Origin of the sequence: Nocardia sp. NPDC004168 (genome assembly GCF_040610355.1) — a bacterium.
In the GTDB taxonomy this organism is placed as follows: domain Bacteria; phylum Actinomycetota; class Actinomycetes; order Mycobacteriales; family Mycobacteriaceae; genus Nocardia; species Nocardia sichangensis.
The window spans coordinates 1-55,958 of sequence record NZ_JBEXME010000011.1 but is presented as its reverse complement, the minus strand read 5'-3'; the positions used below and the strand labels follow the sequence as shown (position 1 = coordinate 55,958).

General features: G+C 68.4%; 59 protein-coding genes, 3 pseudogenes and 1 riboswitch (1 of these 63 running past the window's edge). Of the genes and pseudogenes, 25 read left to right on the top strand and 37 right to left on the bottom strand.

Annotated features, from left to right (window positions below):
- The 4 genes in view from hsaC to ABZW96_RS20655 are tightly spaced (at most 47 nt apart) and all read left to right on the top strand, a layout consistent with a single transcriptional unit that may run on beyond the window.
- On the top strand, positions 1–728 hold the 3' portion of the coding sequence (hsaC, locus tag ABZW96_RS20670) for an iron-dependent extradiol dioxygenase HsaC (RefSeq protein ID WP_355076801.1). Its footprint begins 178 nt before the window's first position; 728 of the gene's 906 nt are visible here — the last part of the coding sequence; the start codon falls outside the window, past its left edge; its stop codon occupies positions 726–728.
- Between the two features lie 20 nt (positions 729–748).
- Entirely contained in the window at positions 749–1,321 is a 573-nt protein-coding gene (hsaB, locus tag ABZW96_RS20665) for a 3-hydroxy-9,10-secoandrosta-1,3,5(10)-triene-9,17-dione monooxygenase reductase subunit (protein WP_355076800.1), read from the top strand.
- A gap of 47 nt (positions 1,322–1,368) precedes the next feature.
- Positions 1,369–1,641, top strand: a complete 273-nt coding sequence (locus tag ABZW96_RS20660; RefSeq protein ID WP_245548807.1) for a DUF433 domain-containing protein — start codon at positions 1,369–1,371, stop codon at positions 1,639–1,641.
- Positions 1,638–2,015, top strand: a complete 378-nt coding sequence (locus ABZW96_RS20655) for a DUF5615 family PIN-like protein (RefSeq protein WP_355076798.1) — start codon at positions 1,638–1,640, stop codon at positions 2,013–2,015. The genes ABZW96_RS20660 and ABZW96_RS20655 overlap by 4 nt, the downstream gene beginning before the upstream one ends.
- A gap of 44 nt (positions 2,016–2,059) precedes the next feature.
- Here ABZW96_RS20655 and ABZW96_RS20650 read toward each other — a convergent pair whose 3' ends face one another.
- The 3 genes from ABZW96_RS20650 to ABZW96_RS20640 all read right to left on the bottom strand — a co-directional run bounded on the left by ABZW96_RS20650 (position 2,060) and on the right by ABZW96_RS20640 (position 4,683).
- The gene (locus tag ABZW96_RS20650) at positions 2,060–2,218 is read right to left on the bottom strand and encodes a type II toxin-antitoxin system VapB family antitoxin (RefSeq protein WP_355076796.1); all 159 of its coding nucleotides are present in this window, start codon (positions 2,216–2,218) and stop codon (positions 2,060–2,062) included.
- A gap of 68 nt (positions 2,219–2,286) precedes the next feature.
- On the bottom strand, positions 2,287–3,144 hold the full coding sequence (locus ABZW96_RS20645; protein ID WP_355076795.1) for a 3-hydroxyacyl-CoA dehydrogenase: 858 nt from the start codon (positions 3,142–3,144) through the stop codon (positions 2,287–2,289).
- Positions 3,145–3,201: 57 nt separating this feature from the next.
- The gene (locus ABZW96_RS20640; protein WP_355076793.1) at positions 3,202–4,683 is read right to left on the bottom strand and encodes an ATP-binding protein; all 1,482 of its coding nucleotides are present in this window, start codon (positions 4,681–4,683) and stop codon (positions 3,202–3,204) included.
- A 185-nt stretch (positions 4,684–4,868) separates the two neighbouring features.
- Here ABZW96_RS20640 and ABZW96_RS20635 point away from each other — a divergent pair, with 185 nt between their 5' ends.
- Both ABZW96_RS20635 and ABZW96_RS20630 read left to right on the top strand, forming a co-directional pair.
- On the top strand, positions 4,869–5,441 hold the full coding sequence (locus ABZW96_RS20635; protein WP_355076792.1) for a YdeI/OmpD-associated family protein: 573 nt from the start codon (positions 4,869–4,871) through the stop codon (positions 5,439–5,441).
- A gap of 89 nt (positions 5,442–5,530) precedes the next feature.
- Positions 5,531–6,382 carry an ATP-grasp domain-containing protein gene (locus tag ABZW96_RS20630; RefSeq protein WP_355076790.1) on the top strand — a complete coding sequence of 284 codons (852 nt, stop codon included), beginning with the start codon at positions 5,531–5,533 and terminating at the stop codon, positions 6,380–6,382.
- Positions 6,383–6,978: 596 nt separating this feature from the next.
- Here ABZW96_RS20630 and ABZW96_RS20625 read toward each other — a convergent pair.
- The 4 genes and pseudogenes from ABZW96_RS20625 to ABZW96_RS20610 form a co-directional block, all read right to left on the bottom strand.
- Positions 6,979–7,776, bottom strand: coding sequence for a hypothetical protein (locus ABZW96_RS20625; RefSeq protein WP_355076788.1), 798 nt, complete (start codon positions 7,774–7,776; stop codon positions 6,979–6,981).
- A gap of 14 nt (positions 7,777–7,790) precedes the next feature.
- Positions 7,791–8,102: a hypothetical protein gene (locus ABZW96_RS20620; protein WP_355076787.1), complete on the bottom strand. Its 312-nt coding sequence runs from the start codon at positions 8,100–8,102 to the stop codon at positions 7,791–7,793.
- A complete protein-coding gene (locus ABZW96_RS20615) occupies positions 8,102–8,821 on the bottom strand; it encodes a hypothetical protein (RefSeq protein ID WP_355076785.1) in 720 nt (239 codons plus the stop codon). Before ABZW96_RS20615 ends, ABZW96_RS20620 begins: the two co-directional genes overlap by 1 nt.
- 519 nt (positions 8,822–9,340) lie before the next feature.
- Positions 9,341–9,547: pseudogene (locus ABZW96_RS20610) on the bottom strand (4-hydroxy-2-oxovalerate aldolase); the annotation flags it as partial.
- A 182-nt stretch (positions 9,548–9,729) separates the two neighbouring features.
- Here ABZW96_RS20610 and ABZW96_RS20605 point away from each other — a divergent pair.
- Both ABZW96_RS20605 and ABZW96_RS20600 read left to right on the top strand, forming a co-directional pair.
- Positions 9,730–10,236, top strand: a complete 507-nt coding sequence (locus ABZW96_RS20605; RefSeq protein WP_355076783.1) for a hypothetical protein — start codon at positions 9,730–9,732, stop codon at positions 10,234–10,236.
- A gap of 22 nt (positions 10,237–10,258) precedes the next feature.
- A complete protein-coding gene (locus ABZW96_RS20600) occupies positions 10,259–10,666 on the top strand; it encodes a hypothetical protein (protein WP_355076782.1) in 408 nt (135 codons plus the stop codon).
- 102 nt (positions 10,667–10,768) lie between these two features.
- On the opposite strand, the gene dmpG is transcribed toward ABZW96_RS20600, so the two are convergent.
- The 4 genes from dmpG to ABZW96_RS20580 are packed head-to-tail and all read right to left on the bottom strand — an operon-like array spanning position 10,769 to position 15,150.
- Complete coding sequence (gene dmpG / locus ABZW96_RS20595) at positions 10,769–11,806, bottom strand: 4-hydroxy-2-oxovalerate aldolase (RefSeq protein WP_355076780.1); 1,038 nt, start codon at positions 11,804–11,806, stop codon at positions 10,769–10,771.
- 12 nt (positions 11,807–11,818) lie between these two features.
- The gene (locus ABZW96_RS20590; RefSeq protein ID WP_063022250.1) at positions 11,819–12,727 is read right to left on the bottom strand and encodes an acetaldehyde dehydrogenase (acetylating); all 909 of its coding nucleotides are present in this window, start codon (positions 12,725–12,727) and stop codon (positions 11,819–11,821) included.
- 10 nt (positions 12,728–12,737) lie between these two features.
- Positions 12,738–13,523 (bottom strand): 2-keto-4-pentenoate hydratase, encoded by a 786-nt coding sequence (locus ABZW96_RS20585; protein WP_355076778.1) that lies wholly within the window; start codon positions 13,521–13,523, stop codon positions 12,738–12,740.
- Between the two features lies 1 nt (position 13,524).
- Positions 13,525–15,150, bottom strand: a complete 1,626-nt coding sequence (locus tag ABZW96_RS20580; RefSeq protein ID WP_355076777.1) for an FAD-binding protein — start codon at positions 15,148–15,150, stop codon at positions 13,525–13,527.
- A gap of 105 nt (positions 15,151–15,255) precedes the next feature.
- Between ABZW96_RS20580 and kstD the strand changes: the two genes are divergently transcribed.
- On the top strand, positions 15,256–16,965 hold the full coding sequence (kstD, locus tag ABZW96_RS20575) for a 3-oxosteroid 1-dehydrogenase (protein WP_355076775.1): 1,710 nt from the start codon (positions 15,256–15,258) through the stop codon (positions 16,963–16,965).
- Positions 16,966–17,244: 279 nt separating this feature from the next.
- Positions 17,245–18,111 carry a MaoC/PaaZ C-terminal domain-containing protein gene (locus ABZW96_RS20570; RefSeq protein ID WP_355076774.1) on the top strand — a complete coding sequence of 289 codons (867 nt, stop codon included), beginning with the start codon at positions 17,245–17,247 and terminating at the stop codon, positions 18,109–18,111.
- A gap of 148 nt (positions 18,112–18,259) precedes the next feature.
- Here ABZW96_RS20570 and ABZW96_RS20565 read toward each other — a convergent pair whose 3' ends face one another.
- The 9 genes and pseudogenes from ABZW96_RS20565 to zapE all read right to left on the bottom strand — a co-directional run bounded on the left by ABZW96_RS20565 (position 18,260) and on the right by zapE (position 25,186).
- Positions 18,260–18,664, bottom strand: a complete 405-nt coding sequence (locus tag ABZW96_RS20565) for a hypothetical protein (protein ID WP_355076772.1) — start codon at positions 18,662–18,664, stop codon at positions 18,260–18,262.
- 78 nt (positions 18,665–18,742) lie between these two features.
- Positions 18,743–19,312 carry a CBS domain-containing protein gene (locus tag ABZW96_RS20560; RefSeq protein WP_355077046.1) on the bottom strand — a complete coding sequence of 190 codons (570 nt, stop codon included), beginning with the start codon at positions 19,310–19,312 and terminating at the stop codon, positions 18,743–18,745.
- Between the two features lie 122 nt (positions 19,313–19,434).
- Positions 19,435–19,830, bottom strand: a pseudogene (locus ABZW96_RS20555) (helix-turn-helix domain-containing protein); the annotation flags it as partial.
- A gap of 4 nt (positions 19,831–19,834) precedes the next feature.
- Positions 19,835–20,296 (bottom strand): hypothetical protein, encoded by a 462-nt coding sequence (locus tag ABZW96_RS20550; RefSeq protein ID WP_355076770.1) that lies wholly within the window; start codon positions 20,294–20,296, stop codon positions 19,835–19,837.
- The gene (locus ABZW96_RS20545) at positions 20,293–21,567 is read right to left on the bottom strand and encodes a DUF58 domain-containing protein (RefSeq protein WP_355076768.1); all 1,275 of its coding nucleotides are present in this window, start codon (positions 21,565–21,567) and stop codon (positions 20,293–20,295) included. Before ABZW96_RS20545 ends, ABZW96_RS20550 begins: the two co-directional genes overlap by 4 nt.
- A complete protein-coding gene (locus tag ABZW96_RS20540; RefSeq protein ID WP_355076766.1) occupies positions 21,564–22,526 on the bottom strand; it encodes a MoxR family ATPase in 963 nt (320 codons plus the stop codon). The genes ABZW96_RS20545 and ABZW96_RS20540 overlap by 4 nt, the downstream gene beginning before the upstream one ends.
- Positions 22,527–22,555: 29 nt before the next feature.
- Positions 22,556–23,044, bottom strand: coding sequence for a hypothetical protein (locus ABZW96_RS20535; RefSeq protein WP_355077044.1), 489 nt, complete (start codon positions 23,042–23,044; stop codon positions 22,556–22,558).
- Between the two features lie 34 nt (positions 23,045–23,078).
- A complete protein-coding gene (locus tag ABZW96_RS20530; protein WP_355076764.1) occupies positions 23,079–23,996 on the bottom strand; it encodes a DUF4129 domain-containing protein in 918 nt (305 codons plus the stop codon).
- Between the two features lie 179 nt (positions 23,997–24,175).
- On the bottom strand, positions 24,176–25,186 hold the full coding sequence (gene zapE / locus ABZW96_RS20525; RefSeq protein WP_355076763.1) for a cell division protein ZapE: 1,011 nt from the start codon (positions 25,184–25,186) through the stop codon (positions 24,176–24,178).
- A gap of 64 nt (positions 25,187–25,250) precedes the next feature.
- Between zapE and ABZW96_RS20520 the strand changes: the two genes are divergently transcribed.
- Positions 25,251–25,826 (top strand): TetR family transcriptional regulator, encoded by a 576-nt coding sequence (locus ABZW96_RS20520; protein ID WP_355076762.1) that lies wholly within the window; start codon positions 25,251–25,253, stop codon positions 25,824–25,826.
- Here the strand turns inward: ABZW96_RS20520 and ABZW96_RS20515 are convergent, their stop codons facing one another.
- The 7 genes from ABZW96_RS20515 to ABZW96_RS20485 form a co-directional block, all read right to left on the bottom strand.
- Positions 25,827–26,285, bottom strand: a complete 459-nt coding sequence (locus ABZW96_RS20515; protein ID WP_355076760.1) for an NUDIX domain-containing protein — start codon at positions 26,283–26,285, stop codon at positions 25,827–25,829.
- Positions 26,286–26,380: 95 nt separating this feature from the next.
- Positions 26,381–27,559 carry a lipid-transfer protein gene (locus tag ABZW96_RS20510; protein ID WP_355076758.1) on the bottom strand — a complete coding sequence of 393 codons (1,179 nt, stop codon included), beginning with the start codon at positions 27,557–27,559 and terminating at the stop codon, positions 26,381–26,383.
- On the bottom strand, positions 27,552–27,956 hold the full coding sequence (locus ABZW96_RS20505; protein ID WP_355076756.1) for a MaoC family dehydratase: 405 nt from the start codon (positions 27,954–27,956) through the stop codon (positions 27,552–27,554). The genes ABZW96_RS20510 and ABZW96_RS20505 overlap by 8 nt, the downstream gene beginning before the upstream one ends.
- Complete coding sequence (locus tag ABZW96_RS20500; protein WP_355076754.1) at positions 27,953–28,888, bottom strand: OB-fold domain-containing protein; 936 nt, start codon at positions 28,886–28,888, stop codon at positions 27,953–27,955. The genes ABZW96_RS20505 and ABZW96_RS20500 overlap by 4 nt, the downstream gene beginning before the upstream one ends.
- An 18-nt stretch (positions 28,889–28,906) precedes the next feature.
- Positions 28,907–30,067, bottom strand: a complete 1,161-nt coding sequence (locus tag ABZW96_RS20495) for an acyl-CoA dehydrogenase family protein (protein ID WP_355076753.1) — start codon at positions 30,065–30,067, stop codon at positions 28,907–28,909.
- Positions 30,052–31,116: an acyl-CoA dehydrogenase family protein gene (locus ABZW96_RS20490; RefSeq protein WP_355076751.1), complete on the bottom strand. Its 1,065-nt coding sequence runs from the start codon at positions 31,114–31,116 to the stop codon at positions 30,052–30,054. Before ABZW96_RS20490 ends, ABZW96_RS20495 begins: the two co-directional genes overlap by 16 nt.
- A 25-nt stretch (positions 31,117–31,141) precedes the next feature.
- Positions 31,142–33,295: an acyl-CoA dehydrogenase gene (locus tag ABZW96_RS20485; protein WP_355076749.1), complete on the bottom strand. Its 2,154-nt coding sequence runs from the start codon at positions 33,293–33,295 to the stop codon at positions 31,142–31,144.
- A gap of 139 nt (positions 33,296–33,434) precedes the next feature.
- Between ABZW96_RS20485 and kstR the strand changes: the two genes are divergently transcribed.
- The 7 genes and pseudogenes from kstR (at position 33,435) to ABZW96_RS20450 (ending at position 42,669) form a co-directional block, all read left to right on the top strand.
- Complete coding sequence (kstR, locus tag ABZW96_RS20480) at positions 33,435–34,085, top strand: cholesterol catabolism transcriptional regulator KstR (protein WP_039794748.1); 651 nt, start codon at positions 33,435–33,437, stop codon at positions 34,083–34,085.
- A gap of 256 nt (positions 34,086–34,341) precedes the next feature.
- Entirely contained in the window at positions 34,342–36,915 is a 2,574-nt protein-coding gene (gene otsB / locus ABZW96_RS20475) for a trehalose-phosphatase (RefSeq protein ID WP_355076747.1), read from the top strand.
- A gap of 157 nt (positions 36,916–37,072) precedes the next feature.
- Positions 37,073–37,954: a zinc ABC transporter substrate-binding protein gene (locus ABZW96_RS20470; RefSeq protein ID WP_355076745.1), complete on the top strand. Its 882-nt coding sequence runs from the start codon at positions 37,073–37,075 to the stop codon at positions 37,952–37,954.
- A 4-nt stretch (positions 37,955–37,958) separates the two neighbouring features.
- Positions 37,959–38,816: pseudogene (locus ABZW96_RS20465) on the top strand (ATP-binding cassette domain-containing protein); the annotation flags it as partial.
- 695 nt (positions 38,817–39,511) lie between these two features.
- A complete protein-coding gene (locus ABZW96_RS20460; RefSeq protein ID WP_355076743.1) occupies positions 39,512–40,381 on the top strand; it encodes a metal ABC transporter permease in 870 nt (289 codons plus the stop codon).
- A gap of 253 nt (positions 40,382–40,634) precedes the next feature.
- Complete coding sequence (locus ABZW96_RS20455) at positions 40,635–41,807, top strand: acyl-CoA dehydrogenase family protein (protein ID WP_355076741.1); 1,173 nt, start codon at positions 40,635–40,637, stop codon at positions 41,805–41,807.
- Between the two features lie 55 nt (positions 41,808–41,862).
- Positions 41,863–42,669, top strand: coding sequence for an enoyl-CoA hydratase-related protein (locus tag ABZW96_RS20450; protein ID WP_355076739.1), 807 nt, complete (start codon positions 41,863–41,865; stop codon positions 42,667–42,669).
- Positions 42,670–42,757: 88 nt separating this feature from the next.
- Here the strand turns inward: ABZW96_RS20450 and ABZW96_RS20445 are convergent, their stop codons facing one another.
- The 6 genes from ABZW96_RS20445 to carD form a co-directional block, all read right to left on the bottom strand.
- Positions 42,758–43,036 (bottom strand): DUF4190 domain-containing protein, encoded by a 279-nt coding sequence (locus ABZW96_RS20445; RefSeq protein ID WP_355076737.1) that lies wholly within the window; start codon positions 43,034–43,036, stop codon positions 42,758–42,760.
- 259 nt (positions 43,037–43,295) lie between these two features.
- Positions 43,296–44,273 carry a 23S rRNA (guanosine(2251)-2'-O)-methyltransferase RlmB gene (gene rlmB, locus ABZW96_RS20440; protein ID WP_355076736.1) on the bottom strand — a complete coding sequence of 326 codons (978 nt, stop codon included), beginning with the start codon at positions 44,271–44,273 and terminating at the stop codon, positions 43,296–43,298.
- Positions 44,273–45,679 carry a cysteine--tRNA ligase gene (gene cysS / locus ABZW96_RS20435; protein WP_355076734.1) on the bottom strand — a complete coding sequence of 469 codons (1,407 nt, stop codon included), beginning with the start codon at positions 45,677–45,679 and terminating at the stop codon, positions 44,273–44,275. Before cysS ends, rlmB begins: the two co-directional genes overlap by 1 nt.
- Before the next feature lie 64 nt (positions 45,680–45,743).
- The gene (gene ispF / locus ABZW96_RS20430; RefSeq protein WP_062968866.1) at positions 45,744–46,211 is read right to left on the bottom strand and encodes a 2-C-methyl-D-erythritol 2,4-cyclodiphosphate synthase; all 468 of its coding nucleotides are present in this window, start codon (positions 46,209–46,211) and stop codon (positions 45,744–45,746) included.
- A 2-nt stretch (positions 46,212–46,213) separates the two neighbouring features.
- Positions 46,214–46,939 carry a 2-C-methyl-D-erythritol 4-phosphate cytidylyltransferase gene (gene ispD, locus ABZW96_RS20425; protein ID WP_355076732.1) on the bottom strand — a complete coding sequence of 242 codons (726 nt, stop codon included), beginning with the start codon at positions 46,937–46,939 and terminating at the stop codon, positions 46,214–46,216.
- 2 nt (positions 46,940–46,941) lie between these two features.
- Positions 46,942–47,430, bottom strand: a complete 489-nt coding sequence (gene carD / locus ABZW96_RS20420; RefSeq protein ID WP_011206964.1) for an RNA polymerase-binding transcription factor CarD — start codon at positions 47,428–47,430, stop codon at positions 46,942–46,944.
- Between the two features lie 399 nt (positions 47,431–47,829).
- Here carD and ABZW96_RS20415 point away from each other — a divergent pair, with 399 nt between their 5' ends.
- Both ABZW96_RS20415 and radA read left to right on the top strand, forming a co-directional pair.
- On the top strand, positions 47,830–48,570 hold the full coding sequence (locus tag ABZW96_RS20415) for a hypothetical protein (protein WP_355076730.1): 741 nt from the start codon (positions 47,830–47,832) through the stop codon (positions 48,568–48,570).
- A gap of 95 nt (positions 48,571–48,665) precedes the next feature.
- Positions 48,666–50,063, top strand: coding sequence for a DNA repair protein RadA (radA, locus tag ABZW96_RS20410; protein WP_355076728.1), 1,398 nt, complete (start codon positions 48,666–48,668; stop codon positions 50,061–50,063).
- Positions 50,064–50,072: 9 nt separating this feature from the next.
- Here radA and ABZW96_RS20405 read toward each other — a convergent pair whose 3' ends face one another.
- Both ABZW96_RS20405 and ABZW96_RS20400 read right to left on the bottom strand, forming a co-directional pair.
- Complete coding sequence (locus ABZW96_RS20405) at positions 50,073–50,720, bottom strand: hypothetical protein (RefSeq protein WP_355076726.1); 648 nt, start codon at positions 50,718–50,720, stop codon at positions 50,073–50,075.
- Positions 50,721–50,844: 124 nt separating this feature from the next.
- On the bottom strand, positions 50,845–51,468 hold the full coding sequence (locus tag ABZW96_RS20400) for a carbonic anhydrase (RefSeq protein ID WP_355076724.1): 624 nt from the start codon (positions 51,466–51,468) through the stop codon (positions 50,845–50,847).
- Positions 51,469–51,556: 88 nt separating this feature from the next.
- Here ABZW96_RS20400 and ABZW96_RS20395 point away from each other — a divergent pair, with 88 nt between their 5' ends.
- Positions 51,557–52,477: an A/G-specific adenine glycosylase gene (locus ABZW96_RS20395; protein WP_355076722.1), complete on the top strand. Its 921-nt coding sequence runs from the start codon at positions 51,557–51,559 to the stop codon at positions 52,475–52,477.
- Positions 52,478–52,498: 21 nt separating this feature from the next.
- Here ABZW96_RS20395 and ABZW96_RS20390 read toward each other — a convergent pair whose 3' ends face one another.
- Positions 52,499–53,245 carry an alpha/beta hydrolase gene (locus ABZW96_RS20390; protein WP_355076721.1) on the bottom strand — a complete coding sequence of 249 codons (747 nt, stop codon included), beginning with the start codon at positions 53,243–53,245 and terminating at the stop codon, positions 52,499–52,501.
- Between the two features lie 58 nt (positions 53,246–53,303).
- Between ABZW96_RS20390 and mhuD the strand changes: the two genes are divergently transcribed.
- The 4 genes from mhuD (at position 53,304) to ABZW96_RS20370 (ending at position 55,217) form a co-directional block, all read left to right on the top strand.
- A complete protein-coding gene (gene mhuD / locus ABZW96_RS20385; RefSeq protein WP_355076719.1) occupies positions 53,304–53,618 on the top strand; it encodes a mycobilin-forming heme oxygenase MhuD in 315 nt (104 codons plus the stop codon).
- Positions 53,619–53,696: 78 nt separating this feature from the next.
- Positions 53,697–53,849, top strand: a riboswitch (cobalamin riboswitch).
- Positions 53,850–53,878: 29 nt separating this feature from the next.
- Positions 53,879–54,073, top strand: a complete 195-nt coding sequence (locus ABZW96_RS20380) for a CbtB-domain containing protein (RefSeq protein WP_039794710.1) — start codon at positions 53,879–53,881, stop codon at positions 54,071–54,073.
- Positions 54,064–54,870 carry a CbtA family protein gene (locus ABZW96_RS20375; RefSeq protein ID WP_355076718.1) on the top strand — a complete coding sequence of 269 codons (807 nt, stop codon included), beginning with the start codon at positions 54,064–54,066 and terminating at the stop codon, positions 54,868–54,870. Before ABZW96_RS20380 ends, ABZW96_RS20375 begins: the two co-directional genes overlap by 10 nt.
- A gap of 35 nt (positions 54,871–54,905) precedes the next feature.
- On the top strand, positions 54,906–55,217 hold the full coding sequence (locus tag ABZW96_RS20370) for a hypothetical protein (protein WP_355076716.1): 312 nt from the start codon (positions 54,906–54,908) through the stop codon (positions 55,215–55,217).
- Between the two features lie 61 nt (positions 55,218–55,278).
- Here the strand turns inward: ABZW96_RS20370 and ABZW96_RS20365 are convergent, their stop codons facing one another.
- Positions 55,279–55,719: an OsmC family peroxiredoxin gene (locus ABZW96_RS20365; protein WP_355076714.1), complete on the bottom strand. Its 441-nt coding sequence runs from the start codon at positions 55,717–55,719 to the stop codon at positions 55,279–55,281.
- Between the last annotated feature and the right edge of the window lie 239 nt (positions 55,720–55,958).

The window sequence follows — 55,958 nt, the reverse complement described above, 5'->3', positions numbered from 1 at the left end:
GGCTACAGGTCTCGGGCTGGGAGACCGCCAATGCCGAAGAGTTGCAGGACGTCCGCGACCGGCTCGACGCGGCGGGTGTGCCCTACAAGGAGGGCACGGCCACCGAACTGGCCGATCGCCGGGTGTACGAGCTGATCAAGTTCGACGACCCGTCCGGCAACACGCTCGAGGCTTTCCACGGCGCGGCGCTGGAGCATCGCCGGGTCGTCAGTCCATACGGGCACCGGTTCGTCACCGAGGAGCAGGGGCTCGGGCACGTGGTGCTGAGCACCAAGGACGACAAAGCGGCGCTGGAGTTCTACCGCGACGTGCTGGGCTTCCGGCTGCGCGACTCGATGCGGCTGCCACCGCAGATGGTCGGTCGCCCGGCCGACGGCGAGCCCGCCTGGCTGCGCTTCTTCGGCTGCAATCCGCGCCACCACTCGCTGGCGTTCCTGCCCATGCCGACGCCGAGCGGCATTGTGCATCTGATGCTCGAGGTGGAGAACGCCGACGACGTCGGCCTGACCCTGGACCGGGCGCTGCGCAAGAAGGTCAAGATGTCGGCGACGCTCGGACGGCACGTCAACGACAAGATGCTCTCCTTCTACATGAAGACGCCGGGCGGATTCGACGTCGAATTCGGCTGCGAGGGCTTGGAAGTGGACGACCACGACTGGATCGCGCGAGAATCGACCGCGGTGAGCCTGTGGGGCCACGACTTCACCGTCGGGCAACGGCAGCAGTGACCGAGAGGGCGAGCGAAGCGATGACCGCGGACGGATCCGGGATCGATCCACGGCAGTTCCGGAATGTGCTGGGGCAGTTCTGCACCGGCATCACCGTGATCACCACCTTCGACGACGACGGAGTGCCGATCGGCTTCGCGTGCCAGTCTTTCGCCGCCCTCTCCCTCGAACCGCCGCTGGTGCTGTTCTGCCCCACCAAGGCGTCCCGGTCCTGGGCGGCGATCGAGAAATCGGGGCGCTTCTGCGTGAACGTCCTCGCCGAACAGCAGCGCGAACTGTGCGCCCGCTTCGGCTCCCGCGAACCCGACAAGTTCGCCGGCGCGGCATGGCACACGTCCGACCTGGAACTCCCGGTGCTGGACGAAGCGCTGGCCACCATCGAGTGCAAGGTGGACAACGTCATCGACGGCGGCGACCACTACATCGTGATCGGGCGAGTCCAGACCCTCTCCGAATCGACCACTACCGGCCGCCCCCTGCTCTTCTACCGCGGCCAGTACACCGCCATCGAACCGGAGAAGACCACACCGGCCCCGTGGCGCGCGGACCTGGAGCACTTCCTCACGACGACCACACTGGACACCTGGTTGTAGCTGCAATCCGGTGCGGCTCGCGTCCTTCGCCCGCGCCGCGATCGGCAATGGACGCGCTGATCGAGGGCACTGGATACAGTAGAGACATGTCGCTATTAGGCCGTATCACCACGGACCCCGAAATTTGCCACGGCAAGCCCGTGGTGCGGGGTTTGCGGTATCCGGTCGAGATGCTGCTGGAACTGCTCGCCTCAGGGATGCGGCCCGATGAGATCTTGGGCGACTATCCGGATCTAGAACACGAGGACATTCTGGCAGCGCTCGAATACGCTGCCGTGGTGACTGCGCAACGGACCACGATCCCCTTCGACGCAGCGTGAAGTTCCTGGTCGATGCGCAGCTGCCGCGCCGGCTCGCCGTGCTGTTGTCCGAGGCAGGTCACGATGCGGTGCATACTTCCGACTTCCTGCTCGGAAATCGCACTACGGATCATCAGATCGCGATGCGAGCGGATCGGGAAGACCGCGTGGTCGTCACGAAGGACCGTGATTTCTGGGTCAGCCATGTCCTGCGCGGGTCCCCCCGGTCGCTGCTTATCATCGCCACCGGGAACATCACCAACGCGGCGCTGCTCGAGCTGTGCACAGCGCATCTTTGCGAGATCGTGCCGCTGTTGAAGACGTGCGTCGTAGTGGAGATGGGTCGTGACCGGTTGGTCGGACATACCGACAGCGAAACAGATGGTCAGCGCTGACCGAGCCGAATCGATCCGTGGTAAGCGGCCCGGGCCGGCGGAAACTACCCATCCTGCAGACGGGTGCGGGCGAGCGCGCGGCGGCGGGTCTCCAGCACCTCACGAAGCGACGCGTTCACCGTCTCCGTTTTCGTTCCGGTGCCCAGCACCTTCGAGACATCAGCCACCAGCTGGACATCGAGGTCGATTACGGTCCAAGTCATGACACACCTCCGATGAGTGCTGTCACTTCGACGCCTCCATATTCCGTGGCGCTCGGCGCCCTCGCGGGTCAGTACTTGTAGAAACCCTCGCCGGTGGCGATGCCGAGCTTTCCCTTGTCGATGTAGTTCTCCTTCAACCACTGGGCCAGCCGTTGGGACTCCTCGTCCTCGTTGTTGACGAGGATGTTGTAAGGCGTGGTCAGCCCGATGATGTCAAGAATGCGGAACGGCCCGGCCGGTGCGCCGGTGCCGATCTGCCAGGTCTTGTCCACCGCTTCGGGATCGGCGTAGCCGCCCGCCGCCAAGTTCATGCCCGCGTTGAGCAACGGCACCAGCAGCGAGTTCAGGACGTAACCGGCCTTCTCCTTGTGGATTTCGATCGGCACCATGCCGATCTTCGAGGCGAAGTCGACCACGGCCTGGTACACGTTCGGGTCGGTGTCGGCGGTGCCCATGATCTCGGCGGTGTTGAAGTGCCACACCTGATTCGCGAAGTGCAGCGCGAGAAATCGGTCCGGGCGGCCGGTGAAGTCTTTGATGGCGCTGGGCAGCAGGGTGGAGGAGTTGGTGGCGAAGATGGTGCGCTCCGGTGCGACCTGGCCGAGCTTCTCGTACGTCTGCTGCTTGATGGTCAGCACCTCGGGAATGGCCTCGATGACCAGATCCGCGTCCTGCGCCGCTCGAGCCAGATCGGAAGTCAGCGCGATTCCCGCCGCCGTCTGCTCCGCCTTACCGTCCCCGCCGCCGGGTACCTGCTCACGGTAGACCGCCACCAGCTTGTCGAGTCGCTCCCTGGCCGCGGCCAGCGCCTTGTCGTCGATGTCGTATGCCGTCACCTCGAAACCGTGGAAGGCCGTCTGGAAGGCGATCTGCGAACCGAGCACTCCGGTGCCCAGGACGGTCACCTTGCGAATGTCGATGGTCATTCGTCTCTCCTCTCGAGACGTTGATGGTGGCGGTGCTCGATGGCCGATATCGTACGTTTACGAGCGGCCGTACAGTTCATCCAGTCCGATCAGCTCGACCTCGCCTTCGCGCTCGGCCCGTTGCAGGTCTTCGCTGAATCCCGCGCCGGAGAAGCAGAGCAGGCGCATTCCGGTGACATCGAATTTCCCGCTCGCGGAGATCAGTTCGCGGATGCGCCGCAGACGGTCCAGATGGCCGAGGCCCATCACCTCGTTCCACTTCGCCTCCCCGATGCCGAGCAGCGGTGGACGGCCGTCCTCGGCGTAACCGACCGCGACGACGTCGACCTCGTGTGTCGTACGGTTCGCCGAATCGTTGACCGTGCCGGACGAAACCTGCACCGGAAGGTCGCCGAGCCGATTTCGGTCGGTGCTTTCCTGGGCGAAAAGCATGGCCCACTCGCGGCAGATTCGCTCGAAGTGCGGACCGATCACGTTGCTGGCGAACCGATGCGATGCCCGCTGCCAGATACGGCTGGTGTCCGTGGCCAAGGTCAGCTGAGGCCAGAACGGCCGCATGATCGCGTGGTAGAAGGTGACCAGCGGTTCGGCGATCCGGAAATCGCTGCGGTTGGCGCGGAACGCGTCGGCCTCGCGGGTGATGAAACCGGCGTCCTCGAGCACAGTCAAGGGGTGCGCCAGCGTGTTCACCGGGCGGCCGACGTGGCCGGCGATGCCACCCCGGCCGGTGTTGCCGGTGGCGATGGCGTTGAGCACGGAGTGATAGAGGGCGCCGTCCCGAAGATCGGGCTCCTCGGCGAGCAGGTACCGCGCCTCCAGGAACATCGGGCTTCCCGGGGACAGAATCGCTCGAACCACCCAATCATCGAAATCCGCGAGATTCGCGGGCGCGTCATAGCGGATCATCTCGGTCCGATACGCCGGTGTTCCGCCCACCACCGAATGCACGAGCAGGGCCAGCCGAGGGTCACTGATCCCCCAGAACTCCGCTGCTCGCCGGTAATTCAAGGTGGCGATGGGCAATTCGAGCGAAGCACGGCCGCGCAGCGGGGCATTTCCCGAAAGCAGGCCACCCATAAAAGACAACGCCGAACCACAGAGCAGCAACCGTGTGCGCGAAGCGGTGCGCTCGGCTCGTCTCGGCGCATACGCTCCCTGAATGATCGACGGCAGCGCTGGATTCGCCCTGACCAGATAGGGAAACTCATCGATCACCACGGGCGTGTTCTTCTCGCGTCCCATGCGAAGCAGCACATCGATCACTTGCCCCCAGTTCGCCGGGGTGAAGGGAGCGACCAGATCGAGGTGGCGGCTGAGCGCCTCCCCGACGGCGGCGAGCGATTCCGCGTCGGTGGCCTCCTGCGCGGAGAAGTAGAAACCGTCGGCGACTTCGCAGACGGCCTCAAGCAGAAAACTTTTACCTTGCCTGCGTCGACCCGAGATCACGCCGAGAGACGCACTCGGGGCGGGATCGTCGACGAACCGGGTCAGTGCCTCCCATTCCCGGTCGCGATCGAAGATGTCGGACGGTTTCCGCACGCGCCCCTCCCAAAAGTAGTGAACTTATGATAACTGTACTACTCTCACCAGCTGGCACATTAGAGCGGCGAATCCCGGGGACCACCACACGCTCGTGTGCCACCCGAAGGGTGAAGTGCTCAGTTGATGAGCACTTTGGGTCGGAGGATGAGGTGGAAAGACATCACCGCATCTTGGAGGGCACCGTGAGTCGCTTCGATGGAACAAGAATTCTTACTTGTGTCGACGTCGCACAGTGGGAGGAGTGGCTGGCAGCCAATCACGACAGGCACGCCGATGTCTGGCTGAAGATCGCCAAGAAGGGGGCGGCGGACCGGACGATCAGCAACGGGGAGGCGCTCGACGGCGCGCTCTGCTTCGGCTGGATCGACAGTCACCGCCGCGGCCTCGACGCCGAGCACTACCTGCAGCGATACTCGCCGCGCCGTCCGAGGAGTCCGTGGTCGCAGATCAACGTCGCCAAAGCCGAAGTTCTCGTCGCCGCAGGTCGCATGCAGGCTCCCGGTTTCGCGGCCATCGCCGCCGCGCAGGCCGATGGGCGCTGGGCGGCCGCCTATGAATCCCAGCGGACCGCCACCTGTCCGGCCGACTTGCTCGAAGCGCTCAGCGCGAATCCACGCGCACGGAAGAGATTCGAACTGCTCGACCGCACCGCGCAGTATGCGCACTTCCTGCGGCTGATGAAGACACGGAGTTCCGCCGAGCGGGCTGGGCAGCTGCGGCGCATGCTCGATGAGTTGAATCAGCCAGCGGCGTAGTCCAAGTCGACTGCGGCATCGATGATCATCGATAGCGGCGAGGCGAAAATCGGTTGGGAATCGTGTGCGCCGACGCGAGGATATGTGTTGTGCTGCTTCTTGTTCCGGCCGATGTACTTCGCCCCCAACGCGTCGACGAGCATTTCGCCCCGGAGGCGGACGCGGCTCGTGCCGTCGGATGGGAAGTCGCCGTGGTCGATCACGACGCGCTGACCCGCGCCGACGGCGCCGAGGAGGCCGTTCGACGCATCCGTTCCAGCGGGGTGGCTGTCTACCGCGGCTGGATGTTGCGCAGTGCTGAGTACGCCGCGTTCGAACAGAGCTTGCGGCAGCGGGGCGTCACGCTGCGCACGAGCGCCGAACAATACCGGCGGGCGCACGAGCTGCCGGGGTGGTATTCCGCACTCGCCGAGATGACGCCTCGATCGGTATGGACCAGCGGGAGCGGTCGCGCCGCGTTCGATCACGCGCGTCGGGAGCTGGGAACCGGCCCCGTCGTCCTGCGCGACTACACCAAGTCGATGAAGCACTACTGGCACGAAGCGGCGTTCATCCCCGACGTGGCGGACCCGGACGCCGCCTGGCGGGTCGCGAGCAGATTCCGTGAACTCCGCGGCGAAGACCTGGCCGGCGGATTCGTCCTGCGCCGCTTCGAGCGTTTCCAGTCTGCCGAAGTCCGCACTTGGTGGGTAGACGGCAAGTGCCGGTTGATCGGCCCGCACCCGGACACCCCGGAGGACATGCCCGACGTCGAGTTCGACCCGACATCCGTCGAAGACGCCATCGCCGCCCTCGGCCTCCTGTTCGTGACAGCCGACTTCGCGTTGCGCGACGACGGGGCCTGGCGCTTGGTCGAACTAGGTGACGGCCAAGTGAGCGACCGCCCCCACACCATTCCGGCCGAGCAGCTGCTCGCCGTCCTTCGCGCTGGTTCACAGTGAGCAGACAAGCGCTCCGGTCGGCCGGGCCGGATGATCCGCAGGTCACCCGGTCACACGGCCACATCAACCGTTGGGCGCGTAACCCGTTTACCCCTGTGACCACGGTGGCTCAGAACAACCATCGGCGAGTCACAAGGTCATTCTTCATTCCGATTCGATTCGGTCTTCGTTTCGTGAGGATTTCTGGAATAGATAACGGTGATGATTGAGGCATTGATGGCCGAGTATTGCCGTGGACACCAGTAGGATTGGATAGCAATAGTACACCTGAAAGGTATTCACACCGGCGGCAAGGCTCGCCACGAATAGGCCTATAATCGCCGACCCGGAACAGATGAAAACCGAACTCACGACTATTCGCGACCTACCGGTCGGTGGTTTCCTCCAACTGAGAGTGATTCCAACCAGTTGCGCAGCGATCGCTACCCCGAGCAGCACTGCGGAGGCCACACCTCCAGCGACAGCCGAGCTACTCACACTGCTCACTATCAGCAATAGACCGAAGAATAGCGGCACCATCGCGAGTCCGACTAAACTGCTGGGACGTTTCAGCGCTTCCTGCTCGGGAGGTAACCGCTGCCCAATATACTTTTTGCTCAGTTCAGCCTCCACTTGGATTCGTTATCGCCGCCGACCGACGCGTCGCTGAACGTTGAAGAAATCGGATCCGGCCATCTCCCGCCCGGGAAGCTGCTGTTATCCGATGCTGCCGAGTGGAGGTCACCGAAGCTTCTGGCCTGCTGCCCCACGAAGGCACTCAGGAGACCGACCGCTACCCAGATCTGCGCGGTGGTGATCCCCGAGTCGGCTGCGATATCCGCGAGGCTGATGGGCGCCCCTACTCCGGTGGCCAGGGCAGCGATTGCCGCTGCGAGGTTCGCAAGGAACTGCCAGCAGATACTCAATAGGCCTGCATAGAAGGCAAGCCCTGCCACGGCCGACTCGATCAGGACGGTTTTAGTCTTGTCGGCGATGTCGCCGACTTTGCCCGATGCTGCGCTCTGCGCCGTGTTCGACTTCATGTAGGCCAACTGCGCCGCACCTTTCCAGACGCGGTTTACCGCCAAGTTGTTCGGATCGATTTCGCCCTGGATGCTCGATACGGAATCGCGTACATCGGTCCAATCGCGGCTGCGCAGGTACATATCGTACGGGGCACGAATCCCCTTCATGATTTCGATGACCTTGTCCCATAGCCATTTGCATATTTCGATGAGCTTGTCGGCGCACGTTTTGACTGCGCGCTGAACGGGCGGAATCAGTCTGACGTACGGTAGGTCGAGGGCTTCCTGCTCAGCTTGTGGTATCGCCACCCTGACTTTGCCATCGATGTCGTCAAGGAATTTTTCCAGGCCATCGACGACAGAATTGTACGACGATATATCGAATGACATTGTTACCCCTCTATTTACCAGAGACTGTCGATCCGGTGTTTTCCCGCGGCGTCTTCGGCATCGTACGTGTCTGCGCAATGCATGAGCGTTTCTCCGATCTCAGCAAAACGTTTCGACGCCTGGTCGCAGCGTTCCGATATCTTGATAGCCAACTTGTTGTTGGCATCGACGATGGCTTGGAAGATTCCGGCTTCGAGGCGGCCGAATGTCAGGCCGTCGACCGTACTCTTCAAATTCGACATGGTGGCCGATTCGCGATCCCAGACCGCTGCGTCCTTGCGGAGGGTGTCGGTGGCGACCTTGATTTCTTGTGCTGTGGGAGCCACTAGTTCACTCCTTGTGGGCGATTCTGTATCGCGGCGAGAGACTGAATGGCATCGGTATTCAGCATGTCGAAATCGGTTGCACCGCTACGTGTTCCGGCGGCAAGCAGTCGCTGACGTGCTTCACCGTGCGCCTGCTTGATCGTCCAGGCGATCGCGTTGCCGCTGACGTCGATTCCCCACGGCAGTCGGACTACGCAGTCGGCGATACCACTGCTGTTCAGAGTGATAACTGCGTGTAGCTGATCTTCGGTTTCGGCTTCGCCGACGAATTCCTTCGGCTCGAGCACTGTTCCGACGTTGATGGCCTGGAGGGTTTCGTCGAGCAGTTGCGTAGTTCCGACTGTCGGGTAACGCGGTGGCTTCGGTAGTTCGAGGTGACTGGGTGTCACATCATCGAGGCTCAGTGCTTCGAGCCGATCGATGGTGCCGTTGTCGACTGCGGCGGTCATAGCCGCTTCGAAGCGCCGGCGTTCGACATCTTTGATCGCGCTCACTACCGCCTGCCCGATTTGGTCTCGTTCCAGGTGCCGAGACCAGTTCTCGGCGATGGCGATGTCGATCAGTTCTCCGACTGAGGATATGGTGGCCTCGACTGTTCCGGTGCTGTCGCGCCCGGTGGTGCGCTGTGGTCCGGCCTGAGTGACTTCCTGCATCAGTCCGGAGATCGCTTGGGTGTAGGCGTGGAATCGTGCGAGTTCATCGAGGAAGTCTTCGTTCATGGTCGTCCTCATGTGGGATCTATGTTTCGCTATGACTCGAAACAACCGCACCGGACTGTGCTGGATCCGGTGGGCTTCGAAACGTGGGTATCGCGCAAAGGCTGACGAGCCGGTGGTGCTGCATACCGATCAGTGAGAACCCCCTCCGCCCTTGGTATTCGAGACCTTAGCAGTGCGCCTCCCCAACCGTTCGCTCCATAGCGGTCCGAGTCCACCACTTCGTGGCACCGCAGCCTGCTATTGATCACACACGGCACGACCGACCACGTCGTCCCCAACGATGGACCGGCGCTACTCGCTCAGTACGTGCTTGGCGGGGCGAGATACGAGTTTCACGGCTCGACACCGATCACGAAGGGATCGTCGCCGCCGCTTGGCCGGACGTGCTCTCCTTCGTCGCCGCAGTTCTCGGCCCCGCGTAGTCGACCCACTCGACCGCCGTCGACCGGCAGAGCCTTACTCGAGCGCAGACGAACTGGGTCGCGAACCTCCGTCCGCGACCCCGCTGCGTTCGCCCGGTCAGGCGGTGACGGTCGCCTTCTCCCGCTGCAATTCCAGCGCGATGTCGATCAGCTGATCCTCCTGACCGCCCACCAGCTTGCGCTTGCCCGCCCGTACCAGCATTTCGGCGGCGGAGACGCCGTAGCGCTCGGCTTGGCGCTCGGCGTGCTCGAGGAAGCTGGAGTAGACGCCGGCGTAGCCCATCATCAGGGCCTGGCGATCTAGCGCACAGCTACCTGTTCCCGACGATTTGACCGTCGCCTGAACGAACCCGCGTGCTCGAGTCCCGTGGACACCTCGCCGGTGATCCGCGCAAGCGCTGTGGACGACTCCAAAAAATCGCCGCTCGGTCGAGCTCACGCACCTCGACAACCCCCGCTCCAGCGGTGGTAGCACCCGCTGGAGCCGTGCTCAACTCGGGGATCAGCCGCCGCATCAAACCAGCACCCCGCGACGGCATCGGAAGGATAAGCATTCGTCGACGATGGCGGCCCCTGGCGATGTCGGCGATGGCGATTGCCTGCTGCATCGCTGGCCAGGTCGCACTCCCCGCTGTCGCAGAGGCTACGCCTCCACTATGTCTCGACTATCAGCTGAAGACCGAGCATGGAACTCTCAAATCTGAAATTAGGCCATATAATGGCGATCCAATCGGCTACTACACGTGGTGGTGGTTCATCAACGACTTAAGCCACCGACCTGGTGAATACGAGTGGCATTTATTCGTCAATAAATCGCCGATAAGCAAAATACAAAAATCAGATAAGGACGACATGCTGCATTTTGGACAGGCGGTTTACCGTAACGGCAAGAACATCTGGAAGAGCGGCGACGTGCTGCATGTGGACGGCCTCCATACGGCGCCCGATGGCACCGTCTACATCACACCGCTCAACGAATTCATCGTCCCGTAACAGCCGTGGCAGGATAGAGGACGTGGACATAGATGACGCCGTCCGAGGCGCAAGGCTACTCGCTTCCGACATCGAAACTTCGCTCGGATTTGCGGTACATGTAGAAACCGGAACTTCCGATAAATGGCGCAGGTTCGCCGAACGGACCGGGCGCCCCGAGCCGAAGGCTCTGGTGCGCATTGCTGTGCCTGATGCCGGCACTGCCGCAGCCCTCGACCCCACCGAACCGGGTAGCGCGACCGCAGAGGAGTTCGCGATGGAACTGGCTCTGATTCTCCAGGACGATATCCAGATCCATATTCGGGAGCCGTGGCCCAAGGACCCAACCACGAGTGGGCGGTCGTTGGAACCGACCGAACGCGGTTGGCAAAGTCTCGCGGGCAAGGCGTATCTCGTCCGGTACGGACATTTAGGACACTCCGCTGATTAGGCCGAGCCGCACGCCGACGATGCCACCGACACATAATTCGGTGTTCTGGGCGCATCGGGCCGCGAACGGTAGCTTCGTTCGCGGCCCGCTGCGTTCGACCGCTCAGGCGGAGACGGTCGCCTTCTCCCGCTGCAATTCCAGCGCGATGTCGATGAGCTGGTCCTCCTGGCCGCCGACCAGCTTGCGCTTGCCGGCCCGTACGAGCATTTCGGCGGCGGAGACGCCGTAGCGCTCGGCTTGCCGTTCGGCGTGCTTGAGGAAGCTGGAGTAGACGCCGGCGTAGCCCATCATCAGGGCCTGGCGATCGAGCAGGCATTCCTGGGGCATGGCGGGGCGGACGACGTCTTCGGCGGCGTCGGCGATGGCGAAGAAGTCGATGCCCGTCTTCACGCCCAGCTTGTCGCACACGCCGACCAGCGCCTCGACCGGGGTGTTTCCCGCGCCCGCGCCGAAACGCCGTGCGCTGCCGTCGATCTGCTTGGCGCCCGCGCGGATGGCGTAGATCGAGTTGGCCACGGCCAAGTCGAGGTTCTCGTGGCCGTGGAAGCCGACCTGCGCGTCGTCGCCGAGTTCAGCCACCAGCGCCGCGACGCGGTCGGAAACCTGCTCGAGCACCAGCGCACCGGCCGAGTCGACGATGTAGACGCACTGGCAGCCGGCATCGGCCATGATGCGCGCCTGCTTGGCGAGCACCTCCGGCGGCTGGGTGTGCGACATCATCAGGAACCCGACCGTCTCCAGTCCGAGTTCCCGCGCCAGACCGAAGTGCTGGATGGACACGTCGGCTTCGGTGCAGTGCGTGGCGATCCGGCAGATGGACGCGCCGTTGTCCTGGGAGATCTTGATGTCTTCCTTCACCCCGACGCCGGGCAGCATCAGCACGGCGATCTTCGCCCGCTTCGCCGTCTCGGCCGCGATGGCGACCAGTTCCTGCTCCGGCGTCTTGGAGAAGCCGTAGTTGAACGACGAACCGCCGAGACCGTCGCCGTGGGTCACCTCGATCACCGGCACGCCCGCGCCGTCCAGCGCGGCCACGATGTCGCGGACCTCGGTGGCGGTGAACTGGTGGCGCTTGTGGTGGGATCCGTCGCGCAGCGAGGTGTCGGTGACGCGGATGTCGAGTTCTGCTGAGTAGGCCATGTCGAAAGCTCCTTACACCCGGGCCGTGACGATCTGCTCGGCGATGACCTCGCCGACCTGCGTAGCGGCGGCGGTCATGATGTCGAGGTTGCCCGCGTACGGGGGCAGGAAGTCGCCCGCGCCCTCCACCTCGACGAACACCGACACCTTGGCCATGCCGCCGGAGACCACCGAGGGCTCGTCGAACTGCGGCTCGTTGAGCAGCCGGTAGCCGGGCACGTACTGCTGGATGTCGGCGACCATCCGGTGGATCGAGTCGGCGATCGCGTCGGTGTCGGCGTCGTCGGGGATGGCGCAGAAGATGGTGTCGCGCATGATCATCGGCGGCTCGGCCGGATTCAGGATGATGATGGCCTTGCCGCGCTGCGCCCCGCCGATGGTCTCGACGCCGCGACTGGTGGTCTTGGTGAACTCGTCGATGTTCGCGCGGGTGCCGGGGCCCGCGGAGACCGACGACACCGACGCGACGATCTCCGCGTACGGCACCGGGACGACCCGCGACACCGCGGCGACGATCGGGATCGTCGCCTGGCCGCCGCAGGTGATCATGTTGACGTTCGGCGCGTCGATATTCGCGCCCAGGTTCACCGGCGGCACGACGGCGGGGCCGACGGCGGCGGGGGTGAGGTCGACGGCGCGGATGCCCGCTTCGGCGTAGCGCGGCGCGGCGGCGCGGTGCACGTACGCCGAGGTCGCCTCGAAGATCAGGTCGGGCAGTTCGGATTGCCCGAGCAGCCAGTCCACGCCTTCGTGCGAGGTTTCCAGCCCGAGCCCGCGCGCCCGCTTCAGCCCCTCGCTGTCCGGGTCGATCCCGATCATCCAACGCGGCTGGATCTTCTGCGAGCGCAGCAGTTTGTAGAGCAGATCGGTGCTGATGTTGCCGGACCCGACGATCGCGGCGGTGACGGTCCCGTTGGACACGACAGCCTCCCTAGGTGAATTGCAAACGGACGGAGCCGAGTCCGGCGAACTCGGCGTGGAAGTCATCGCCCGGACGGGCGTCGATGGCGCGGGTGCACGAGCCGGGCAGCACGATGTCACCTGCCTTCAACCGGACACCGAAGCTCGCGACCTTGCGCGCCAGCCAGGCCACCGCGATCACCGGATCACCCAGGACCGCGTCGCTGCGGCCCTCGGCGACCACCTCGCCGTTGCGGGTGAGCACCGCGTCGATGGCCTTGATGTCGATGTCCTTCGGCGCGACACGCTGCGCGCCGAGCACGAAGCCCGCCGAAGACGCGTTGTCGGAGATGGTGTCGGCCAGGCCGATGTTCCAGTCCTTGATCCGCGAGTCGATCAACTCGATCGCGGGCGCGAAGGCGACCGTGGCGGCGAGCACGTCCTCTTCGGTGCACTCCGCGCCGGGCAGGTCGGCGCCGAGCACGAACCCGACCTCCACCTCGACCCGGGGGAACAGATACCGGCCCGCTTCCACCGGAACGTCCTCGTAGACTTCCATTTCCGCGAGCAGATGCCCGTAGTCGGGCTCGTCCACGCCCATCATCTGCTGCATGGCCTTCGAGGACAGGCCCACCTTGTGCCCGACCACGCGCGCGCCCGCGTCGAGCCTGCGGCGGATGTTGATCAGCTGGATCTCGTAGGCGTCGACCACGTCGATGTCGGGGTGGCGGGCGATCAGCGGATCGATCGCCACCCGGTCGCGCTCGGCGCGCTCGAGTTCGTCGGCCAGTTCGGTTCGTACCGCGTCGGACAGCACGCTAATTTCCTTCCACTGTTGCGTTTTCCAGCGCCGAGACCTGCTCGCCCGCGGCCGACCGCCCCGCCCTGCGGCCGGAGAAGACGCAGTCGGCCAGCGACAGCCCGCTGACGTAGGACTTGGAGCAGACGCCGACCGCGGTGCGCCCGGCCGCGAAGAGCCCGGGGATGTCGGCGCCCTCGGCCGTCTTGACCGCGCCGGTGCGCTCGTCCACGACGACGCCGCCGAGGGTGAGCATGGGGCACGGGTTGGTCAGGCTCGGTTTGATGCCCACATCCAACAACCAGAAGGGGCCGGTACGGACCGGTTCGGTGAACTCGGCGGGTTTCCCGACCGGATCGGGGGCGCCGGTCTCGATCGCGGTGTTGTGCGCGTCGACCGTCGCGCGCAGCCCGGCCGGGTCGATGCCCGCCTTCGCCGCGGCTGCCTCCAGCGTGGCGCCGCGAATCGCGGTGCGACGCATGGTCTCGAACTGCCCGCGCTGGAACCAGGCTCCTTGCTTGCCGATCTGCCCGATCGCGATGTGCATGAGTGGGTTGTCGACCAGCAGCCACCCCTTGCCGCCGTGCTCGGTGATCAGCTTGTTGCCGACCGCGGCGCCGTAGCGCGTCTCATCGATCACCCGCCTGCCATCGGCGTCCACCAGCAGCGCCGCGGTGAACGCGCTGGGCGGGAGCAGGAATCGCCATGCGGAGACGTTGTCCATGTGATCCACGGCCGCGCCGACCTGCTCGGCCATCAGGATGCCGCTGCCGTCGTCGGCGGTGGTGCCGAGGGCGAGACCGCCGTGGAAGGCGGGCGCGTACTGCCGCACCAACTCGCGATTGGCGATGAACCCGCCCGCGCTGAGCACCACTGCGCGCCGCGCGAGGACCCGGATCGTGCTGCCGTACCGGCGTTCCAGCAGGTCCAGCCGCTGTTCCAGTGCCCGTCGCAGCGGCGGGTAGTAGATGCCGGGCTTTGCCGCGACCTTCGCCATGCGGGTGTAACGGTCGCGGACCCGGCCGGGCGCGTCGCGCAGGGTGCGGCACTCGACGCCGATCACCGCGCCCGCGCCGTCGGTGATCAGTCGGGTCACCCGGGTGAGGGTCTCCACGCGCACGCCCGCCCTGGACGCGGCGGCGGCGAGCGGGCCGGTGAGCTTCTTTCCCGAAGTGCCCCTTCCCTTCACCCGATGTCCGCGCTGGGCGGGCGGGATGTCGCGGAACGCGCCGGAGATCTCGCTGCCGGAGTAGTACAGGTAGTAGCGGTCGTTGGGGTAGGAAGTCTTGTACGGGCACAGCGAGGCTTCGAACGGAACGCCGTGCGCCTTCAGCCACTCGATCAGTTCCGGGCTCTCGTCGACGAACCGGCGCAACGTCTCGGGGGCGACCGCGTCGCCGACCTCGCGCTCGAGGTAGGCGTACATGGCCTCCGGGGTGTCCTCCACCCCGGCCTCCCGTTGCACGGAGGTGCCGCCGCCCGCGTAGATGATGCCGCCCGACAGCGCCGACGTCCCGCCTCCGGCGAAGCGTTCGAGCACGAGCACCTGCGCGCCCGCCTCGGTCGCTTCCAGCGCGGCCGCCGCCCCCGCGGCGCCGTATCCGACCACGACAACGTCGGTGGCCAGGTCCCATTCGAGGCCCATGTTCTTAACTCCGGTCTGAAACTGAAACAAGTTTCCTCGACAAACGGAACGTCGAGCAAGTCTTCTGCCACACAACATAGACCAATGGCGCGTCCATTCTATAACGTGTTCTACATGACTGATCGGGAATACGACGTGGTGGTGGTCGGCAGCGGCGCCGCCGGCATGACCGCCGCCCTCACCGCGGCCCACAACGGCCTGAGCGTGGTGGTCATCGAGAAGGCCGCGCACTACGGCGGGTCGACCGCGCGCTCCGGCGGCGGCGTGTGGATCCCGGGCAACAAGGCGCTGCGCGCGTCCGGTCGGCCCGACGACCGCGAGGACGCACGGACCTACCTGCACAGCATCATCGGCGACGTCGTCCCCTCCGAACGGGTCGACACCTTCATCGATCGCGGGGCCGAAGCGCTGGACTTCGTGCTCGATCACTCGCCCCTGAAGATGACGTGGGTGCCCGGCTACTCCGACTACCATCCCGAAGCGCCGGGCGGGCGGCCCGAGGGGCGCTCGTGCGAGCCCAAGCCGTTCGACACGAAGATCCTCGGCGACGAGCGGTTCAACCTGGAGCCGCCGTACGCGAAGGCTCCGCTGAACGTGGTGGTCATGCAGGCCGACTTCGTCCGGCTCAATCTGATTCGGCGGCATCCGAAGGGCATGCTCCGGGCCATGCGCGTCGGCGCGCGCACCTACTGGGCCAAGTTCACCCGCAAACACATCGTCGGCATGGGGCAGGCCATCATCGCGGGCATGCGCAAGGGGCTCATGGACGCGAACGTGCCGCTGTTGCTGAACACCCCGATGACCGACCTCGTGGTGACCGACGGCGTCGTCACCGGCGTCAACGCGCTGCACGAGGGCGAGCCGGTCACCTTCACCGCCCGCTACGGCGTCGTCCTGGGCAGCGGCGGTTTCGAGCACAACGCGGAAATGCGCACCAAATACCAGCGCCAGCCCATCACCACCGAGTGGACCACCGGCGCGGCCGCCAATACCGGCGACGGCATCCAAGCGGGCATGGCGGCGGGCGCGGCCATCGGTTTCATGGAGGACGCCTGGTGGGGGCCGACCATCTTCAAGGGCGGCAAACCGTGGTTCGCGCTGGCCGAACGGAACCTGCCCGGCAGCATCATGGTGAACGCCGACGGCAAGCGATTCGGAAATGAGTCCGCTCCTTACGTCGAGGCGGTGCACACCATGTACGGCGGCGAGTACGGGCAGGGCGAGGGACCGGGCGAGAACATCCCCGCGTGGCTGGTGTTCGACCAGCGCTACCGGAACCGCTACATCTTCGCCGGGCTACAGCCCGGTCAGCGTTTTCCGTCCCGGTGGATGGAAAACGACTTCATCGTCAAGGCCGACAGCATCGAGGAATTGGCAGGCAAGATCGACGTGCCCGCCGACGAGTTGGCCGCGACCGTCAGCCGCTTCAACGGCTTCGCCGAGACCGGGAAGGACGAGGACTTCGGCCGCGGCGACAGCCATTACGACCGGTACTACGGCGATCCGACCGTGCGGCCCAACCCGTGCCTGGCCGCGCTGGTGGAGGGCCCGTACTACGCCGCCAAGATCGTGCCGGGCGATCTGGGCACCAAGGGCGGACTGGTGGCCGACACCGCCGGGCGGGTGCTGCGCGAGGACGGCAGCGTCATCGAGGGGCTGTACGCCTCCGGCAACTGCTCCACACCGGTGATGGGCCACACGTATGCCGGGCCCGGCGCCACCATCGGCCCCGCGATCGCCTTCGGCTACCTCGCGGTGCTGGACATCGTCAAGCGCAAGAAGGAGCAGCCCGCAGTCGCCGCGGCAGAGGCCTGACGGTCGATGCGGTGCGTGTCGCGCTGGACGCGACCCGCACCGCGCGCCCATCTCGCCGAAGCAAAGCCCGCCGCTACCGCGAAAGGAGCGCCCCGGCTACAACTGGGGCGCCGAGCACGAGCTATGCCGCGACTCGCCCATCCCACCGACCGGACGGCGCACTGGCGAGCCGCGGCCGCGCCGATCAGGATCGAACCGAAGGCGCATCTATTTCCGGCGCGGCCTCGGGCGCGGCGCGGTAGATCCGGATCGATCCACATTCATGCACAAGGAGAACTGATGCCCATCGACCCGAAGATCGCGCTCGGCGCGGAGCTGCCGAGCCGGGAGTTCGCCTGGACCCCGTCGGACGTGCAGCTCTACCAACTGGGCCTCGGCGCCGGCACGCGCTGGACCGAGCCTGCCGAGTTGCGCTATCTCGACGATCGGGAACCCCAGGTGCTGCCGACCTTCGCCACCGTCGCGGCCACCGTGCACGAGACCGAGCCGCCCAGGGTGAGCTTCCCCGGCGTCGAGATCGATCTGGCGAAGGTGGTGCACGGTCATCAGGAGGTCGAGGTGCACCGGCCGATCCCGGCCGCGGGCAAGGCGACCAAGGTCAGCCGGATCGCCGAGATCTGGGACAAAGGCTCGGCCGCGGTCATCGTGCAGGAGCACACCGTCACCGGCTCCGACGGAGCGCCGCTGTGGACCGAGCGCTCCTCGATCTTCGCCAAAGGCGAGGGCGGCTTCGGCGGCGAGCGCGGACCGAGTACCAAGACCGAATTGCCCGATCGCGCCCCCGATTTCGACGTCACCACGCCGACGCTGCCGCAGCAGGCGCTGCTCTACCGGATGTCCGGCGACCGCAACCCGCTGCACTCCGACCCCGAATTCGCCCGCGCCGCCGGGTTTCCCGCGCCCATCCTGCACGGGTTGTGCACCTACGGCATCGTCTGCAAGACCGCGACCGACATCGTGCTCGACTCCGACGCGAGCCGCGTCACCGGTTTCCGCGCCCGGTTCGCCGGGGTGCTCTACCCGGGCGAGACGATCCGCACCCGGATCTGGCGCGAGGACGACCGACTCGTCATCGCCGCAACCGTGGTCGAACGCGACGACGCGCCGGTCCTTGGGGATGTCGAACTGCGATTCCGGCCCGCCTGAGGAATCACTACACAGCTTCACCCGAGCGGCACAGGCAGGTGCGCGTCCGACAGCACTCGCACGAACGGCGGAGGTGGCGCCTGAGGGCGCCAGTGCGGACGACTCCCGCCCCGCGCCGGTGCGGATGCCGGACGAAGGGCATCGGCGGTCAACGGCACGCAAGCGTCTCACGTTTCGTCGGCAGGTCGCGTCGCGGCGCTGGGGAGGGTTGGCCCGGCCGCTGTCCGCGTATCACGCGGGATCCGTCGACGGAAGGGAGATGCCGACGGCACCGCAAGCACCACTGGGTAGTGGGAATCGTGCGCAGCAGGCGAACCGAGATCTCGGCGTCACAGCGGCGGCAGCGGCCGTAACGTCCGGTGGAGATGAGCATGAGAGCTGCCTCGATGTCCGCCAGCGCTTGCCGTGCTGCCGCGGCCAGTTTGCTGTCGACCTCGCGTCTGGCCGCGTCAGCCGGGTCGGCGGGTTCACCTGCGCGGGCGATCGCGGCCTCGAGTTCGGCCAGCTGTTGCAGGCGGAAGCGGCGTTGCTGCAACAGGGCGGCGCGCAGCACGGGTAGCTGTTCGCTGAGGGGCTTGCGCGTGAAACGGGGTGTGCGTGGGTCATCGTCGACTCCAGGGCTGGTTGGTGGTCAATGCTCGGCCGCGGCGGGTGTGAGCGCGATGCTCGCGGTGCGGATGCCGGGCACGGTGCGGGTCAAGGCGACGGCGATGCGTCGTTCGGATTCGTCGGCGAACCGGCCGTAGACGGTGGCGTCGCCGTCGTCGACGGTGACCTGCCAGCGCCGCGCGCCGCGGTATTGATCGAGCAGGCGCTGCGCATCGGCCGCGAGCGCGTCGTCCGGGGTGAGCATGAGCCGCAGCGCGTCGCCGCGGCTGAACATGCCGACCACGCGGTCCTCGGCGTCGACGACCGGCAGACTGCGTAGTCCGTGAGTCACCAGCCTGCTCATACCCTCGGCCAGTGCCGCGGTCTGGGGCAGGGCGACCGCCGGCGTGGTCATCACCGCGCCGACAGCGTCGTCGAGTTCTCCGGACCGCAAGAGGTCACCGCTGGTGAGCATTCCGATGAGGCGGTCGTCCCCGTCGAGCACGGGCAGCGCCGCGTACCGCAGTTCGGCGAGCATCAGCGCCGCATCGCGCGCCGCATCCTCGCGCCGAACGGTGGTGACCGGCCTCCGCATCACCTCACGTACCTGCATGTTCCTCACTCCGATACCTCCTTTCCGGCTCAACCCCATGGTGGCGTGGCGGCGAGGCGATCGATTGCGCTGATCGGACAATCGGAGGGCGGAGATTTGTGGCGACGGCACAGCGGGCCGGGTCAGTCGGTGTCGGCGACGGCGAGTTCGATCATCATGGCGAGACGTTTGCGCGGATCGTCCAAGCCGAGATCGGTCACCTCCGCCATCTTGCGCAGCCGGTTGCGGACGGTGTTCTCGTGCACGCCGAGCTGCGCGCTCGCCTGGGCCGAGTCGCCCTGCGCCTGTAACCAAGCGCGCAGCGTAGCCACGTACTGGGTGGAGTGCGCGCGGTCGTGGCGCCGTAATTCCGACACCGGTCCCCGCGCCGGGGTGCGTCCGGAAAGTCCTGCGGTGCGCAATCGCTGTAGCAGGATCTCGTCCCACGACTCGTCGTAGGCGGGAGGCTCGGCCGCCGCGGGCCGGGCCTCGTGCAGCGCCAGGCACTCGTCGGCTTCTCGGCGCGCCGACGCCAATTCCGTGTCAGGCTTCGCCCGTCGCCGGAAGTTCGCGATCGCCGCGCCCGCGCCGGGCCGCGGCGCCCTGGATCACCAGCGCGTACAAAAGCAGCACGAGCACCGGCGCGGCCAGCGGCGCCCAAGCCAAGCGCAGCGGGACGAGAGCGGCGACGACGGCGACCGCCGTGAAGCCGACCGCACCGGTCACGGACGGGATCGTGGTCGGCACCACGCCGTGCGGCGCGGTCACCGTGGCGGCGTTGAGCAGATAGGTCGTGGCCACCAGACCCGTCGCCGCGGAAGCGAGCACACCCGCGTCGGCGACCGCGAGCACGGCGAGCGTGAGCAGCACCGCGCAGACCGCCAGCGGCCGCAGCCACCAGCCGAGCGCGACGAAGACCAGGGCGGGAATGCCGATCCACGGCTCAAGCAGCGCCACCGACGCCACCAGCAGCACCCCGGAGAGAACGGCGAGGAATCTGGTCATCGGCGCACCCGTACGGTCCTGCGGTGCTCCGGCAGCACCCGCATGATCTGGTCCAGGCGCGCGTCTTCCGGCCACGCGACGATGTCGACGCCGACGGTGCCCATGTCCCGGTACATCGCCGCGCGCTCGAGCTGCCACATCTTGGCCAGGATCGGGTCGAGGTCCTCACGGAACGGCGTGCCGCGCAGGACGTCCACCACGACCACCACGTGCCCGCGCTTGCGCAGATCGATCAGCGCGAGCGCGAACTGTGTGTCCAGCAGGGTGGAGAAGGCCACCACGATCGCGCCGAGCGGCACGGCGGAGTGCGGCGCGAGGGTGCCGGTGGTCGGGATGTGTTCGTCGCCCACGTCGAGCACGGTGTCCACGATGCGGTAGAACTGGCGCCGCCCGATGTCCGGCCGCAGCCAGCGCGGCGCCTGGCCCAAGCAGACCACCGCGGTCCGGTCGCCCGCCTGCAAGGTCGACTGCACCACCTGCGCCGCGCCGCGCACCGACAGCTCCAGCGAATCGGTCGCCGGTCCCGGCGCTTGCTGCGAGGTGTCCACCAGCACAACGACATCCGCGGAACGATTGGTCAGCCGCTCGGTGACGTACAGCCGCCCGCGCCGCGCGCTCACCGGCCAGTTCACGATGCGCAACTGGTCGCCGGGGGCGTAGGCGCGGATGTCCGCGTACTCGACGCCGGGACCGTGCCTGCGGGTCAGGTGGGTGCCGAGCCGCTCGGGAAGTTCGGTGCGCGGCAACCGCATTCGCTGCGGATCGGTGATCGGGTACACGAACAGCTGCCCCGCGGGCAGCACCGCGGTGGCGACTGCGAGCCCGGCGGGGCTCAGCGCCGAGACCCGCACCGACATCGGGTAGCGCCCCCACCTGGCCGCCGAGAGCGCGAGCCGCAACCCGGCGGGCGCGATTCCGGAATCGCCGGCCTCCTCGATCTGGATCTCCAAGCCGGCCGAACGCTCCGGCTTCAAGCGCAGCAGCGCATGCCCTTTCTCCACGAAGGCGGCGACGGTCAGCGTCACCTCCTCGGTCTCGAAACAGCGCAGCGTGCCGCCGCCGTCGACCTGGATCCTGGTCGAGGACTGCTGCCACGGCGCGGTTGCCAGCACGCCGAGCAGCGGCGCGGCGAACACGAGCAGTTGCCACCGGCCGAGGACCACCGCGAGCACCAGGGCCGCGGCGGCGCACCCCGCGAGCATGAAGACCAGCGGTGCGGGTCGCCACCGCAATTCGGCGTCGACCGCGGAACTGGCGTCGCGGTGCCTCATGTCACGGTGGCGCGCGGTACCGGCAGACGGCGCAGCAGTTCGGTGATCACGTCCTCGCCGCGGATGCGGCGCACCCACATCTCCGGCCGCAGCGTGATCCGGTGCGCCATGGCCGGGATCGCCAGCGCCTTGACGTCTTCGGGAATCACGTAGTCGCGGCCGAGCAGCAGAGCCCGCGCCCGGGACATCTGCACCAGGTCCAGTTCCGCGCGAGGGCTGGCGCCGACCTCGACCTGAGGGTGCCCTCGGGTCGCCGACGCCAGCGCGACGACATAGCTCACCACGTCGGGGTGCACGGTCACGTACTCGACGGATTGCCGCATCTCCAGCAAACCGTTGGCGTCGACGACCTGGTTGACCTGCGGCACCTGCGCCCCGCGCTCCAGTCTGCGGCGGATCATCTGCGTCTCGTCGTGCTCGGACAGGTAGCCCAACCGCAGCTGGATGGCGAAGCGGTCGAGCTGCGCTTCCGGCAGCGGGTAGGTGCCCTCGTACTCGATCGGGTTGTCGGTGGCCAGCACGATGAACGGTTGCGGCAGCAGGAACGTCTCGCCGTCGATGCTGACCTGTCCCTCGGCCATCGCCTCCAGCAGCGCGGCCTGTGTCTTCGGCGGTGTGCGGTTCACCTCGTCGGCCAGCAGCACGTTGGTGAACACCGGCCCGCGACGGAAGGTGAACCGGCCCGAGGACATGTCGTAGATCGTCGAACCGAGCAGATCCGCGGGCAGCAGGTCCGGGGTGAACTGCACCCGGGTGAACTGCAACCCGAGCGCGGCCGCGAACGATCTCGCGATGAGCGTCTTGCCGAGACCGGGTAAGTCCTCGATCAGCACATGCCCACCGGACAGCACCGCGATCATGATCAACTGCAACTCGTCCTGCTTGCCGACCACGACCCGGGACAACTCCCGGAGCACGGCCTCGCTGCGCTGGATGGTCATGTCCATCGGCATGGTCATGTGTGTACCCGCACTTGCCTCAACCCATTTCACATTCTCTGCAGGCGGCTCAGGATCTCGTCCAGCGCCGCACGTCCCGGTGCCCTGCCGGCTTGATCACGAAGGGCCGAATTGGCCGGGTCCACCCAGCGCCACAGTTCCGGCCCGAACTGGTGGACACCCGCCGCCTCGACCGCTCTGCGGTTCTTCGCCACCCGCTGGCCGCTGGACAGCTCGAACTCCTTGGCCAGCAGAGGACGCAGGTGCCGGTCCCAATCGGCACGACTGCCGTCCGCCCGGTCGGCGAGCATCTCCGCCCTGGCGTGCCAGCGCTGCAACATCTCGGCCGGGCCGTTCTCCATGTCGTCGAACTCGTCGGCGTCCCCGGCCTCGGCGCGTTCGAGCAGCGACCAGATCAGCCAGCCCAGCGCCACAGCGACCGGGATGCCCGCGACGATCAGCAGCAGTCCGCGGGCGCGCTCGACGGCGACCAGCTCGATCACCGCGATGACGATCACCCCGGTGATCACCACCCCCATCCGATTCACGCGATGTCCTTTCTCACCCGGCCGGTCACGCGGGCACCTCCCCTTGCAGATCGGCGAGCACGATGCGCAGCAGTTGCTCGGCTCGCATGCGCTGCCATTCGAGCATGGCGTGCGGGCTGAACCTGGCCTCCTCGAACAAGGCGACCAGTTCGCGGGCGGACGCGTCGTGCAGCGCGCCGCGTTCGAACGCGCGGGCCAGCACTTCCATCGGGGTGTCCGAGGCGAGCGGAGCGGCGGCGCGGTCGGAGGCGAGGCCGCGCTCCATCGCGACGTAGCAGGCGATGATCGCGGTGCGCGGGTCCTGGCCCGGGGCGTTCATCGCGGCCAAGCCCAGCTCGGCCGCGCGGGCCAGCGAGTCGGCCACGGTGGGCGTCGGCGCGACCCCGGGCGCCTGCGCCGGGACGGGCTTGCGCCGGGACGACACCGCGACCACGACCAAACCGCTCATCGCCACCGTCACCAGGCCCGCGGCCGCGATTCCGGCCAGCACCAGCGCCGTTCCGGTCAACTCCGCCGACCTGGGCTCGCGTTCGGCGGGCGGCGGGGTCCCCTGCTCCGGCGCGGCGCCCGTGGTGGTGGCGGGGGTCGCCGGGCGCGCGGGTTCGCTCGGCCTGCCCGCGCCGATGAAGTAGATCGCCGTCACAGCCGCGAACAGCACGCCGAGCAGCGCGAGCGCACCGAGCACTGCCAGGCCCACGCGCCCCAACCGCCACTGCTTGCGCTCGTCCGCGCGTTCGGGCTCCGGCATGGCCAGCGGCAATCGGTGCTGGCTGGCGATGACGCCCGCCAGCAGGATGACGATCGATACGGTCAGCAACACGGGCATCAGAGCGACCGACAACGCGGACGGGACTTGCCTGCGCGACTCGCTCTCCGTGATTCCTGGGATGTATCCGTGCAATGCGATGGCGGCAAAAGCCAGCAGCGTGATCAGCACGATCACGCGCGATATCGGCGCTCGCGCCCTGGCCACTGCGTTACCACCAAATCTGAGTACTCCACAAAACAGCCACATAGTTACATGCCGGGCGGTCCGCTCGGGATGGAATGGAATACTTCGCAGTCCTTCCTCCTAAACCGCAACTGTGCGGGGAGGCGGCGGGTCGGCCATCGCGACGGTGCCTACCGGACGATTTCGGCCGAGGATTGGGACAATGCACAAAGCCGACTCGTCAAACGTGAGATATCCGGCACTTCCCGCACCTCCCGCACCAGCTCGCCGAGCGCTGCGGACGCGATGACGGTGAGTGCACGATCGGCGTCGTAGAGCACGTCGACGACGTTCACGAAACGCATCGTCCAGTCGGGCGGAACTGTGCGCAGCGGTGGTACATCCCGGATTTCCCAGCGCGGAAAACGTTGTGCCAGCGCAACATAATCCGCCGCGGAAGTTGGGGTCCCGCACAATGCGGCGAAGTCGATGACGAGTGCGCCTCCGTCCGTCGCAATCGCCCGCAAACTTCTGGCACCGAGGGATATCTCGACGATCGATTCGATTTCCTGTTGTGCCGCATCATTATTGCGGGAGGACGAAGCCGACAACGCTTCCACGGTCATGTGCCATCGGGGCGCCACGACGTATCGCCCGGCCGCGAATCCGGTACCGGCGCCCCGGGCACCGAGGGTCCGATAGTCGATCGCGCCGTCGACGGCGACCACGTCCATGTTCGCGAGAATTCGCTCGATCGTCGGCACGAACCGGTCGTGGAACAACGGATTCGGCAGCAGCTCGGCGGGCGGATAGTTCGACGTCACCACCAGCGCGACGCGGCGGGCGAACAGCGCGTCGAGCAGCCGGGCGAACAGCATCGCGTCGCCGATGTCGTGGACGTGGAATTCGTCGAAGCAGACCAGCAGGGCGTCGCCGAGCAGCGCGTCCACCGCGGCATCGATCGAGCCGGACGCGTGCGCCGCGGCGTGCAGGCTCGCGAAGAACTGGTGAAAGTGGTAGCGCCGCTTGCGTTCCGATGCCACCTCGGCGAAGAACCGGTCCATGAGCATGGTCTTGCCGCGCCCGGGCCTGCCGTGGACGTAGACGCCACGGCTCCGTCGGCTCGGCCTGCCGCGCCGATCGACCAACTCGCGCAACCGCGCCGCCGCCCGCGCCTGCTCGGCATCCCACCGTAGTTCCACGGCACCTCCAAAGTCCTCTACATTTGTAGAGGACGAGGCCGCGCGGCGGCCAGGAAGGGTGATCATGTCCACAGGCGACCGGCGTGCGCTCCTCGTCGACACGGCCATCGAAGTGATCGCGGCACGCGGCCTGCGCGCGCTCACCCACCGCGCGCTGGACACGGAACTGGGCCTGCCCGCCGGTTCGGCTTCCTACTACTTCCGCACCAAACGCGCCCTCATCGAGGCCATCGTGGAGCGGATCACCACCCGCACCCGCGACGATTTCGCCGCTGCCGCGTTGACGCCGACCGCCGACCGGCAACCGGTCGCGGAAGCCATCGCGGCCTGGCTGGACCGGCTACTCGCGCAACGGCGCGGTCACCTGATCGCACGGCACGCTCTGCTGATCGATCTGCTGGACGATCCCGACCTGCATCCCCGGCTGGTGCGCAGCCTGTTCTCCGTCGACCGCGCCCGCGACCTGTTCCGCGCCATGGGCGCGCCCGATCCGGATATCCGGGCCGCGGATTTCGTCGCCGTCATCGAGGGAGCCGTCTTCGACCGCTTCGCGGGCAATCGCACCGCCCTGCGCCCGGACACGCCGGAGAGCGTCCAGCAGCTCGCCCGCGTTCTCGCCGCGCACTTGCTGCGCGTGTGATCAGCTGGGCCAGCCCCGCTGGCTGTAGGTCACGCCGGTGAGGTAGCCGTGGATACCGGCGGCCGGATACGGAATGAGGGTTTCCGGAAGGTTCGCGAGCGAGAACCACCGCAGCTCGTAGGACTTGTCCGGCTCGCGGTTGACCGGCTCGCCCGACCAGCGGCGCGTCTCGAAGAACAACCCGACCCGGGCTTCCCGTTCGGACTCGACGACGTGCGCGGAATGGACGTGCCGCAGATCCGCCGGATCGATCACCACGCCGACCTCTTCGTGCGCTTCGCGGACCACCGCGGCGAGCACCGACTCCCCCACCTCGAGCTTTCCGGCGGGCAGGTGCCACAGCCCGTCGAACTCGTCCGCGCTGCGCCGCCTGCTCAGCAATAATTCCGCGCCGCGCAGCAGCAACACATGCACATCCACCAAATGCCTGGCCACCACTTGCCCCAAGCTACGCGCCACCCCCCGCACCGGCGGCGGTTCGCACACCCGTCAGCACTCCGGACCCACCATGACGGGTGCCGGAGTGCTGAAGCAGGCAGGCGCGGCCGACCTGATCAGTCCGCACTGAGGACGAGGCCGGAGGTCGGCACGCCGGTGCCCGCGGTGACCAGGATGTTGGTCAGGTCGGCGACCGGGTTGACCGAGACGCCGCGGATCTGGCGCACCGCCTCGGCGATGCCGTTCATGCCGTGGATGTACGCCTCGCCGAGCTGGCCGCCGTGCGTGTTGAGGGGCAGGCGTCCGCCGACCTCGATGGCGCCGTCGGCGATGAACTCCTTCGCCTCGCCCCGGCCGCAGAACCCGAGTTCCTCCAGTTGCATGAGGACGAACGGGGTGAAGTGGTCGTACAGGATGGCGGCCTGCATGTCCTCCGGACGCAACCCGCTCTGCGCCCACAGCTGCTCACCGACCAGGCCCATCTCCGGCAGGCCGGTCATGGCGTCGCGGTAGTAGCTGGTCATCACGTACTGGTCGGCGCCGGAACCCTGGGCGGCCGCGGCGATGACGGCGGGCCGCTGCGGCAGGTCGCGAGCCCGCTCGACGCTGGTGACCACGATCGCGACGCCGCCGTCGGACTCCTGGCAGCAATCCAGCAGGTGCAGCGGCTCGGCGATCCAGCGGGAATTCTGATGATCCGCCAGCGTGATCGGCTTGCCGTAGAAGAAGGCCGCGGGGTTCACCGCGGCATGCTTGCGGTCGGCGACGGCCACGCGGCCGAAGTCCTCGCTGGTGGCCCCGTAGACGTGCATATAGCGCCGGGCGACCATCGCGACCTGCGCGGCCGGGGTGCCCAGTCCTTGCGGGTAGGACCAGCCCGCGTCGATGCCCGACGAGGTGGGCGCGGTGGCCAGCGCCGTGGAGAACTGCCCGAACCGCGACACCGACCGCTCGTTGAACGCGCGGTAGGCCACCACGACGTCCGCGACGCCGGTGGCCACCGCCATGGCGGCCTGCTGAATGGTGGCGCAGGCCGCGCCGCCGCCGTAGCCGATGTGGCTGAAGAACTTCAGCTGCGGAATGCCGACCGCCCTGGCCACAGCGGCCTGGGTGTTGGTGTCCATGGTGAACGTGGTCAGGCCGTCCACGTCGGCGGGCGTCAGGCCCGCGTCGGCCAGTGCGGCGGTGACCGCCTCGGCGGCCAGGCGCAGTTCGCTGCGTCCGGAGTCCTTGGAGAAATCCGTGGCGCCGATGCCGACGATGGCCGCACGGCCGGAAATCTTCTGCTCAGACATCGGCCCTCCGCAACGCGATGACGGCCGTAGCCGTGATGTGGTCGCCGAGGCTGTCCTTGCCGACCACGTCGATGTGTATGTCGTCGCCCTCCAGCGCGGTCACCGTGCCGGTCAGCGTCAGCGTGTCCCCGGCGTACAGCGGCACGCCGAGGCGCAGCGCGATCGACTTGACGACGGCGCGCGGGCCCGCCCAGTCGGTGACGAAACGCTGCACCAAGCCGGTGTCGGTGAGGATGTTGACGAAGATGTCCTTCGAGCCGCGGGCGACGGCCTTGTCCCTGTCGTGGTGCACGTCCTGGAAGTCTCTGGTGGCCAGGGCGGTGCTGATCACGAACGTGGGGTCGGCGCCGATCACCAGCTCGGGCAGCACCGTGCCCACGCGCACGGCGGCGCTCACGAGACCACCTGCCAGACCGGCAGTGTCGCCTCGTCGTCGAGCTTCTCGAAGCCCACCTCGACCGGCAGACCGATCCGCACCTCGGCCGGGTCGATGCCGCGCAGTTCACCGAGCATGCGCACGCCTTCCTCCAGTTCGACCAGCGCCACCACGAACGGCAACTGCCGCCCCGGCACCTTCGGCGCGTGGTGCACGACGTAACTGAACACGGTGCCGCGCCCGGAGGCGACGACGTAATCGGTCGGTTTCGACTTGTCCTGCCAGATGGCGGGAATGGGCGGATGCCGCAGCGAGCCGTCCGGCAGCCGCTGGATGCGCAGCTCGCCCGCTTTCGTTCCTTCCCAGAAGAATTCGGTGTCCCAGGAGACCAGCGGCTTGACCCGCGCGCCCTCCGGGGCTTTCGGCGCGGCGGTGCCGGGAGCGAATTTCAGCAGCCGGAACAGCATCTCGGCGACCACCTCGTCGCCGACCCGCCAGGTGGTCTGGAAGGTGACGAACCATCCCTCACCCAGCGCGGTGCGCTTCGGGCCGCGGATGTCCGACAGCGTGCTGGTGACCGAGACCTGTTCGCCGACCGCGAGGTAGCGGTGGTAGGTCTGCTGACAATCCGTGGCGACCACGGAGGTGTAACCCGCGGCGTCGAGCAGTTCCGTGGCCGACCCCATCGGGTCGTCTGCGGGGCGAGAACCGTTGAGCCCGAACATGGTCCACACCTGGGCCATGGCGGGCGGCGCGACGATGCCTGGATGTCCCGCCGCGCGCGCCGCCTCCTCGTCGACATAGATCGGATTGGCGTCGCCGAGCGCCTCGACCCAGTTGTTGATCATCGGCTGGTTCACCGGATCGCGCCCGAAACGGGGCGCGCTCGCACCCGCCGCCTTGATGGCCTCGGCTGCGGCGACGATCGCTTCCGGAGTAGTGGTTTCCGGCACGCGCGGCTCCTTCACTCGTTATCGGGGTACTCGCGGCAACCGCAGACCGGACGAGGCGACCAGTTCGCGCATCACCTCGTTGACGCCACCGCCGAAGGTGACCACGAGGTTCTGCTTGGTCCTGCGGTCCAGCCAGGTCAGCAGCTCGCCGGTGGCCGGGTCGGCCGGGTCGCCGTAGCGGCCGACGATCTCCTCGGCGAGCCTGCCCGCCTCCTGGAGCGATTCGGTGGAGTAGACCTTGGTCGCGGACGCGTCGGCGATCACTTGCGCCTGGTCGCCGTCCACAGTCGCGGCGACCTGCCAGTTCAGCAGTTCGTTCAACCGGACCATGGCGTGGATGCGGCCCAGCGCCCTGCGCACGTCGAGTTCGGCGAGCACGCCGCGCGGTTGCGCCCAGTCGCGCACCCGGTCGTAGAGCTGCTCGATCTTGCCGGACGGCCCCAGGCTCACCCGCTCGTGGTTGAGCTGCGTCGTGATCAGCTTCCAGCCCCGGTTCTCCTCGCCGACCAGCATGTTCGCCGGGACGCGCACGTTGTCGAAATAGGTCGCGTTGGTGTGGTGAGCGCCGTCGCAGGTGATGATCGGCGTCCACGAGTAGCCGCGGTCGGTGGTGTCCACGATCAGGATCGTGATGCCGCGGTGGCGCGACTCGGTCGAGCCGGTGCGGCAGGCCAGCCAGACGAAGTCGGCCTCGTGCGCGCCCGTGGTGAAGATCTTCTGCCCGTTGACGATCCAGTCCCCGGACTCGTCACGCACCGCCGAGGTGCGCAGCGAGGCGAGGTCGGTGCCCGCGTCCGGCTCGGAGTAGCCGATCGCGAAATGGACGTCGCCGGAGAGGATTCCGGGCAAGAACCGCCGCTTCTGTTCCTCGGTGCCGAACTGCTGCAAAGTCGGTCCGACGGTCAGCAGCGTCACCAGCGGGAGCGGGACGTCGGCCCGGACCGCCTCGTTGAAGAAGATCTGCTGCTCGACCGGCCCGAAGCCTTGGCCGCCGTATTCCTTGGGCCAGCCGACGCCGAGCCAGCCGTCGCGGCCCATCCGGCGCACCACGGCGCGATAGGCGTCACCGTGCCGGTTCACCGCCATCTCGGCCTCCTCCTCGGGAGTCACGAGATCGGCGAAGTAGGCACGCAATTCGTCGCGCAGCCCGCGTTGCTCGGTGGTCAGGTCGATGAACATCTCGCCCCCAATCGGTCGAGCCGGAACGACGCGCCGCCGAGCCAGCGAGCGATGTCCTTGGCTTGTGAGTAGTAGCGATGCATCGGGTGGGTCACGTCCACACCGAGGCCGCCGTGCAGGTGATGGCACTTCTGCATGGCCGCGGGCAGTTCCGCGGCGACGGTGTAGGCGAGGATCTCCAGGTCGTCGTCGGTGCGCTCGCGATGCTCCCGGCTCGCGTCGGGCTGCGCCAGCGCCCAGTTCGCCGAGACCGCGGCCACGTGCAGGGTCCGCGAGACGACGTACAGGTCCGCGATCTGCTGGGCCACCGCCTGGAACTCGGCCAGCGGCCTGCCGAACTGATGCCGGGTGCGCAGATGCTCGGCGGTGAGCGTGATCGCGCCTTTGAGCAATCCGTCGGCCACCGATCCGATCGAGGCGAGCGCCAGCCGGTGCAGATCGGCGAGACCGACCGGCCACAGCTGGTCGGCCGGAATCTGCACCTGGTCCAGCCGGACCGTGTACTCGGGAATGCCGCCGGAGACCGGCGTCGGCGTGCGGGTCAGGCCGACGGCCTGCGCGTCCACCACGGCGATACCGGCGTCGGTCGGCACGAGCAGCCAGCTCGCCTCCTCCGCGTACGGCACCGCCACCTTGTGCCCGGTGATGCGCACCGTGTCGCCGCTGACGACGGCGGTGGTCTCCGGCTCGCGGACGAACGGCGCCCCCGGTTCGCTCAGCGCCGCGGTGAGCACCGCGCCCTCGGCGACCCCCGGCAGCACGAGCGACTGCACGCGCTCCGGCGCGCAGGCCACCAGCGGCAGCACGCCCAACCCCAGCGTCGACAGCGCCGGCACCGCCACCGCGTCGGTGGCCAGTTCGGTGAGCAGCGCCGACACCTCGAGCAGCCCCATCCCATCGCCGCCGAACCGTTCCGGCAACGCGACGACGAGCAGGCCGGAGTCGGCCAGCTTCGGCCACAATCGCATGTCGCGCGCCGGTTCGCGCTCCAGCAAGCTCACGACGACCTCGGCCACCGCGTCCTGGCCCTCGTCCCTGGTGAAGTCCACGCTTGTCTCCCGATTGGCTGTAGGGCTAGCTGTCCGCGTCACGAGGCAGCCCCAGAATCCGCTCCGCGGCCACGGTGAGCAGGATCTGCTCGGTCCCGCCCGCGATCGACAGGCAACGCGTGAGCAGGAACTCCTTGGTCACCTCGGAGTCCTGCGCGCCGAGCGGGCCCGCCGCCTCCGCGGCGAATTCCGCTACCGCTTGGCGGTGGCGCACGCCGACCAGCTTGCGCACGCTGCTCTGCGCGCCGGGGTCACCGCCCGCGAGCATCTTCACCGCGGCGCGTTGCTCGAGCAGCAGGCCCGCGATCGCCTCGGCCACGAATCCACCGAGCCGGTCGTTCACCAGCTCGGTGCCGGGGCCGGTGGCGGGCGATTTCGCGATCAGCTCTTCGAGTACCGGACCGATGCCGTTGCCACCCATGGCGACTCGCTCCGTCGACAGCGTGGAGCGGGCGATCTTCCATCCGTTGTTCAGCGCGCCGACCACGCAATCGTCCGGCACGAACACATCGTCGAGGAAGACCTCGCTGAAACGCGCCTCTCCGGTGATCTGCACCAGCGGGCGCACCTCGAGCCCGGCGCTGTGCATATCGACCAAGAAGTACGTGATGCCGCGGTGTTTGGGCGAGTCGGGGTCCGTGCGCGCCAGGCAGATCGCCCAGTTCGCCTTGTCGCCCAGCGATGTCCACACCTTTTGCCCGCGCAGCACCCAGCCGCCGTCGGTCTTTTTCGCGGTGGTGCGCAACGCCGCCAGGTCGGAACCCGCCTCTGGTTCGCTGAACAGCTGGCACCAGACCACTTCGCCGCGCAAGGTGGGCCAGGCGAAGCGCTCGATCTGTTCCGGCGTCCCGTGCTGCAACAGCGTGGGGATCGCCCAGCCGCCGATGGCCAGGTCCGGCGCGGTGAGTCCGGCACGGCGCAGCTCCTCGGAGATCACCAGGCCGGTCATCGGGTCCGCGGCGCGTCCGTATGGCCGCGGCCAGTGCGGCATGACCAGGCCCGCGTCCACCAGCGCGGCACGCTGCCGGTCGGCTGGCAGCGCCGCGATCCGCGCGACCTCGGCGGCGAGTTCGTGCGCGCTGTCGCCATCCACAGCGGCCACGCCTTCCTCGGCGAAGACCCGATCGGCCCCGGTGGTGCGCCGCAGGCCCCTTCGGGTCAGTTCGGTGACCCGCGCCCGCCAGTGCGCCGAACCGCCGAGCAGTTGGCGCAAGGCCGTGGCCCGCCGCAGATACAGGTGCGCGTCGTGCTCCCAGGTGAAGCCGATGCCACCGAGCACCTGAATACAGTCCTTCGCGGTCTCCACCGCGGCGTCCAGGGCGATGGCGGCCGCGATGGCGGCCGCGATCGGCAGTTCGGCTCCGCCGTCGTCCACGGCCGCCGCGACGTCCGCCGCCGCGGCGCGGATGAGTTCGGCGCGGCACAGCATCCAGGCGCAGATGTGCTTGACCGCTTGGAACGAACCGATCTTGCGGCCGAACTGCTCGCGCACCTTCGCGTACTCGACCGCGGTCTCGAGGCACCAGCCCGCGAGGCCGGACAGTTCGGCGGTGGCCAGCGCGACGAGCAGGTCCCCTGCCGCGTGCGGCGCGACGAATACGCGTTCGGCGGGCACGCGCAGGTCGGCGCAGTGCACCCGCGCCAGCGGCGTGCTCGGATCCAGCGGCGCGAGCGCTTCCACCCGCAGGCCCTCGGCGTCGGGCGCGACCAGGCACCACCGCTGTCCTTGCGGTTGGTCGATCGGCAGCAGCACGGCGGTGCCTGGGGCGGCGCCGACGACGGAATCCCAGGTACCCGTGAGCAACACGCCGTCGCTCGCGACGGGTACGCTCACCGTCGAACCGACGACGAAGTCGAGCGCCACACCGCACGGCAGGTCCTCGTCGAGCTGTCCGGCGGTGATCAGATTGGCCAGAGCCGTCGCGAGTACCGGGCCGCCGACGAGATCGTGCGCCGCCTGTTCCACCAGCACGGCCAGATCGGAGACCGACCCGCCCGCACCTCCCGCGTCCTCGGCCACCGCGACCCGGAAGATCCCGATCTCGGCCAGCGCGGGCCAGTAGGCGCGCCAGAAGTCGGCCGCGCCGGCCCGCATTGTTGCAATCGGACGGACCGAAGCGGCCCATCCGCGCATCGACTCCTGAACGGCTTTATGCTCGTCAGTGGTGGCGATGGTCACACTCCATACCGCCTTTCCGGCGTGACTCCCACACCTAGAACATGTTCTAATATCCTAGCCGGGCGGAAGTCAAGAGACCGCCGCGGCCACACCGCGCACGCAGCCGACGAAACGACGTTTCCGGAAAGGACTTTCATCAATGGCCAGTCCGTCCCGATCGCAGCCAGCCGACCCGAGCGCGGGACGGCCCGCCGCCACGGTCACCACGCTCAGCGAGGACGAGCTGAGCTCGGCGGCGCAGCGCGAGCGGCGCAAGCGGATCCTGGACGCGACCTTGGCGCTCGCGTCCAAGGGCGGTTACGACGCGGTGCAGATGCGCGCGGTGGCCGAGCGCGCCGATGTCGCGGTCGGCACGCTGTACCGCTACTTCCCGTCGAAGGTGCACCTGCTGGTCTCGGCGCTGTCGCGCGAGTTCGAGCAGATCGAGGGCAAACGCAAGCCGCTTGCCGGGCAGTCCCCACAGGAGCGCATGCACCTGCTGCTCACCCAGATCACTCGGATGATGCAGCGCGACCCGCTGCTCACCGAGGCCATGACCCGCGCGTTCATGTTCGCCGACGCCTCGGCCGCCGCCGAGGTGGACCGGGTCGGCAAGGTGATGGACCGCGTCTTCGCCCGCGCGATGAACGACGGCGAGCCCACCGAACGCCAGCTGGCCATCGCGCGGGTGATCAGCGACGTGTGGCTGTCGAATCTGGTCGCCTGGCTGACCCGGCGCGCCTCGGCCACCGACGTGACCGAACGACTGGAACTGACCGTGGACCTCCTCCTGGGCGAACGCAACCAGTAAGCTCTAGCGGGATCTCTCAGCACACAGCGAGCGAATCAGCGCCCAGTCACCCCACCGGGCCCGAATAGCTCGTTGTGCTGCGACGAAGCTCACCCGCTCGGATCCCGTTGCCGTTAGCTGGGCAGATCTACCGGACACCGGTTCAGGTGTGCGTTATCGTGCGCACGCGAACCGGCGCGCTTCTGTGCGGCAAATTCAACACAGTATTGTTTTGCCCGCCCCCTGAAAAAACTCCTCCGATCACTAGGTTGGATGCGTGAGCGCACAGGATCTGCCACTGGAACTTCGCCGTGCACTGTCGACGGTCGCGCGCGTGCCACGGCTGTTGGTCGCATCGGACTACGACGGGACACTCGCGCCCATCGTGTCCGACCCGACCAAAGCCTTTCCCCATCGGGAATCGGTGAGCGCGTTACGAGCCCTCGCCGGCCTGACCGGGACCACTGCCGCCGTGATCTCCGGCCGCGCGCTGCGAGATCTCGCGGCGCTGTCCCGCCTTCCGGTCGAGGTGCAACTGATCGGCAGCCACGGCTCGGAATTCGACGTGGGCTTCGTGCACGCGATCGACAACGACGCCAAGCATCTGCTCCAAGAGGTGCAGACGGCCCTGAATCAGGTCGCCGCGGACAACCCCGGCGTCACCGTCGAGATCAAACCGGCCAGTGTCGCGTTGCACGTGCGCAACGCCAGCCCGGAGATCGGTCATCGCGCGCTGTCGCAGGTCCGGCTCGGTCCGGCGTGCTGGTTCGGCGTGCAGGTCACCGAGGGCAAGGCGGTCATCGAACTGGCCGTGGTGCAGACCGACAAGGGCACCGCACTGGACACCGTTCGGCATCAGGCGGGGGCCTCGGCCGCGGTGTTCTTCGGTGACGACGTCACCGACGAGAAGGCGTTCCGCGTGCTGTCCGGCCCGGACGTCGGCATCAAGGTCGGCGACGGCGAGAGCCTGGCCAAGTTCCGGGTGGACAGCACCGAGGCCGTGGCGTGCGCGCTGGCCTACCTGCTGGAGGAGCGCCGGACCTGGCTGGCGGGCGCGAGCGCGCCGCGCATCGAGCGGCTGACCATGCTGGCCAGCCCGCGCTCGGTCGCGCTGCTCACCCCGGACGCCACGGTGACCTGGTTCTGCCACCCCGAGCCCGATTCGGCCGCGGTGTTCGCCCACCTGCTCGGCGGCCCGCAGGGCGGCCACTTCACCATCGAGCCGGAGCGGCCGGGCCTGCCGCTGTCGCAGCGTTACGTCGACGGCACGATGACCGTCGAAACCCGTTGGGCCAAACTGCAAGTCACGGACTACCTGCCGCACGACGTAGCCCCGACCCGCACCGACCTCACCCGGGTGATCACCGGCGACGCGAAGGCCGTGGTCACCTTCGCCCCCCGCCCGGAGTTCGGCCAGGTGCCGGTGAACCTCGAGGCGCAGGAGGGCGGGCTGCGGGTGTACGGCACCAACGACCCGATCGTGCTGCGTTCACCCGGCGTGCGGTGGGAGATCGTCTCGGACGGTACCCACGAGTCGGCACGGGCCGTCGTGGATCCGTCCAAGGGGCCGGTCGTGCTCGAACTGCGCTGCGGCACCGCCGATCTCGATCCCGCCCCGGCCAGTGAGGCGGAGCGGCGACGGGAGGCGCAGCGGTACTGGTCGGATTGGGCGGGGACGCTCACACTGCCGCCGCTCAAGCCCGACCTGATGAAGCGCTCCGCGCTGACCCTGCGCGGCCTGGTGCACGCGCCGTCCGGCTCGATCCTCGCGGCCGCCACCACCTCGCTGCCCGAGGACATCGGCGGCGTGCGCAACTGGGACTACCGCTACTGCTGGCTGCGCGACGCGGCGCTGACCGCGCAGTCGCTGGTCTCGCTCGGCTCGCTCGCCGAGGCGGAGGACTACCTGGGCTGGGTGCACCGCGTGCTGGAGACCTTGCCCGGCCCCGAGCGGCTGCACCCGCTGTACACGCTGTACGGCGAGACGCTGCCGCCGGAGGCCTCGATCGACCAGCTACCCGGCTACGCCGGCTCCCGCCCGGTGCGCGTCGGCAACGCGGCCAACATGCAGGTTCAGCTGGACGTCTTCGGTCCGATCGTGGACCTCATCGCCACCCTGGCGCACGCCAGGGAGCTGCGCGGCGTCACCGATCCGGCGAACGTGCTGCCCGACGCCGACTGGGAGCTGGTGTGCGCCATGGTCTCGGCGGTGCAGCGGCGCTGGCAAGAGCCCGACCACGGCATCTGGGAGATCCGCGGCAACCCCCGCCACCACGTGTACTCGAAGGTGATGGGCTGGCTGACCGTCGACCGGGCGCTCACCCTGGCGCAGAAGTTCGATCGCGAGGCCGATCCGGCCTGGCCGGTGCTGCGCGACACCATCGCCGACGAGGTGAAGGCCAAGGGCTGGAACGACGAGGTGCAGTCCTACACCGCGGCGTACGACGGCACCGACCTGGACGCTGCGACGCTGCACATCGGGCTGAGCGGCCTGATCGACCCGTCCGACCCGCGCTTCGCGGCGACGGTCGTGGCGACCGAGGCCGAGCTGCGCAGCGGCTCGACGGTATACCGCTACCACCACGACGACGGCCTGCCCGGCGGCGAGGGCGGATTCCACCTGTGCGCGGCCTGGCTGGTCGAGGCGTACCTGCTGATCGGCAAGCGCTCCGACGCCGAGGCGCTGTTCGCCCAGCTGGTCGACGTGGCGGGCCCGACCGGGCTGCTCAGCGAGGAATACGACCCGGTGGCCGAACGGTCGCTCGGCAACCATCCGCAGGCGTACAGCCATCTGGGCCTGTTGCGCTGCGCGCAGCTGCTGGGGCAGCCGGTGGAGGCCGCGCTGGTCTGACCACGTAGGAGCCGAGGGCCCGCGAACGAGGAATCGTTCACGGGCCCTTCGCATTCGGTTTCCAGGTGGGCGTCGCATCCGAACGCTTGACGGCCCCTGCTAGAGTTAACGGGAACGATTTCCATTATGATCTAGAGCACGGCCAGGAGTACCCCACGTGAGAACCCGATTCGCCATCAGTTGCGCAGGTATCGCCGTGGGAGTCGTCTCCGCCCTGACGCTGACCGCCTGCGGCGGCTCCAACGACGACGGACGCCCGACCGTCGTCGCCTCCACCGACGTCTGGGGCGATATCGCCGCCGCCGTCGCGGGCCCCGACGCCGCCGTCCGGTCGCTGATCACCGATCCGTCCGCCGACCCGCACTCGCACGAGACCTCCGCGGTCGAGTCGGCGGCGCTCAGCGATGCCGACCTCGTGGTCTACAACGGCGGCGGCTACGACCGGTTCGCCGAGAAGGCGGTGGCGGGCACGAACAAGCGCACCGTGGACGCGTTCGCCCTGCGGGCCGATCAGAGCGACGACAACGAGCACGTCTGGTACGACGTGCGCACCGTCGACGTGGTCGCCGACCGGATCGCCGCCCAACTCGGCGAACTGGATCCGGGCAAGGCCGCGGCCTACGCCGAGCGCGCGACGACGTTCAAGAACCGGCTCGCCGCGGTTACCGCCATCACCGGCGCACTCGCCGCCGAGCATCCGAAAACGCCGGTGCTGCAGACCGAGCCTCTCGCGCACTATCTCCTGGTCGCCACCGGAGCCGACGACCGGACTCCGCACGAGTTCCAGGAAGCCATCGAGCAGGAGACCGACCCGGCCCCCGCGGCCGTCGCGGCGACGCAGGACCTGCTCACCGGCAAGCGGGTCCGCGCCCTGATCTACAACGTGCAGACCGAGGACAAGATCACCAAAGACCTGCGCGCGACCGCGCGGAGCGCGGGCGTCGCCGTCGTCGAGGTGACCGAGACCCTGCCCGACGGCGTGGATTACATTCAGTGGCAGACGAAGAACGCGCAAGCGCTCGCCGCCGCGCTGGGCTGAGCAGATGAACAAGGGAGCCGCGCTGACCGCACACGCCGACGAGGTGGAACGGCGCTCGACCATCGGCGAATCGGCCGCGGTGCGACTGGAAGCCGCCTGCTTGTCGTTCGGAGACCGAACCCTCTGGGAGGGGCTGGATCTCACTGTCGCGCCGGGTGAATTCGTCGCGGTCCTCGGGCCGAACGGTTCGGGCAAGACCTCGCTGCTGAAGGTGCTGTTGGGCCAGGTCGGCCTGAGTTCGGGCGCGGCTCGGATCGCGGGCTCTCCCGCGCGCACCGGCAATCACGACATCGGCTACATACCGCAACAGAAGACGATCGACGCCGGGGTGCAGTTGCGCGGCGTCGATCTCGTCGGCCTCGGCGTCGACGGGCATCGCTGGGGGCTCGGGCTGCGCTCCCGCGCCGAACGCAGGCGAAAGGTGGCCGCGGCCATCGCCGACGTGGGCGCAGAGCGATTCGCCCACGCGCCACTGGAATCCATGTCCGGCGGGGAACAGCAGCGACTGCGGGTGGCGCAGGCGCTGGTCGGCGATCCGAAGGTGCTGCTGTGCGACGAACCGTTGCTCAGCCTCGACCTGGCGAATCAGCGACTGGTCGCCGAGCTCATCGATCGCCGCAGGCGCACTCACGACACCGCGGTGCTCTTCGTGACGCACGAGATCAACCCGATCCTGCCCCTGGTGGACCGGGTGCTGTACCTGGTCGACGGCAGGTTCCGGATCGGGACGCCGGAAGAGGTGATGACCTCGGCGGTGCTGTCGGAGTTGTACCGCACCCAGGTGGACGTACTACGGGTACGCGGGCGTCTGGTGGTCGTCGGCACCGGCGACACCATGGACGCGCTCGGCACCGCGGGCGGGCACTGCCACGGCCCGGCCGGCGACGAGTTCGCCCACGGCGATTCCGCCGGTAGCCCCGCACCGGACGATGACGCCACCTCGACCACGGGATCCGTCGAAGAGCCGGTCCCCTCAGCACCGACCTCAGCGCATGCCGCCGTCGCCGCTACCTCGACCGACACGGAAACCGGCACACGAACCAGCCGCTCGGCAATCAACGGCAGCGCCCCGGCCGAACGAACACCGGCAGTCCCGACGACCGCCGCCCCGACTTCAGGCCGATCGCCGACCACCGACGAGGCACGCGTCGCCGCTACCTCGACCGACACGGGAACCGGCACACGAGCCGGCCACGCGGCGACCCGCGGCACCGCTCCGGCCGAACGAACACCGGCAGTCCCGACGACCGCCGTGCGCCCGAACTCGGACCCACCCTCGACCGTCGATGTGACGAGTGGTGGCTCGACGCCGATCGACCCGAAGACCAACGAACCGGCGGTGAGCAGTGCGCCGATGACCGAACCGACATCGAGCAGCCTGGCATCCGCGGTCGACACATCGCCCAGCCCGGCGAACGGCAACGCGGCAACGGGCGACGTGGCGTCCGGACACCCGATCCACGGCAACGGTTCGACGGCGGCCCACGCTTCGGCGGAGCGTGGCCAAGGCGACGGCGACCGTCCGACGGCGGATCCCGAGCAGAGCGGAGTGCGTTCGTGACCGACAAGCTCTCCAGCGTCCTCGGCAAGATGCTCGACTTCGGCACCACGGCGAACCTGCTGTCCTACGGTTTCGTCCAGCAGGCGCTGCTCGCGGCGGCCCTACTGGGGCTGCTGTCCGGCGTGATCGGTCCGCTGATCATCAGCAGGCAGATGTCGTTCGCAGTGCACGGCACCAGCGAGCTTTCGTTGACCGGAGCCGCCGCCGCGCTGCTGGCCGGTGTCGGCGTCGGTTTGGGGGCCATCGCGGGGTCGGTGGTCGCGGCGGTGTTGTTCGGCCTGCTCGGCGCGCGGGCGCGGGAACGCGATTCGGTGATCGCCGTGGTGCTCTCGTTCGGGCTCGGGCTCTCGGTGCTGTTCCTGTGGTTGGGCCCCGATCGCGCGGGATCGAAATTCTCCCTGCTGACCGGCCAAGTGGTCAGCGTCGGCAACAACGGGCTCGGCCTGCTCGCCGTCTGCACCGCCGGAGTGATCGCGGTGCTGGCCTTCGTCTACCGGCCGCTACTATTCGCCAGTTCCGACCCGGAAGTGGCCGTGGCGCGCGGTGTCCCGGTGCGGGCGCTGTCCATCGTGTTCGCGGTCCTGCTGGGCATCACGGCGGCGTTCGGGGTGCAGATCGTCGGCGCGCTGCTGGTCCTCGCCCTGCTGATCACCCCGGCCGCCGCGGCCGCCCAGCTCACCGCGGACCCGGTTCGAGCGACCGTGCTCGCCGTGGTGTTCGCTGAGATCGCCGCCGTCGGCGGCATCCTGCTGTCGCTCGCGCCTGGCGTCCCCGTCTCGACCTTCGTCACCACGATCTCGTTCCTGATCTACCTGGCCTGCCGCCTGCTCGGCACCCGTGACCGCAGACTCGCGCACGCCCGCTGAAGGCGTCGCGCGCCGGTCTACTGACGCCGCACCGGCATGTCGAGAAGTTCTCGCGATCGACGTCCGGGTGATGGCGGTGACCTCATGGCGAGCGCAACGCCGAGCGGTGCCGCGACCGCCAGTCCAGCGGCTATCAGTGCTGATCAGCGCCTAGCTCGGAAACCGGACCAACTTGATGGCAGCCGCCTTCAGTCGTTGGCGAATGCTTTCGTATGCTCGACTCATCGCGCCCCCGAACGAATGGTGACCAACGATGATCGACTTCGCGATTCCCGCCGACCTCGCCGCCGAACGCGACCGAGTGCGCCGCTTCGTCATCGACAAGATCGTCCCCTACGAGCGCGACCCGCGCCTGACCGCGCACGGGCCGACCGACGAGCTGCGGCAGGAACTCGTCGAGCTCGCCCGCGCCGAGAAGCTGCTCACCGTGCAGGCGCCCGAGTCGCTCGGCGGACGCGGACTGACCCACATCGAGCAGGCGGTGATCTACGAGGCGGCGGGCTGGTCCACGCTCGGCCCGGTCGCGATGAACTGCGCGGCGCCCGACGAGGGCAACATGTTCCTGCTGTCCAAGGTGGCCGATCCCGACCAGGTCCAGCGTTACCTGGCCCCCGTGGTCGCGGGCCACCAGCGTTCGGTCTTCGCCATGACCGAGCCCGACGGGGCCGGCTCCGACCCGGCCCAGCTGGCCACCAGCGCCGCCTTCGACGGCGAGAACTTCACCATCAACGGCCGCAAATGGCTGATCACCGGGGCGAACGGCGCGAAGACCTGGATCATCATGGCCCGCCTCGCCGCCAACCCGCATCTGCCCGAGGGCCCAACGCTGTTCCTGGCCGACGGCGCGGAACCCGGCATCGTCATCGAACGCACGATGAACACGATGGACCGCAACTACGTCGCCGGGCACGGTGTGGTCCGCTTCGACAACTTGACTCTGCCCAGGGAAGCGCTGCTCGGCGAGGCGGGCCAGGCGCTGCGCTACGCCCAGCTCCGGCTCGCCCCGGCCCGCCTGACCCATTGCATGCGGTGGCTCGGCGCGGCCGAACGCGCCCAGAGCATCGCCGTCGAGCACGCGCGCACCCGCACGGCGTTCGGCAAGCCGATCGGCGAACACGAGGGCGTGTCGTTCATGCTCGCCGACAACGAGATCGCCCTGCACCAGTGCAGGCTGACCATCTGGCACGCGTGCTGGCTGATGGACAACGGCGAGAAGGCACGGCACGAGAGTTCGATCGCCAAATCGTTCGTGTCCGAGGAGTTGTTCAAGGTCGCCGACCGCTGCGTGCAGGTGCTCGGCGGCATCGGCATCAGCGACGAGACAGTCGTCGAGATGATCTTCCGGGACATGCGCGCCTTCCGCCTCTACGACGGGCCCACCGAGGTGCACAAGTACGCCATCGGGCGCAAGGTGCTGCGCGGATAGCCGAGGACTTTCGGCCCCGGGTCAGCTGCGCGCGCGTCGGCTAACATCCTGTGGCATGAGTTCGGAACTGCACGTCGACGTCTCCCGGGGCGTCGCCGTGCTCACGCTCAACCGGCCCGCCCAGCAGAATGCCTTCACCCCCACGATGGCCGCCGAGTTGGGCGCCGCGTTGCAGCGCTGCGATTCGGAAGACGCCATCCGTGCCGTGATCATCACCGGCACCCCGCCCGCGTTCTGCGCGGGCGCGGACCTGTCCAATCGGGTGGGCGAGGTCAGCGCCACCATCGATCCGCCGCCGTGGCGGGTGCGCAAACCGGTGATCGCGGCCGTCAACGGCCACGCGGTCGGCATCGGCTTGGCCCTGGCCTTGCAGTGCGATCTGCGGTACATGGCACGCGACGCGGTGTACGGGCTGAATCAGGTCCGCCGCGGCGTGCTGGCCGACGGCTACGCGCACTGGACGCTACCCAGGCTGGTCGGCATGGCCAACGCCGCCGACATCATGCTGACGGGGCGCACCTTCGACGGCGACGAGGCGAAGGCGATGGGCGTGGCCAACAGCTCGCTGCCCGCGGGCGAGGTGCTACCGACGGCGCTGGCCGTCGCGCACGACATCGCGAACGGCTCGGCGCCACTACCGGTGGCACTGTCCAAGCGGCTGCTCTGGGAGGGGCTCGGGATGAACCCGGCCATGGTCGGTCAACTGGAAACCGATCTCAACCAGCACGCGACCAAGAGCATCGACGGCGGCGAGGCCATGGCCGCGTTCCGGGATCGCAGGCAGCCCAGCTGGTCGGGCAGCGTCAGCACGGAATGGCCCGCCTGGGACACCGCCGGGCGCGAACGGCCCAGTCTGGACTAGGCGGCTCGCCCGGCTGAGTGCGATGCCGCGGAATGTCACCGCCGGCGGTAGCGCCCCTCCGCCCCACGCGGGACTCGGTCAGCGCCGCTCAAGCATTACCGCCGAGCACGATGAACAGGAACAGCAGCGCGAAGACGATCATCAGGACGGTGCCGATGACGCCGAGGACGTAGCCGACCACCACCTGAGCGCGACCACCGTACGCGCCACCGGATTCCTCGATCTGGTCGAGCGCGCGCCGTCCCAGCGCCCACGCCACCGGCCCCAGCACTCCGCAGCAGAGGACGCTCGCCGCGCCGAGAAACAACACCGCCGTCGCATTCGGATGCTCGACCGGCGCGCCAATGGGCTGATTGGGTATCACCACCAGCCGAATTCTACTGGGCTCCTCGGCGTCTCCGGGTTTTTAGGCCGTATGGGTCGGGAGCCGCGAGATTCGGGGGCAGGTCCTGCGTTCAGTGGTACTCGGGTTCTGGGCGTGCCCGGTGAGCTACCCATGTTCTGGCTAGATGAGTTGTTGCGCTGCGTTTTTCGTCGCGAACTACGAGCCGTCCGCAGCTCGGAGCGTGCCAGTGCGACGTGGGACACCCGGAGCCGGGCAACGGGAGTCCAGCACGGGAACGTGCTCAGGCGCGGCGTTGGCGGGCGACTTCGGACAGCACCACACCGGCGGCGACCGACGCGTTCAACGATTCCACCGGGCCCGCCATCGGAATCGACAAGATCGAGTCACAGGACTCCCGCACCAGGCGGGACAGTCCTTTGCCCTCCGAGCCGACCACGATCACGGTCGGCTCGCGACCGTCGAAATCGTCCAGCGTGGTATCGCCACCGGCGTCCAAGCCGACGACCTGAATGCCCTGAGCCGCCCAATCCTTCAGCGTGCGAGTGAGATTGGTCGCGCGGGCGACCGGAAGCCGAGCGGCGGCGCCCGCGCTGGTGCGCCAGGCCACCGCGGTGACGCTCGCGCTGCGTCGCTGCGGGATCAGGACGCCGTGGCCACCGAAAGCCGCCACGGAACGCACCACCGCGCCCAGATTGCGCGGATCGGAGATGTTGTCCAGCGCCACCAGCAACGCGGGCTCGGCGGCGTTGCGCACCCGGTCGAGCAGATCGTCCGGGTGGGCGTAGCGATACGGCGGCACTTGGAGCGCCACACCCTGGTGCAAACCGTTGGCGCTCAACCGATCCAAGTCGGTGCGCGGCACCTCCAGGATGGAGATACCGGTGTCGGCGGCCAGCCGCACGCTCTCGGTCAGCCGGTCGTCGTTCTCGGTGCCGACCGCGACGTACAGTGCCGTCGCGGGCACGCCGGCACGCAAGCACTCGACCACCGGGTTGCGCCCGAGCACCAACTCCGGCCCGTCCTCGGTCTTGCGTCCGGCGGGCCGTGCCGCCGCGCCACGAGCGGACGGACGGCCCTGCGCGGCTTTGGTTTTCGCGACCGCGCGCTTGGCGGCGGGATGCTTGGTGCGCATCTCGGCGGGCGGGGTGGCGCCACGCCCCTCCAGTCCGCGCCTGCGCTTGCCGCCGGAGCCGACCACGGCACCCTTCTTGCTGCCGCTCTTGCGGACCGCGCCGCGGCGCTGCGAATTGCCTGCCATCACTTGGCCTTTCCGGGTTGCGGCGCACCGAGCGCCCATTCGGGACCGCCGGCCGTGTCGGTGACCTCGATCCCCGCGGACTGCAGACGATCGCGCACGGCGTCGGCGGCCGCCCAGTCCTTCGCGGCCCGCGCCTCCTGACGGCGGTCGAGTTCCGCACGCACCAGCACGTCCAGCGCGCCGAGCGCGGCCGAGGAATCGCTCGGTGTGTACCAGTGCGGATCGAGCGGGTCGACACCGAGAATGGCGAGCATGGCACGCACCTGGCTCGCCAGGTCGCGCGCGGAGTCGATCGCGCCGACCTCCAGCGCCTTGTTGCCCTCGTGCACCGCGCGATGGATCTCCGCCAGCGCCTTCGGCACCGCGAGATCGTCGTCGAGCGCGGCGGCGAACGCGTCGGTCCACTTGCCCACCGGGATCTCACCGGCCCGGTCCACCACCCGGTTCACGAACGCCTCGATGCGCTGATAGGACTGCGCCGCGTCGTGCAGCGCCTTGTCCGAGTACTCCAGCATCGAGCGGTAGTGCGCGCTACCCAGGTAGAACCGCAGTTCGACGGCCCGCACCTGCTTCAGCACGTTCGGCACGGAGAGCACGTTGCCCAGCGACTTGGACATCTTCTCCCCGCCCATGGTCACCCAGCCGTTGTGCAGCCAGTACCTGGCGAAGCCGTCACCGGCGCCCTTCGACTGGGCGATCTCGTTCTCATGGTGCGGGAACACCAGATCCATTCCGCCGCAATGGATGTCGAATTCCGCACCGAGATAGAACTCGGCCATCGCGGAGCACTCCAGGTGCCAGCCGGGGCGGCCGGGGCCCCACGGGGACGGCCAGGTCGGCTCGCCCGGCTTGGCCGCCTTCCACAAGGTGAAGTCACGCGGATCGCGTTTGCCTTCGCCCGCGCTCTCGCCTTGATGCACGTCGTCGAGCTTGTGGCCGGACAGCTTGCCGTAATCGGGGTAACTGACCACGTCGAAGTAGACGTTGCCCTCCGAAGCGTAGGCGTGACCGCGATCGATCAGCCGCCGCATCATCTCGACCATCTGCGTGATGTGGCCGGTGGCCCTGGGCTCCGCGGATGGCGGCAGCACACCGAGCCGTTCGTAGGCGCGATCGAAGGCGCGCTCGTGCGTGGCGGCCCACTCCCACCACGGCCTGCCCGCCTCGGCGGCCTTGGTGAGGATCTTGTCCTCGATATCGGTGACGTTGCGGATGAAGAAGACGTCGATGTCATGCGCGAGCAGCCAGCGTCGCAGCACGTCGAACGCGACTCCGCTACGCACATGGCCGATGTGCGGCTCGCCCTGCACGGTAGCGCCACAGAGGTACACCGAAGCACGGCCGGGGACCAAGGGCGCGAAATCGCGCACGGTCCGCGTGTCGGTGTCAAAGAGGCGCAGCGTCACGGCAGTCGATCCTAGCTGGTGTATAAGGTCGTTCACGGACCGGCTCGGGTCCGTCGGAGCTGGATCAACGACAGGCTTGCAGCAAGGCCGTCGCCACGGCGGCGACGCCCTCGCCGCGACCGGTCAGGCCGAGCCCGTCGGTGGTGGTGCCGGACACCGAGACCGGGGCGTCGAGGAGCTCGCCGAGTACCTGTTGCGCCTCGGCGCGCCGAGGCCCGATCTTGGGGCGATTGCCGATCACCTGCACCGCGGCGTTGACCACCTCGAAGCCCGCCTCGTCCAGCAGGCGGCGCACTTCCTTCAGCATGGCCGCGCCGGAGACGCCCGCCCATTCGGGGCGTCCGGTGCCGAATACCGCGCCGACATCGCCGAGGCCCGCCGCGGACAGCAGCGCGTCGCAGAGGGCGTGCGCGGCGACGTCGCCGTCCGAGTGGCCCGCGCAGCCGTCGTCGCCGTCGAACAGAAGACCGGCCATCCAGCAGGGCCTGCCCGCTTCGATCGGATGGACGTCGCTGCCGATGCCGACGCGCATGGTCACGGCGTCACCGCCCGTCCGATGCCCGCGCCGTCGAGCACCGCGTCGGCGAGCCGGAGGTCGAGTGGAGTGGTGATCTTGAAGGCGAGCGGATCGCCGGGAATGGTGTGGACCGCGACGCCCAGCCGCTCGACCAGGCCCGCGTCATCGGTCGCCTGGATGCCCTCGGGCGCGTAGGCGGAGCGCAGCAAGTCGGCCGCGAAACCCTGCGGCGTCTGGATCGCGCGCAACCGGGCGCGGTCGGGCGTGCCGGTCACCGCGCCGACCGCGTCGACGGACTTGATGGTGTCGGCCACCGGGAGCCCGGGGACCACGGCGGGACGGCCCGCCCGCAGTTCCGCCGCGACCCGGGCGATGAGCTCGGGCGGCGTGAGCGCTCGGGCGGCGTCGTGCACCAGAAAGTAGGCGGCGTCGGGCGCCGCGGCGATACCCGCCCGCACCGAGTCGATGCGTTCGGCGCCGCCGACGACCACCTGGACCGAATTCGTGGGCGGCAGCAGGGCAACGGCGCTGTCGACGAGTTCGGCGGGAACCATCACGATGATCCGCTCGACCGCGCCGGAGGCGATCAAGCCTTCGACGGCGAGCCGGACCATGGGTGTGCCGCCGACCGGGACGAACGCCTTGGGTGCGGATTCACCCAGACGCACGCCACGACCGGCGGCAGGCACCAGAGCAACGACGGGTCCGTCGGTGGAACGGACACCGTTGTCAGGTGTGTTCACGGTCAGGAAGCCGCTGCGAGGACCTCATCGAGCAGGGTCTCAGCCTTGCCGTCATCGGTGCCTTCGGCCAGCGCGAGCTCACCGACAAGAATCTGCCGAGCCTTGGCGAGCATGCGCTTCTCACCCGCGGACAGGCCGCGGTCCTGTTCCCGGCGCCACAGATCGCGGACGACCTCGGCCACCTTGTTCACATCGCCGGAAGCGAGCTTCTCGAGGTTGGCCTTGTAGCGGCGGGACCAGTTGGTCGGCTCCTCCGTATGCGGCGCGCGAAGCACCTGGAAGACCCGATCGAGACCCTCCTGACCCACGACGTCACGCACGCCGACGTATTCGGCGTTCTCCGCGGGAACCCGAACAGTGAGATCGCCTTGGGCGACCTTCAGGACCAGATACTCTTTTTGCTCACCCTTTATGGTGCGAGTCTCGATTGCTTCGATCAGCGCCGCTCCGTGGTGGGGGTAAACGACGGTGTCTCCGACCTTAAAAATCATGTGTCCCGTGCCCCTTTCGATGTTCACAGTTTAACATGCGACTCGATAACGGCGCGATCAACTGTGCAGGTCAGGGCCACAACGAGGCAACCGTGGGGCTTGACAGATGCCAGGCTGTGTGCATTACGTTGTGCCAGAACGGGTTATCTCCCGGCTGGAGTCGGCGCCGCTCGCCGCCCACGCGCCGGCACCTTCGTGGCAACCTCCGAAGTTCGATCGAACCGTTATCGACACGCCGGGTGTCGGCGCGGACGCCCCCGTGGCCCCGTCGCATGCGCCCGGGCCGAACCCCGAGTTCGACCCGGCCCCCGCGCCCGGGCTCTCGAGGGAACTACTACGCTGCCTAGTTACTACGCTCCCGCGCGGAGCCAGAGCCCGGTCGACATGGAGGGACAACCCGTGACTGCCCTGAAAGCTGTGACCGCCCCGAAGGGGGCGCGACGTCGCATGGTGACGGTTGCCGCACTCGCCGCCGGAGCGGCGATCGCGCTGTCCGGCTGCGGCGCGGGCCAGATCGCGCAGACCGCCGAACAGGTCGCCGCCGTGAACGGCAACCACGCCGACGTGGGCCGCATCGCGCTGCGCAACGTGCACATCGTGTACCCGTCCGAGGGCACCGCGTACAACAACGCCAAGGGCGGCAAGGCGCTCATCGCGCTGTCCATCATCAACAACGGCGAGTCCGTCCCCGACGAGCTGACCAGCATCACGACCGACCTCGGCACCGTCAAGATCACCCCCGCCTCCGGCAAGTCGGTCGTCGAACTCGCCCCGCAGCAGACCGTCGTCGCGGCGAGCCAGCCGGTCAAGCGCGAGGCCGCGTCGACCACCACCAGCGCCGCGCCGACCACGAGCGCCGGTGCGCCCACCTCAGCGCCGCGCTCCGCCGCGCCGACCACCACCGCCGAGTCGCACGGCTCCCCGGCCGCCGCCGAGGACCCGGAGGCCAACCCGATCCTGATCGAGATCACCGGCCTGACCAAGGACATCGCCCCCGGCCTGACCTACAACGTCTCGTTCAACTTCAAGCAGAACGGCACCGTCCAGGTCCAGGTCCCGGTCGACGCGGGCCAGCACACCGAGCGCCACGAGTCCGACAAGTCGGGCCCGGCCGAAGCCGAGCACACCGGCGGTCACTGAGGCTGTGTCTGATTCGCAGCGCCTGCGGCGCTGCGTGTTCGCGACGCAGTCGCGGCAAATCCAACACTGTCGGCCCTGGTGCGTATGGTGCCGGTGTGGCAAAGACCAAGCCGACCTTCCGCTGCTCCGCCTGTTCGCATGAAGTCGCCAAATGGGTGGGCAAGTGCCCCGAATGCGGGGCTTGGGGCACCGTCGACGAAGTAGTCGCCGCGGCGGGTGCGGTCGGGTCTCCTGGGCGCAAGGCGATGTTGCCGAGCACCGCGGCCGCGCCGATTTCGCAGATCGATTCCAAGGTCACCAGAGCGCGGCCGACGGGCGTCACCGAGTTGGACCGCGTGCTCGGCGGCGGGGTGGTGCCGGGATCGGTGGTGTTGCTGTCCGGCGAGCCGGGGGTGGGCAAGTCGACGCTGCTGCTCGAGGTGGCGCATCGCTGGGCGGCTCAGCGCGACGAGAAGTCGCTGTACGTCACCGCCGAGGAGTCGGCGGGGCAGGTCCGGCTGCGGGCCGATCGCACCGGCGCGGTGCACGACCGGGTCTATCTGGCGGCGGAATCGGACCTGTCGATCGTGCTGGGACACGTCGAGCAGGTGCGGCCGACGCTTCTGGTGGTCGACTCGGTGCAGACCATGCTCGCCCCGGAGGTGGACGGCGTGATCGGCGGCGTCACCCAGGTGCGCGAGGTGACCGCCGCGCTGACCTCGCTGGCCAAGGCGAGCGGGATCGCGGTGCTGCTGGTCGGGCACGTCACCAAGGACGGCAACGTCGCGGGCCCGCGCACGCTCGAGCACCTGGTCGACGTGGTCCTCCAGTTCGAAGGCGACAAGAACTCCACGTTACGCATGGTGCGCGGCATCAAGAACCGCTTCGGCAGCGCCGACGAGGTGGGCTGCTTCGAGCTGCACGAGGACGGCATCGCCTGTGTCGACGACCCGTCCGGCCTGTTCCTGCACCATCGAACGGATTCCGTGCCGGGCACGGCGGTGACCGTCGCGATGGACGGCAAGCGTCCGCTGGTCGGCGAGGTGCAGGGCCTGACCGTGAAGACCGAGATCCCGCAGCCGCGCCGCGCGGTGAGCGGTCTGGACTACAACCGGGTCGCCATGGTGCTGGCCGTCCTGCAGAGCCGCGGCCGGGTGTTCGTCGGCAAGAGCGACGTCTACGCCGCGACGGTCGGCGGCATGCGCCTGGTCGAGCCGTCCGCCGACCTGGCCATCGCGCTCGCCATCGCCAGCGCCGAGTCCGACGTCCCGATCCCCCCGGGCTGGGTGATCCTCGGTGAGGTCGGACTGGCCGGTGAGGTCCGCAAGGTAACCGGCCTCAACCGCAGACTGGCCGAAGCCGAACGCCTCGGCTTCACCACCGCCCTGGTACCCCCCGGCCTCGCCCCGGTGAAAAGCACCATGAAGATTCACGAGGTCACCGACCTCCGCTCCGCCATCCGCATAGCGGGCCTGCGCAAACTACGCGCCGCCCCTGAGGAGGCCGCCAGCTGACCTACCCTCTCAAGCGATGTTGAACGGCTCGGCCATGCTGCGTACCGAACCCAATTGCGCGACAACGCTGTACGCACCCGGTGGGACTTGGACGCGTTCGCCCGCGCAGTTGGGCTGGGATGTGGTGCCCGACCAGGTCACCGTGAACGCGGCCTGCTCGCCGCGGCTCATCGTGCGGACGTCGGGCTGGCCGTCCGGGTAGCAGTCGGTGCTCGACCACAGGCGCCGCTGGCCGTCGAGCGTGTGCACCGACACCTGTTGCAGACCGGAACCCATATCGCGGGTGCAGGCCATCGCCGAGATGTTGGTGATGACGATCCCGAACACCGGCTGCTCGCCCGTCTTGTAGGTGGGCTGCTCGACGGTCACCTTGATCGCCAGCGATTGGTCCGGGCACGGGCCTGCCGCGACGCTGGTTGCCGCCGCGGAGGACTTCGGCACGCCGGACTCGCCCGACGGCTTGGCCGCCCCGTCGGCGGACTTGGTCACGACCGAGCTGGTCCCGGCGGCCGCGGTGTCACCGGGCGAGTCGCCGCCACGCGCGACCGCGAGCACGACCCAGATCACCAGCGCCAGGGCCACCACCAGGATCCCGATGGCGAACACGCGTCGACGCCAGTAGATCTCCGGTGGCAGCGGTCCATTCGGTTCCAGCACGCCTCAACGGTAAGGGCACCATCGGGCGCATCGTCTCAGGGGCACGGCGTGTCGGCCGCCCGCACCCGCGGGCGACGAGTACATTCCGCCGGCACGCTGGGGCGATGGCGGGCGCGCGGCAGCCTCAGACCACCTCGCCGATGTTGCCGACAACCCGGTGCAACTGCACTTTGCCCTCGGCCAGTTTGTAGGTCACGCAGGCGATGGCGCACTCACCGGTCGCGACCCGCTGCGAGATGATCATCGACCGCTGCATGAGCAGGCGGCTGGTCTCCACCACGTGCCTGGCCTCCATCTCGTCGACGGTGGACAGGCCTTCGCGCCGTCCGACCAGGATGGACGGCGCGACCCGCTCGACCACGCTGCGGATGAATCCGCCGGGCACCTCGCCGCCGTCGAGCGCGTCGATAGTGGCCTTCACGGCTCCGCAGCTGTCGTGCCCGAGCACTACGATGAGCGGCACGTTGAGCACCTGCACCCCGTACTCGATCGAGCCGAGCACCGAGCTGTCGACCACATGGCCCGCGGTACGCACCACGAACATGTCGCCGAGGCCCTGGTCGAAGATCAATTCGGCGGCGACCCTGGAGTCACCGCAACCGAACAGGATCGCGTGCGGGTGCTGGCCGCTGACGAGTTTGGCCCGGTCTGCGGCGCCCTGGCTAGGATGCAGCAGCGCACCGCTGACGAAGCGCTCGTTGCCTTCGCGCAGGGACTTCCAGGCACTGATCGGGTTGGAATCCGGCATACCGACCATTGTGCAGGACAGTTACGGTTACCAGCGAGTTCGGCCGGTTACAGGCGGGCAAATACCGTCTGGCGGCAGTAGTACGGGGATGGTGAGGACAGTGCGGAACGGCGCACCGAACGGCATCGACGCCGACACGTTGCTGGACTGGTACCAGGAGACCGCCCGGGATCTGCCGTGGCGCCGCCCCGGCGTCACGGCGTGGCAGATCCTGATGAGCGAGATCATGCTTCAGCAAACGCCCGTGGTCCGGGTCGAGCCGATCTGGCGGGAATGGGTGGCGCGCTGGCCGGTCCCTTCGGCGATGGCCGCCTCGTCGCAGGCGGAAGTGCTGCGGGCCTGGGGCAAGCTCGGGTACCCGCGCCGTGCGCTGCGGCTGCACGAGTGCGCGAGGGTGCTGGCGAGCGAGCACGGCGACGAGGTGCCCGCCGACGTGGAGGTACTGCTCGGGCTACCGGGCATCGGCGCGTACACCGCGCGCGCCGTCGCCTGTTTCGCCTACGGACAACGCGTTCCGGTGGTGGACACGAACGTCCGCCGGGTGGTTGCCAGGGCGGTGCACGGGCGCGCGGAAGCGGGCAACCCGTCGTCGCGCGATCTCCCCGAGACCGAGGCGCTGCTGCCGCTGCGGATCGATCGGGCCGCGGTGTTCTCCGCCGCCCTCATGGAACTGGGTGCGACCGTGTGCACCGCCCGCACCCCCGATTGCTCGCGCTGCCCGCTGCCGAGCTGCGCGTGGGTCACCGCCGGGCGACCGGTGAGCGAAGTGGTCCGCCGCACGCAGAAGTACGAGGGCACCGATCGCCAAGCGCGCGGTCGGCTGTTGGACGTGCTGCGCGCCGCGAGCGGCCCGGTGGAGCGGGTGCGCCTGGATCTGGCCTGGACTCGCGACCCGGGCCAGCGCGACCGCGCGTTGGACTCGCTGCTGGTGGACGGACTGATCGAACAAACACCCGGCGGGTTGTTCGCATTGGCGGGCGAGGGCGGGACTCCTGGGGCCGACAGCTGAACGCCGAGATGGACTCCTGCCCTAGCTGCCAAGGACCCGCCGCAGGAAGCGCTCGACCTCCGCTCGGTAGCGCTCCGGTTGGTCGTCGTGCACGAGGTGTCCCGCACCGGGCACCAAGACATAGTCGGCGCCCGGATGGTCGGCGGCCATCTGCCGCATCTGCCCCGGCGGTGTGATGCTGTGCTCGCCCTCCAGCAGCAGGGCGGGCACTCGCACCGCATGCCAGTGCTGCCAGAAATCCCGCGTCCCCCACTCCTCGGAGATATCGCGGAAAGTGGTGACCGACCCGTGCAGCCGGTATCCCTCCGGCCCGCGTTCGAAAGAGTTCAGGAAATACCGCCCGGCGACCGGCCCGAAGAAGGACAGTACGGCTTCGTCGTCAGGGAATGGCTGCGGCCAGGCCTCGATCATCGCCGCCCAGTGCGTCGCGGTGCGGCCGGTGAAATCCGGCGCGATGTCCTCGATCACCAGCGCCCGCACCCGGTCGGGGTGAGTCGCCGCGAACACCCAGCCGTGCAGCGCACCCATCGAATGCCCGATCACCACCATCGGTTCCGCGATCGCGGCGGTGCCCGTGGCGAGGTCCGCGATGAAGGCCTCGGTCGTCAATTTCTCGGGTGCGGGCCTGCCGTGCCCGGCGGCGTCGAAGGTGTAGACGTGGCCGTGCTCGCGCAGCCAGTCCAGCTGATCGCGCCAGGTGCGCGCGCTGCCCATCAGGCCGTGCAACAGCAGGATCGGCGCGCCTGCTCCGCCTTCGTCGTGCAACATCGGTTCGACAATACGAGGCACCGAGCATCTGCTCGGCATCAGCCGCTAGCTTGGACACATGGCTGTTGTGAAGATCAACGCGATCGAGGTTCCCGAGGGCGCGGGCCCCGAGCTGGAGAAGCGGTTCGCCCACCGTGCGCACGCGGTCGAGAACTCCCCCGGCTTCCTCGGCTTCCAGCTGCTGCGCCCGGTGGCCGGAGAGAAGCGGTATTTCGTGGTCACCCAATGGGATTCGGAAGAGTCCTTCGCGGCCTGGCGGGACGGACCTGCGCGCGAGGCGCACGCGGGCGAGCGGCAGAAGCCGGTCTCGACCGGTGCGTCGCTGCTCGAGTTCGAGGTCGTGCTCGACGTGGACGCGAAGCCCGCCGACTGAGTCCGAGGCACCGCCGGGCAGGCCCGCCTGCCCGGCGACTCGCCCGACGCCGTGGTACGCCCGTGCCGGACCCGGTTGACGCCGGGGGTGTGCGGGTGTCACAGTTCGAAGGACAAACGCGAGGGTGACGCGGTAATTCCGGTGCGATTCCGGAGCGGTCGCGCCACTGTGTTCCACGCACCGAGTCCGGTGCCGGAAAGCCAGACACCGGCACCGTCGCGCCACCACCCTACGGGACGCGTATCCCAAGGAGGACTCGAATGGCCATCGCGCATTCACCCAGCCGGGCAACCGATTCCCTGGCCACCGTGCTCGTCACGGTCGGTGTCGTTCTTCTCGCACTGCTCACGCTGTACCTGGTCGGTTTCGACCAGGGCGTCATCTCGCGCAGCGGGATGTATCTGCATGAGCTGATGCACGACGGACGCCACCTGCTGGGGCTTCCGTGCCACTGATCGGTTCACTCCGAACACTGCTGTTGCGCGGCCTGCTGGCCGGTCTGATCGCCGGGCTGCTGGCCGCCACAGTCGGTTATTTCGTCGGCGAACCCAAGGTGGAAGCGGCCATCGCCATCGAGGAAGCGCACAGCGAACACGCCGGAGCCGCTGACGGGCACTCTCACGGCGAGCACGCCGAATCTCCTGGCGGGCATTCCCACGGTGACGAGGAAGAACCGCTGGTGAGCCGCGGCGGCCAGAAGTTCGGACAGTTTCTCGCCCTGGGGTTGGCCGGTCTCGCTCTCGGCGCCATCTACGCCTCGGTCGCGCATTTCGCGCGGCGCCACACCACGCTGTCCGGGCCGCGGCTCGCGCTGACGCTCGGTGTGGCCGGTTGGGCCGCGATCGTCGCGGTGCCTTTCTTCAAGTACCCGGCCAACCCACCGGCGGTGGGCGACCCGGACACCATCAACGAACGCACCCTGCTGTGGGTGGCGGCCGTCGTGCTCGGCATCGTGGCGGTCGGTGCGGCGGTGGCGGCGTTCACCGCGCTGCGCGCGCAATTGCCCACTTTCCGGCTGATCGGTGGCGTCGCCGCGTTCGTACTGGTCACCACCCTCGGCTACGTCCTGCTGCCCGGCGTGAACGAGGTGAGCGCGGATTTCCCGGCCACCCTGCTGTGGCAGTTCCGGGTGGCGTCGCTGGCCGAGACCGCGACCCTGTGGGCCTGCCTTGCTCTCGGTTTCGCGGCGCTCACCGAGTTCGCGACGCGTACCGATACCCGGGTACCGGTAGCCGCCGCTACCGGGGAGTGATTCGCGTCCGGAAACATTCAGGCAGTGTCGGTCCCATGACCGGCACTGCCTTTTCCGTCTGGCCCGCTTCGCCGCGTGTCCACCCGGGTGGACCGCCGCACGCCGTCCGCGTCGCGTTCGTCGCGTTGGTCGCGGGTGGCGCCGAGGCGATCACGCGAGCCGTCCGCGCGTTCTCGACTGCCGACCCGGCGAGCCTCGCGACGGGGTTGGGGTTCCGCGCGGCGCTCTACCTTCTGGTGCTGGCCGTCGCGGTGCGCATGACCTACGGCGACCGCTGGGCCCACCTGCTGATCGCCATCCCGGCTCTCTACACCCGCCACGCCCGGCGCTACTTCCGCAAACGCTGACTGCCCCCAACGGTTTCGTGCCCCGCACCTGTCCCGGTGCGGGGCACGAAGCCTGCGCGGACTACGCGAGTGCGGCGTCGAGGGTGATGTGGTCGACGCCGGCGAGGGCCTTGCTGACGGGGCAGCCCGCCTTGGCGGCTTCGGCGGCGGCCTGGAAGGCGTCGGCGTCGATGCCGGAGACGCGACCGCGAACGGTCAGCTTGATCCCGGTGATCCGAAAGCCGCCCGCCGGATCGGGGCCGAGGGTCACGTCGGCGGTGACGTCCAGGCTGTCCGGGGTGCCGCCCGCGTTGCCGATCTGCGCCGACAGCGCCATCGCGTAGCACGAGGAGTGCGCGGCCGCGATCAGTTCCTCCGGGCTGGTGGTGCCGTCGGCCTCCTCGGCGGAGCGCTTGGGGAACGACACGTCGTACTTACCGACCCCCGAACTGGCCAGTTCGACCTGGCCCGAACCCTCCTGCAGGGTGCCGGTCCAGGCGGTACGCGCGGTACGTGTGGGCATCACGGTCCTTTCGCCGATGATCGTTTCACGATTCAGCACGAACCTACCCCGGCCGATTCGTCCCGGCCCACCTGTTCGCCGATCGGGTTCGCCCGACGCCCCGGGCGCGCGCGCCGCGCGGTAAAGCACCGGCGCGCCAAACGAATCCGCGCGGAGTTCTACTCCGGATTCGTGATCCTCGCCAGCACGATGCCGCCGAGGATCAACGCCAGGGCCAGCAAGCGCCCCGCACCGAGCGG

What these genes read in the sequence shown, in the direction of transcription:
- hsaB (WP_355076800.1), top strand. Translation starts at nt 749, where the DNA reads ATGACCGCGGACGGATCCGGGATCGATCCACGGCAGTTCCGGAATGTG.
- ABZW96_RS20660 (WP_245548807.1), top strand. Translation starts at nt 1,369, where the DNA reads ATGGACGCGCTGATCGAGGGCACTGGATACAGTAGAGACATGTCGCTA.
- ABZW96_RS20650 (WP_355076796.1), bottom strand. Translation starts at nt 2,218, where the DNA reads ATGACTTGGACCGTAATCGACCTCGATGTCCAGCTGGTGGCTGATGTC.
- ABZW96_RS20645 (WP_355076795.1), bottom strand. Translation starts at nt 3,144, where the DNA reads ATGACCATCGACATTCGCAAGGTGACCGTCCTGGGCACCGGAGTGCTC.
- ABZW96_RS20625 (WP_355076788.1), bottom strand. Translation starts at nt 7,776, where the DNA reads ATGTCATTCGATATATCGTCGTACAATTCTGTCGTCGATGGCCTGGAA.
- ABZW96_RS20615 (WP_355076785.1), bottom strand. Translation starts at nt 8,821, where the DNA reads ATGAACGAAGACTTCCTCGATGAACTCGCACGATTCCACGCCTACACC.
- dmpG (WP_355076780.1), bottom strand. Translation starts at nt 11,806, where the DNA reads ATGGCCTACTCAGCAGAACTCGACATCCGCGTCACCGACACCTCGCTG.
- ABZW96_RS20580 (WP_355076777.1), bottom strand. Translation starts at nt 15,150, where the DNA reads ATGGGCCTCGAATGGGACCTGGCCACCGACGTTGTCGTGGTCGGATAC.
- ABZW96_RS20570 (WP_355076774.1), top strand. Translation starts at nt 17,245, where the DNA reads ATGCCCATCGACCCGAAGATCGCGCTCGGCGCGGAGCTGCCGAGCCGG.
- ABZW96_RS20560 (WP_355077046.1), bottom strand. Translation starts at nt 19,312, where the DNA reads ATGCAGGTACGTGAGGTGATGCGGAGGCCGGTCACCACCGTTCGGCGC.
- ABZW96_RS20550 (WP_355076770.1), bottom strand. Translation starts at nt 20,296, where the DNA reads ATGACCAGATTCCTCGCCGTTCTCTCCGGGGTGCTGCTGGTGGCGTCG.
- ABZW96_RS20545 (WP_355076768.1), bottom strand. Translation starts at nt 21,567, where the DNA reads ATGAGGCACCGCGACGCCAGTTCCGCGGTCGACGCCGAATTGCGGTGG.
- ABZW96_RS20540 (WP_355076766.1), bottom strand. Translation starts at nt 22,526, where the DNA reads ATGACCATGCCGATGGACATGACCATCCAGCGCAGCGAGGCCGTGCTC.
- ABZW96_RS20535 (WP_355077044.1), bottom strand. Translation starts at nt 23,044, where the DNA reads ATGGGGGTGGTGATCACCGGGGTGATCGTCATCGCGGTGATCGAGCTG.
- ABZW96_RS20520 (WP_355076762.1), top strand. Translation starts at nt 25,251, where the DNA reads ATGTCCACAGGCGACCGGCGTGCGCTCCTCGTCGACACGGCCATCGAA.
- ABZW96_RS20510 (WP_355076758.1), bottom strand. Translation starts at nt 27,559, where the DNA reads ATGTCTGAGCAGAAGATTTCCGGCCGTGCGGCCATCGTCGGCATCGGC.
- ABZW96_RS20495 (WP_355076753.1), bottom strand. Translation starts at nt 30,067, where the DNA reads ATGTTCATCGACCTGACCACCGAGCAACGCGGGCTGCGCGACGAATTG.
- kstR (WP_039794748.1), top strand. Translation starts at nt 33,435, where the DNA reads ATGGCCAGTCCGTCCCGATCGCAGCCAGCCGACCCGAGCGCGGGACGG.
- ABZW96_RS20455 (WP_355076741.1), top strand. Translation starts at nt 40,635, where the DNA reads ATGATCGACTTCGCGATTCCCGCCGACCTCGCCGCCGAACGCGACCGA.
- ABZW96_RS20450 (WP_355076739.1), top strand. Translation starts at nt 41,863, where the DNA reads ATGAGTTCGGAACTGCACGTCGACGTCTCCCGGGGCGTCGCCGTGCTC.
- rlmB (WP_355076736.1), bottom strand. Translation starts at nt 44,273, where the DNA reads ATGGCAGGCAATTCGCAGCGCCGCGGCGCGGTCCGCAAGAGCGGCAGC.
- ispF (WP_062968866.1), bottom strand. Translation starts at nt 46,211, where the DNA reads ATGCGCGTCGGCATCGGCAGCGACGTCCATCCGATCGAAGCGGGCAGG.
- carD (WP_011206964.1), bottom strand. Translation starts at nt 47,430, where the DNA reads ATGATTTTTAAGGTCGGAGACACCGTCGTTTACCCCCACCACGGAGCG.
- ABZW96_RS20400 (WP_355076724.1), bottom strand. Translation starts at nt 51,468, where the DNA reads ATGCCGGATTCCAACCCGATCAGTGCCTGGAAGTCCCTGCGCGAAGGC.
- ABZW96_RS20395 (WP_355076722.1), top strand. Translation starts at nt 51,557, where the DNA reads ATGGTGAGGACAGTGCGGAACGGCGCACCGAACGGCATCGACGCCGAC.
- ABZW96_RS20390 (WP_355076721.1), bottom strand. Translation starts at nt 53,245, where the DNA reads ATGTTGCACGACGAAGGCGGAGCAGGCGCGCCGATCCTGCTGTTGCAC.
- mhuD (WP_355076719.1), top strand. Translation starts at nt 53,304, where the DNA reads ATGGCTGTTGTGAAGATCAACGCGATCGAGGTTCCCGAGGGCGCGGGC.
- ABZW96_RS20380 (WP_039794710.1), top strand. Translation starts at nt 53,879, where the DNA reads ATGGCCATCGCGCATTCACCCAGCCGGGCAACCGATTCCCTGGCCACC.
- ABZW96_RS20370 (WP_355076716.1), top strand. Translation starts at nt 54,906, where the DNA reads ATGACCGGCACTGCCTTTTCCGTCTGGCCCGCTTCGCCGCGTGTCCAC.
- ABZW96_RS20365 (WP_355076714.1), bottom strand. Translation starts at nt 55,719, where the DNA reads ATGCCCACACGTACCGCGCGTACCGCCTGGACCGGCACCCTGCAGGAG.